Annotated in this window: 56 protein-coding genes, 1 pseudogene, 1 riboswitch and 1 other annotated feature (1 of these 59 only partly in view); of the genes and pseudogenes, 40 read left to right on the plus strand and 17 right to left on the minus strand. The window is 55.4% G+C overall.

The genetic code is table 11. The features are described from left to right. Positions 1–268: the 3' end of an o-succinylbenzoate--CoA ligase gene (locus tag ACVX3G_RS06020; RefSeq protein ID WP_011232344.1), read on the plus strand. Its footprint begins 1205 nt before the window's first position; 268 of the gene's 1473 nt are visible here — the last part of the coding sequence; the start codon falls outside the window, past its left edge; it ends in the stop codon at positions 266–268. A 306-nt stretch (positions 269–574) separates the two neighbouring features. Here ACVX3G_RS06020 and ACVX3G_RS06025 read toward each other — a convergent pair whose 3' ends face one another. Together ACVX3G_RS06025 and ACVX3G_RS06030 are read right to left on the minus strand one after the other, a co-directional pair. Then, complete coding sequence (locus tag ACVX3G_RS06025) at positions 575–772, minus strand: hypothetical protein (RefSeq protein ID WP_011232343.1); 198 nt, start codon at positions 770–772, stop codon at positions 575–577. Positions 773–837: 65 nt separating this feature from the next. Further along, positions 838–999, minus strand: coding sequence for a DUF1540 domain-containing protein (locus ACVX3G_RS06030; RefSeq protein WP_011232342.1), 162 nt, complete (start codon positions 997–999; stop codon positions 838–840). 328 nt (positions 1000–1327) lie between these two features. On the opposite strand from ACVX3G_RS06030, the gene ACVX3G_RS06035 reads away from it, so the two are divergent. From ACVX3G_RS06035 to ACVX3G_RS06050, 4 genes are all read left to right on the plus strand, one after another. Continuing rightward, on the plus strand, positions 1328–1618 hold the full coding sequence (locus ACVX3G_RS06035) for a DUF2325 domain-containing protein (protein WP_011232341.1): 291 nt from the start codon (positions 1328–1330) through the stop codon (positions 1616–1618). Positions 1619–1636: 18 nt separating this feature from the next. Beyond that, positions 1637–2125, plus strand: a complete 489-nt coding sequence (locus tag ACVX3G_RS06040; RefSeq protein WP_013524470.1) for a hypothetical protein — start codon at positions 1637–1639, stop codon at positions 2123–2125. A 148-nt stretch (positions 2126–2273) separates the two neighbouring features. Beyond that, on the plus strand, positions 2274–4352 hold the full coding sequence (locus ACVX3G_RS06045) for a hypothetical protein (protein WP_011232339.1): 2079 nt from the start codon (positions 2274–2276) through the stop codon (positions 4350–4352). A 96-nt stretch (positions 4353–4448) separates the two neighbouring features. Next, complete coding sequence (locus ACVX3G_RS06050) at positions 4449–6407, plus strand: beta-propeller fold lactonase family protein (protein ID WP_011232338.1); 1959 nt, start codon at positions 4449–4451, stop codon at positions 6405–6407. 217 nt (positions 6408–6624) lie between these two features. On the opposite strand, the gene ACVX3G_RS06055 is transcribed toward ACVX3G_RS06050, so the two are convergent. Beyond that, the gene (locus ACVX3G_RS06055; RefSeq protein ID WP_014196604.1) at positions 6625–7611 is read right to left on the minus strand and encodes a metal ABC transporter substrate-binding protein; all 987 of its coding nucleotides are present in this window, start codon (positions 7609–7611) and stop codon (positions 6625–6627) included. A 103-nt stretch (positions 7612–7714) separates the two neighbouring features. Beyond that, on the minus strand, positions 7715–7960 hold the full coding sequence (gene yidD / locus ACVX3G_RS06060) for a membrane protein insertion efficiency factor YidD (RefSeq protein WP_025039295.1): 246 nt from the start codon (positions 7958–7960) through the stop codon (positions 7715–7717). 213 nt (positions 7961–8173) lie between these two features. Between yidD and ACVX3G_RS06065 the strand changes: the two genes are divergently transcribed. Beyond that, a complete protein-coding gene (locus tag ACVX3G_RS06065; RefSeq protein WP_011232335.1) occupies positions 8174–8650 on the plus strand; it encodes an S-ribosylhomocysteine lyase in 477 nt (158 codons plus the stop codon). Between the two features lie 22 nt (positions 8651–8672). Here ACVX3G_RS06065 and ytzI read toward each other — a convergent pair whose 3' ends face one another. Continuing rightward, entirely contained in the window at positions 8673–8834 is a 162-nt protein-coding gene (ytzI, locus tag ACVX3G_RS06070; RefSeq protein ID WP_162832789.1) for a YtzI protein, read from the minus strand. A 552-nt stretch (positions 8835–9386) separates the two neighbouring features. Between ytzI and ACVX3G_RS06075 the strand changes: the two genes are divergently transcribed. The 4 genes from ACVX3G_RS06075 (at position 9387) to ytkD (ending at position 11320) form a co-directional block, all read left to right on the plus strand. Continuing rightward, positions 9387–9827 (plus strand): Dps family protein, encoded by a 441-nt coding sequence (locus ACVX3G_RS06075; protein ID WP_011232333.1) that lies wholly within the window; start codon positions 9387–9389, stop codon positions 9825–9827. A gap of 153 nt (positions 9828–9980) precedes the next feature. After that, positions 9981–10376, plus strand: coding sequence for a phage holin family protein (locus ACVX3G_RS06080; RefSeq protein WP_011232332.1), 396 nt, complete (start codon positions 9981–9983; stop codon positions 10374–10376). Between the two features lie 61 nt (positions 10377–10437). Beyond that, positions 10438–10770 carry a hypothetical protein gene (locus ACVX3G_RS06085; protein WP_025039218.1) on the plus strand — a complete coding sequence of 111 codons (333 nt, stop codon included), beginning with the start codon at positions 10438–10440 and terminating at the stop codon, positions 10768–10770. Between the two features lie 58 nt (positions 10771–10828). Next, complete coding sequence (gene ytkD, locus ACVX3G_RS06090; protein ID WP_033845321.1) at positions 10829–11320, plus strand: RNA deprotection pyrophosphohydrolase; 492 nt, start codon at positions 10829–10831, stop codon at positions 11318–11320. Positions 11321–11444: 124 nt separating this feature from the next. Here the strand turns inward: ytkD and ACVX3G_RS06095 are convergent, their stop codons facing one another. The 3 genes from ACVX3G_RS06095 to ACVX3G_RS06105 are packed head-to-tail and all read right to left on the minus strand — an operon-like array spanning position 11445 to position 14052. Next, a complete protein-coding gene (locus tag ACVX3G_RS06095; protein WP_033845322.1) occupies positions 11445–12254 on the minus strand; it encodes an ABC transporter permease in 810 nt (269 codons plus the stop codon). Next, positions 12238–13029: an ABC transporter ATP-binding protein gene (locus tag ACVX3G_RS06100; RefSeq protein ID WP_033845324.1), complete on the minus strand. Its 792-nt coding sequence runs from the start codon at positions 13027–13029 to the stop codon at positions 12238–12240. Before ACVX3G_RS06100 ends, ACVX3G_RS06095 begins: the two co-directional genes overlap by 17 nt. An 18-nt stretch (positions 13030–13047) precedes the next feature. Continuing rightward, positions 13048–14052, minus strand: a complete 1005-nt coding sequence (locus tag ACVX3G_RS06105) for an ABC transporter substrate-binding protein (RefSeq protein ID WP_011232327.1) — start codon at positions 14050–14052, stop codon at positions 13048–13050. Positions 14053–14343: 291 nt separating this feature from the next. Here ACVX3G_RS06105 and ACVX3G_RS06110 point away from each other — a divergent pair, with 291 nt between their 5' ends. From ACVX3G_RS06110 to ACVX3G_RS06120, 3 genes are all read left to right on the plus strand, one after another. After that, positions 14344–15132, plus strand: coding sequence for an alpha/beta hydrolase family protein (locus ACVX3G_RS06110; protein ID WP_011232326.1), 789 nt, complete (start codon positions 14344–14346; stop codon positions 15130–15132). A gap of 92 nt (positions 15133–15224) precedes the next feature. Continuing rightward, complete coding sequence (locus tag ACVX3G_RS06115; RefSeq protein ID WP_011232325.1) at positions 15225–15467, plus strand: DUF2584 domain-containing protein; 243 nt, start codon at positions 15225–15227, stop codon at positions 15465–15467. Between the two features lie 280 nt (positions 15468–15747). Beyond that, positions 15748–16650, plus strand: a complete 903-nt coding sequence (locus tag ACVX3G_RS06120) for an Rpn family recombination-promoting nuclease/putative transposase (RefSeq protein ID WP_011232324.1) — start codon at positions 15748–15750, stop codon at positions 16648–16650. Positions 16651–16941: 291 nt separating this feature from the next. On the opposite strand, the gene ACVX3G_RS06125 is transcribed toward ACVX3G_RS06120, so the two are convergent. Together ACVX3G_RS06125 and pckA are read right to left on the minus strand one after the other, a co-directional pair. Then, a complete protein-coding gene (locus ACVX3G_RS06125) occupies positions 16942–18189 on the minus strand; it encodes an MFS transporter (protein WP_033845326.1) in 1248 nt (415 codons plus the stop codon). Between the two features lie 648 nt (positions 18190–18837). Next, the gene (gene pckA / locus ACVX3G_RS06130; RefSeq protein ID WP_033012294.1) at positions 18838–20424 is read right to left on the minus strand and encodes a phosphoenolpyruvate carboxykinase (ATP); all 1587 of its coding nucleotides are present in this window, start codon (positions 20422–20424) and stop codon (positions 18838–18840) included. Positions 20425–20642: 218 nt separating this feature from the next. After that, positions 20643–20757, plus strand: a riboswitch (SAM riboswitch). 129 nt (positions 20758–20886) lie between these two features. On the opposite strand from pckA, the gene metK reads away from it, so the two are divergent. Then, positions 20887–22098, plus strand: a complete 1212-nt coding sequence (gene metK, locus ACVX3G_RS06135) for a methionine adenosyltransferase (protein WP_014196594.1) — start codon at positions 20887–20889, stop codon at positions 22096–22098. 22 nt (positions 22099–22120) lie between these two features. Here the strand turns inward: metK and ACVX3G_RS06140 are convergent, their stop codons facing one another. Beyond that, a complete protein-coding gene (locus ACVX3G_RS06140) occupies positions 22121–22669 on the minus strand; it encodes a gamma carbonic anhydrase (RefSeq protein WP_013144421.1) in 549 nt (182 codons plus the stop codon). A gap of 338 nt (positions 22670–23007) precedes the next feature. Here ACVX3G_RS06140 and ACVX3G_RS06145 point away from each other — a divergent pair, with 338 nt between their 5' ends. After that, positions 23008–24117 (plus strand): tetraprenyl-beta-curcumene synthase family protein, encoded by a 1110-nt coding sequence (locus ACVX3G_RS06145; RefSeq protein WP_014196592.1) that lies wholly within the window; start codon positions 23008–23010, stop codon positions 24115–24117. Between the two features lie 57 nt (positions 24118–24174). Here ACVX3G_RS06145 and mnmM read toward each other — a convergent pair whose 3' ends face one another. Beyond that, positions 24175–24762, minus strand: a complete 588-nt coding sequence (mnmM, locus tag ACVX3G_RS06150; protein ID WP_014196591.1) for a tRNA 5-(aminomethyl)-2-thiouridylate-methyltransferase MnmM — start codon at positions 24760–24762, stop codon at positions 24175–24177. A 285-nt stretch (positions 24763–25047) separates the two neighbouring features. On the opposite strand from mnmM, the gene ACVX3G_RS06155 reads away from it, so the two are divergent. The 9 genes from ACVX3G_RS06155 to ACVX3G_RS06195 all read left to right on the plus strand — a co-directional run bounded on the left by ACVX3G_RS06155 (position 25048) and on the right by ACVX3G_RS06195 (position 34564). Beyond that, positions 25048–25311: a YtzC family protein gene (locus tag ACVX3G_RS06155; RefSeq protein WP_011232317.1), complete on the plus strand. Its 264-nt coding sequence runs from the start codon at positions 25048–25050 to the stop codon at positions 25309–25311. A gap of 18 nt (positions 25312–25329) precedes the next feature. Beyond that, positions 25330–25494 (plus strand): hypothetical protein, encoded by a 165-nt coding sequence (locus tag ACVX3G_RS06160; RefSeq protein ID WP_011232316.1) that lies wholly within the window; start codon positions 25330–25332, stop codon positions 25492–25494. 210 nt (positions 25495–25704) lie between these two features. After that, positions 25705–26904 (plus strand): MDR family MFS transporter, encoded by a 1200-nt coding sequence (locus ACVX3G_RS06165; RefSeq protein ID WP_014196590.1) that lies wholly within the window; start codon positions 25705–25707, stop codon positions 26902–26904. Positions 26905–27397: 493 nt separating this feature from the next. After that, positions 27398–27619, plus strand: a binding site (T-box leader). A 76-nt stretch (positions 27620–27695) separates the two neighbouring features. Then, positions 27696–30113 (plus strand): leucine--tRNA ligase, encoded by a 2418-nt coding sequence (gene leuS / locus ACVX3G_RS06170; RefSeq protein ID WP_014196589.1) that lies wholly within the window; start codon positions 27696–27698, stop codon positions 30111–30113. 57 nt (positions 30114–30170) lie between these two features. Next, the gene (locus tag ACVX3G_RS06175; protein WP_013144427.1) at positions 30171–30485 is read left to right on the plus strand and encodes a rhodanese-like domain-containing protein; all 315 of its coding nucleotides are present in this window, start codon (positions 30171–30173) and stop codon (positions 30483–30485) included. Positions 30486–30831: 346 nt separating this feature from the next. Continuing rightward, on the plus strand, positions 30832–32106 hold the full coding sequence (locus tag ACVX3G_RS06180) for a helix-turn-helix domain-containing protein (protein WP_014196588.1): 1275 nt from the start codon (positions 30832–30834) through the stop codon (positions 32104–32106). A gap of 15 nt (positions 32107–32121) precedes the next feature. Then, positions 32122–32250 (plus strand): hypothetical protein, encoded by a 129-nt coding sequence (locus ACVX3G_RS06185; RefSeq protein WP_014196587.1) that lies wholly within the window; start codon positions 32122–32124, stop codon positions 32248–32250. A gap of 378 nt (positions 32251–32628) precedes the next feature. Beyond that, positions 32629–34269, plus strand: a complete 1641-nt coding sequence (locus tag ACVX3G_RS06190; protein ID WP_014196585.1) for a M4 family metallopeptidase — start codon at positions 32629–32631, stop codon at positions 34267–34269. A gap of 115 nt (positions 34270–34384) precedes the next feature. Continuing rightward, positions 34385–34564 carry a sporulation protein Cse60 gene (locus ACVX3G_RS06195; protein ID WP_008880941.1) on the plus strand — a complete coding sequence of 60 codons (180 nt, stop codon included), beginning with the start codon at positions 34385–34387 and terminating at the stop codon, positions 34562–34564. Positions 34565–34757: 193 nt separating this feature from the next. Here the strand turns inward: ACVX3G_RS06195 and ACVX3G_RS06200 are convergent, their stop codons facing one another. Further along, positions 34758–36068, minus strand: a complete 1311-nt coding sequence (locus tag ACVX3G_RS06200; RefSeq protein WP_033026072.1) for a BaiN/RdsA family NAD(P)/FAD-dependent oxidoreductase — start codon at positions 36066–36068, stop codon at positions 34758–34760. A gap of 112 nt (positions 36069–36180) precedes the next feature. Between ACVX3G_RS06200 and ACVX3G_RS06205 the strand changes: the two are divergent. After that, positions 36181–37805: pseudogene (locus tag ACVX3G_RS06205) on the plus strand (putative polysaccharide biosynthesis protein). 216 nt (positions 37806–38021) lie between these two features. On the opposite strand, the gene ACVX3G_RS06210 reads toward ACVX3G_RS06205, so the two are convergent. Then, positions 38022–38234, minus strand: a complete 213-nt coding sequence (locus tag ACVX3G_RS06210) for a hypothetical protein (RefSeq protein WP_011232307.1) — start codon at positions 38232–38234, stop codon at positions 38022–38024. A gap of 104 nt (positions 38235–38338) precedes the next feature. Here ACVX3G_RS06210 and ACVX3G_RS06215 point away from each other — a divergent pair, with 104 nt between their 5' ends. After that, positions 38339–39085: a pseudouridine synthase gene (locus tag ACVX3G_RS06215; protein ID WP_011232306.1), complete on the plus strand. Its 747-nt coding sequence runs from the start codon at positions 38339–38341 to the stop codon at positions 39083–39085. A 95-nt stretch (positions 39086–39180) separates the two neighbouring features. On the opposite strand, the gene ACVX3G_RS06220 is transcribed toward ACVX3G_RS06215, so the two are convergent. Continuing rightward, entirely contained in the window at positions 39181–39402 is a 222-nt protein-coding gene (locus ACVX3G_RS06220; protein ID WP_008880936.1) for a DeoR family transcriptional regulator, read from the minus strand. Between the two features lie 250 nt (positions 39403–39652). On the opposite strand from ACVX3G_RS06220, the gene pepV reads away from it, so the two are divergent. From pepV to ACVX3G_RS06250, 6 genes are all read left to right on the plus strand, one after another. Next, positions 39653–41068, plus strand: a complete 1416-nt coding sequence (gene pepV, locus ACVX3G_RS06225) for a dipeptidase PepV (protein WP_081130533.1) — start codon at positions 39653–39655, stop codon at positions 41066–41068. 70 nt (positions 41069–41138) lie between these two features. Next, the gene (gene malA, locus ACVX3G_RS06230) at positions 41139–42332 is read left to right on the plus strand and encodes a maltose permease (protein ID WP_025039245.1); all 1194 of its coding nucleotides are present in this window, start codon (positions 41139–41141) and stop codon (positions 42330–42332) included. Continuing rightward, on the plus strand, positions 42329–42907 hold the full coding sequence (thpR, locus tag ACVX3G_RS06235; RefSeq protein WP_011232303.1) for an RNA 2',3'-cyclic phosphodiesterase: 579 nt from the start codon (positions 42329–42331) through the stop codon (positions 42905–42907). The genes malA and thpR overlap by 4 nt, the downstream gene beginning before the upstream one ends. Positions 42908–42918: 11 nt before the next feature. Then, positions 42919–43857: a hypothetical protein gene (locus ACVX3G_RS06240; protein WP_014196578.1), complete on the plus strand. Its 939-nt coding sequence runs from the start codon at positions 42919–42921 to the stop codon at positions 43855–43857. Positions 43858–43958: 101 nt separating this feature from the next. Next, positions 43959–46115 carry a type I pullulanase gene (gene pulA, locus ACVX3G_RS06245; protein WP_011232301.1) on the plus strand — a complete coding sequence of 719 codons (2157 nt, stop codon included), beginning with the start codon at positions 43959–43961 and terminating at the stop codon, positions 46113–46115. A 453-nt stretch (positions 46116–46568) separates the two neighbouring features. Continuing rightward, the gene (locus ACVX3G_RS06250) at positions 46569–47351 is read left to right on the plus strand and encodes a phosphotransferase family protein (RefSeq protein WP_014196576.1); all 783 of its coding nucleotides are present in this window, start codon (positions 46569–46571) and stop codon (positions 47349–47351) included. 109 nt (positions 47352–47460) lie between these two features. Here ACVX3G_RS06250 and ACVX3G_RS06255 read toward each other — a convergent pair whose 3' ends face one another. Continuing rightward, a complete protein-coding gene (locus tag ACVX3G_RS06255) occupies positions 47461–47730 on the minus strand; it encodes a YtzH-like family protein (protein ID WP_011232298.1) in 270 nt (89 codons plus the stop codon). Between the two features lie 208 nt (positions 47731–47938). Between ACVX3G_RS06255 and trmB the strand changes: the two genes are divergently transcribed. Continuing rightward, positions 47939–48592 carry a tRNA (guanosine(46)-N7)-methyltransferase TrmB gene (gene trmB, locus ACVX3G_RS06260; protein ID WP_011232297.1) on the plus strand — a complete coding sequence of 218 codons (654 nt, stop codon included), beginning with the start codon at positions 47939–47941 and terminating at the stop codon, positions 48590–48592. Between the two features lie 81 nt (positions 48593–48673). Continuing rightward, entirely contained in the window at positions 48674–49522 is an 849-nt protein-coding gene (locus ACVX3G_RS06265) for a YtnP family quorum-quenching lactonase (RefSeq protein WP_015375642.1), read from the plus strand. Here ACVX3G_RS06265 and ACVX3G_RS06270 read toward each other — a convergent pair. Further along, a complete protein-coding gene (locus ACVX3G_RS06270) occupies positions 49517–49816 on the minus strand; it encodes a PepSY domain-containing protein (protein ID WP_011232295.1) in 300 nt (99 codons plus the stop codon). The two genes, ACVX3G_RS06265 and ACVX3G_RS06270, sit on opposite strands and share 6 nt — an antisense overlap. A gap of 116 nt (positions 49817–49932) precedes the next feature. On the opposite strand from ACVX3G_RS06270, the gene ACVX3G_RS06275 reads away from it, so the two are divergent. The 6 genes from ACVX3G_RS06275 (at position 49933) to ACVX3G_RS06300 (ending at position 55680) form a co-directional block, all read left to right on the plus strand. Continuing rightward, a complete protein-coding gene (locus tag ACVX3G_RS06275) occupies positions 49933–51009 on the plus strand; it encodes a M42 family metallopeptidase (RefSeq protein WP_011232294.1) in 1077 nt (358 codons plus the stop codon). 45 nt (positions 51010–51054) lie between these two features. After that, a complete protein-coding gene (locus ACVX3G_RS06280) occupies positions 51055–51585 on the plus strand; it encodes a DUF84 family protein (protein WP_011232293.1) in 531 nt (176 codons plus the stop codon). A 40-nt stretch (positions 51586–51625) separates the two neighbouring features. After that, complete coding sequence (locus ACVX3G_RS06285; protein ID WP_014196573.1) at positions 51626–51799, plus strand: hypothetical protein; 174 nt, start codon at positions 51626–51628, stop codon at positions 51797–51799. Continuing rightward, positions 51796–52593 (plus strand): DUF1444 domain-containing protein, encoded by a 798-nt coding sequence (locus ACVX3G_RS06290; RefSeq protein ID WP_011232292.1) that lies wholly within the window; start codon positions 51796–51798, stop codon positions 52591–52593. Before ACVX3G_RS06285 ends, ACVX3G_RS06290 begins: the two co-directional genes overlap by 4 nt. A 20-nt stretch (positions 52594–52613) precedes the next feature. Continuing rightward, positions 52614–53219, plus strand: a complete 606-nt coding sequence (ytpR, locus tag ACVX3G_RS06295) for a YtpR family tRNA-binding protein (protein ID WP_013144448.1) — start codon at positions 52614–52616, stop codon at positions 53217–53219. Between the two features lie 106 nt (positions 53220–53325). Continuing rightward, positions 53326–55680 carry a DNA translocase FtsK gene (locus ACVX3G_RS06300; RefSeq protein WP_011232290.1) on the plus strand — a complete coding sequence of 785 codons (2355 nt, stop codon included), beginning with the start codon at positions 53326–53328 and terminating at the stop codon, positions 55678–55680. Positions 55681–55832 lie beyond the last annotated feature (152 nt).

Here is a 55832-nt window from a genome sequence, read left to right on the forward strand (position 1 = left end):
GCTGCTGTCGCATCCCGATGTGGAAGAAGCCGGGGTGACGGGCGTCGAGAATGAAACGTGGGGGCAAGTGCCGTATGCGTTCGTCCGCCTGAAACGCGGAGCGTCGCCAGACGAAGCGGCCCTTCGCGCGTTTTGCCGCGAGCGGCTGGCGAAATATAAAGTGCCGGCCCGCATTTACTTCGTCGACGAACTGCCGCGCAACGCCGCGCAAAAACTGCTGCGACGCGAACTGAAAAGGCTCATTCCAAAAACGGAACAAACCTTTTGATAGGAGTAGAAACACCTGTTCGGAAGCAGAAAAGGCAGGGCCTCGCCTAAGTCGAGGTTCCTGCCTTTTTGCCGCTGCCATTCCCGCGGCGTTCCGACCGGGAGGCATGGCGTTCGCCGAATCGAAGCCCTTGCTTTTAGACCGCTGCGATCCAGCTTCATCCGTCCGCTTTGTCCCCTGTTGGAGGACGGCAGTCAAACGTCATTCCTTGCACGGCCGATTTCCATCGCGCAGATGGAAACATAGGGATGGCCATCCAACGTCGTTTTTTGCTCCACCTGGCGTTTGTTCCGAAATGGACGGCCCTCAAACGTCATCCATCCACCCGAGTTCAGCGGCCCGATGGGCGATGAGCCGTTCAATCTCAGGTGGGAGCTGATCAAACGAACCGAACTCATAATCCCACAAACGGGCGAAGGAGTCGATGCAAGCTGGGTATGTTCCTAAAGCGGCCCGCTTCATTTCCGTTTGCAGCGCTTGAATGAGGCTGGCGCGTTTGTCCATCGTCATCCCCCTCGAACGATGCAAGCGCCGCCCGGTCGGCCGGGCAGCGCCTCGTTGGTCTCGCATCATGCTTTATGGGCCGGAACAAACGTTTTGCAGTCTGTTTCCGTTGAATCAGACGCCATTTTTCCTGCATGGCTGACCACGTAAATGGCTTCAGCGCTGCAGCGATTCCCTTCTGCCCAATAACGGCAGTTGTGCACTTCGCAAAGAACATCTTTCGCCATGGTCATCCCCCTTGTCGTGATGAAATCGCCCGCCTCTATAGTTTGACGCATTTGCAGGCATTTTATCCATCTCTAACCGAGAAGACTCCCGCTTCCATGATCAACGGAAGCAGGGGTAATCGGCGGCTTCCATCATGGTTGTTCTCCCACGCCGCCCCAAATATAAAAGAAGGACTTCGCGCAGAAATGGCGTTTCCTTCTTTACCATCGTTGAAGCGGGGGCTCATCGCCCCAAAAAATGATGAAAATATCTCTTGTTATAATTGACATAGAAAATCATTCTCAATTAAAATAAAAAAGAAAGAAGCGAGCAAAGGAGGCTTTCGTGATGGCATCACTGCTTGTTGTCGGAGCCGATCATTTAGGCCATATTACCGATAAATTGGAGCGTTCCGGATTCCGGGAAATCATTCATCTCAATGGACGAAAAGTGAATATGGTGAGACGTGACATTCCGGAGCATGTCGACGCCATATTGGTCATGATCGATTACGTGAACCATAATTTGGCGAAGAAAGTGAAAGAGAAGGCGAAAAGCAAAGACAAGCCTATTTATTTTGCGAAACGGTCATGGAGCTCGATAAACGCTGTATTGGAGCAGCTGGAAAAACATGCATGAACAAACAGGAGGCGAGCCATGGTGCCTATCCATCACGAGACGTTGGATGTCTGGCCGTATGCGCTGCGCCGGTTTCTTCGCCGCGTCATTCAAGCGTATTGCGACACCGCTCCTTCGCTGCGGTCGCCGCTTTGCTTGCTTCGGTTGATTGATCAGCACCGTTCGCTCCTTCCTTTGTCGATGTTTCCGACGCCGTTGCATTACGGACTTGTGCTGGCCAAGGTGACGGATCATTTGCTGCAGTTTTTCGGTTCGATGGAAGAGGCGGCATGCAAGCCGCTGCTGCTGGCGGACGGCGGATTGGGCGAAGAAGCGGATCGGGAGTTGTACATCGTTTACCGCGACCGGGTTCGCGTGCTGCTGTGGTGTGAGGAAGAGGAAGCCATTCGGCGATGCAAAGAAACGGCGTCGTCCTTATGCCGCAAAACAATCGGACGTTGTCCGAACGAACTGGAATGCTGCTTTTTATGGACGGGCGGACGCCGCATTGAGTGGATTCCGGCTTAAGGGAAGGAGAAAAGAGGCATGAAAAGCGTCTTTCTCGGGTGGAATGTGATGGAACGGATTCCGGCTTGAATGAAGGGGATCGCCGGCGTATAATGAAATAGGTTGAAAATGAAAATCGTTATTTTTAAATAAAATGGGGGAGCAAGTCATGAAACGCATGCCTTGGAAAGTCATGGCCACGTCGGCGGCGGCCTCGCTGCTTTTGGCGTCCGGCTGTTCCGCCGTCGGGGAGAAAGAGAACGGCCGTTCAGCGGAAGCGCCGCGCCTGCACGTGCCGGTGGCGGACGATCATTTTGATACGGCCGGCAATATGTTTGCCTATTCCGAATTTGAGCTGTCCGGAGAGCCGTTGGCGGAAGGGCTCGGGCTTGATTTGGACACCCTTGACGCGAGAAAGCCGGATGAGCCGACGAAATTTGACTATACGGCCGGCATCGAGTCATACGAGTATTCCGAAGAAGCCATGTATGAGGTGACGGAAAAGTCAGGGCTCGGGCTCCATCTCATAAACGGCCCGATCGCCAAGCAACGGGCCGAACAGCGGCATAAGCCAGCCGATGAAGCACTCGCCGACCGTTTTTATGAGCTTGCGGACAGCGTCGGCTATCCGCGCGAGGAAATTTTCCGCAACATGTTCCCGACCTTCATCGAGTACGCCGGCGGCGATCCGCATTATGCGCAAAAGGTTGACACGGACGTGTACGCGGAAAATGACGACGGTACATACGTTCCCGTCTATCAAGTCGATTTCCAATCGCTTCGCTGGGATCGCGGAAAAATGGACAAAGTGCTCACGCCATCGGCTTACGGCGGTGTCTTTTTGAAGCAAGCGCTTTGGGCCGGCGACTTTTTGGGCAATTTTCATCAAAAAGACAGCGATGAAGAGGTGGAGGCGAAAACGCCAAACGACGATCAAAGCGGGAACGTCGCTCTTGGCGTCAGCTCCGCCGACGGGATGCAAGGGATGATTTTGACGGAACAAATATGGAACAAGCTGGCTTTTATCCGTGACCATTTATTTTATGATGCGAAGCAGCAGGCGTTGACGAAGGCAGCCGGCAGCCGTTACGACCCAAGCGGAGGATTCGTCTATTTGCCGCACGCGGTGGAAGTGGCTGAAAGGGGAAGCGAGCTGGCGCCGGATGCCGCGAAGTTGGTCGTCAAAGATCCCCGCAGCTTGCTTGAGGACCAATGGCTCATGCTATGGCCGGCGGCGGAGTTTTTCGGCATGACCGACCAGCGGCCGGAAAACAAAAATCAAAACCCCGCGTTTTTGGCCGTGTTTGACGGAAAACCGTTCCCGAAAGCGGCAAAAGAAAATGTGGATGCCGATCCAGCCAACGACCGTGTGGCCGACGACCCGTATTCCGTCAACCGCGACGTGCTGCTGCAAGTGTTCCGCAACATCGATGCCATGCATTTCAATGAAAAAGCGGGCGCGTTTGTGACAGAACATGACGGGCGAACGCAAGGAAATCGGGTCGATACGTTCCAAGCCGGCTATACAATGGAAGCGCTCCGCATCTTCGAACGGGCGATTGACGGGATGCCGGTCGGCTATGCGAGCGGAGAGAGCGCCAAAGGGCTTGGCACGCCGGAAGGAAAGCGGGCGCTTGAGCTCATCCGCCGGCAAGCGGATTTTATCATGCACAACTTGATGCGAAAAGACGGGCTTGTCGCCAACGGCTATACGATCGGCCAAGGGCCGGATCAAGACGAGCCGACGCTTCTTGCCCAGCTTGGTGCGATCCGCGGGCTGACGGCGGCGTTTTTGGCGACGAAAGACGAAGCGTACCGCGATGCGGCGCGCCTTGTTTATGAGGCGATGGACCGCCATTTTTGGGATCAAAAATGGCACGTGTACCATACGGGAGAAACAGAGGACAAGTACACCCCGTGGCTCGCCGGCGCGTTGTCGGGGGTGTTCCGCGTGGCGCTGCAAAACTTGAACAACGACCAAGCGGATGAGACGGCGAAATCCCTTGACCGCGAAACGATCATCTCCCGCTACGTCGACTTTTACGACCGGATCGTCGATGGCCCGACGCTTCAGGAAGGGATGCAGGCAAGCGAGTTTTGGGATACGGGAGATGTCTACATCAAAGGGAAAAAATTGGGCAACACTGACCGCGACCATGTGCCGCAAGTGCAGGCGGCCGGCGGCCCATACGGCGTGGCGCCGGTGTTGCGGACGGTCAAGGTCAATGTTGGATCCGGCAACAAATAACAGAAAGAAAGCGGCGAATACGATTGAGATTCGCCGCTTTTCTTTGTAAAATTGAGGATGGTTATCATTTTCGTGAAAAAACGGGGGAATATTGAAATGCGAAAATGGTGGTTCGCCGCGGCGATCGCCGCGCTGTTGGCCGGCTGTCAGGACGAAAAGGCATGGCATGAGCAGCCGAAAGTGGTCAGACACGCCCCGGCGCACGGCGACAACATCGCCGTAAGCAGCGACGGGCGCTATGTCTACACCGCCAACATCGATGTGGATACAGTGACAATCATCAACGCGAAAACCAAAACGAAGGAAGCGGAAATTCCCGTCGGCCGCGAACCGCGCCAGCTGGCGCTCAGCCCGGATGGACGGACGCTGTATGTTTCCTGCATGTACGATGATGAAGTGGACGTCGTATCGCTTGACAAGCGGACAGTCGTCGACCGTTGGAAAACGGGGATCGAGCCGTTCGGCATCGTCACCAGTCCAGATGGGGAGGAAGTATATGTCGCCAACTACCGCTCGGGCACGGTCTCGGTGTTTGACGCTGAGAGCGGGAAGCGGACCAAAGACATCCAAGCGGGCGATCGGCCGCGGGCGCTGGCGCTGACAGCGGACGGAAGGAAGCTGTACGTGACGCAATATTTGGCGGCTAAAGTCACCGTGATTGACACAAAGAAACGGCGGGCGGTCAAGGAAATCGCCCTCGCCCCGTCGCCGGACAAAGCCGATCGAAAAAAGAGCCAAGGCATTCCGAACACGCTTGAGCAAATCGTCATCGCCCCGGACGGCAAAAAAGCGTATATTCCGCACTTATTGACGAACATCGATACGCCGATCCAATTTGAGGAAACGGTGTTTCCGGCCATCTCGGTCATTGATGTGACGAACGACGTTGAGTTGCCGGACGAGCGGAAAGAGCTGTTTGCCGCGATCAATGTCACGGATGTTCATAACGAGACGATCATCGTCTCCAATCCGTACGATGTGGCGTTTTCCCCGGACGGCGGCAAAGCGTACGCGGTCATGTCTGGAAGCGAGGACCTCGTCGTCTTTGACTTGCGCCGCGGCGGCAAGGCGACGCAAATTTTGCGACGCATCCACGGCAACAATCCGCGCGGGATCGCGATTTCGCCGGATGGGAAGACGCTTTACGTCCACAACGCCATGAGCCATGATTTGGCCGTGATCAAAACCGGAGGAAAAAGCCCATATGCGAAAGCGAAGCAGGAGAGCGGCACGATCCGCCTCATTGCGAAAGATTCGCTCTCCCCGCTCGTGCGTGAAGGAAAAACGATCTTTTACAGCGCCAACAGCGACGAGTTTGCCATCAACATTACAGGAAACAATTGGATGAGCTGCGCTTCGTGCCATAGCGACGGCGACATCAACGGCTTGACGCTCATGACGGCGAAAGGGCCGCGCAACGTGCCGAGCAATATTTTGGCGACGAAAACCGGGCTGTTTATGTGGGATGGTTCGCGCGACGATTTTACCGACTACATTCATACGGTGCAAGGCGAGATGGGCGGCATGACGGCGATCGACCCGTCCAAGCCGCTGCCGCCGAAAGTCCAGCATATGTTTGACGCCATTCTCGCCTACTTGAACGACCCGCGTTCGTTCCCCGTGCCGAAAAGCCCGTATCGAAAGGCGGACGGCAGCTTGACGGCGGAAGCGAAGGAAGGGGAGCGCCTGTTTAACGGGAAAGGGAATTGCTTAAGCTGCCATGGGGGCGAGTATTTCACCGACAGCGTCAAGGCGGTCGGGCCGGACGGGAAATTGACGACTGCCAATACCGCCTACTTGCACGATATCGGCACGGCCAATCCGAAGGACCGCGCCTCCAAAGGCGACGCCCGCGCCCGGTTCACAAACCCGCGGACGCCCAAACAGTGGGATACGCCGACGCTGCGCGGCGTATGGGCGACAGCCCCGTATTTGCATGACGGCAGCGCGAAAACGATCGAGGAAGCAATCCGGCGCCATCGGACGAAAGAAGTGCAAACATTGACGCCGGGAGAAATTGCGGCCATTGCGGCCTATGTCCGCTCGCTGCAATAGTGAGAGTGATGGGTGAGGAAAAGGGTGCTTTTCTTTCTGCAGGGCAGAAGATAGCACCGTCATAAAGGAAGGTGTCCCACGCGTGTTGGGGACACCTTTTTCCTTGTTATTTTGGCCGTACATAGCGCTTATCGTGCATAAACAAACGCCAGAAATAGACGAAGCCGGGAAACAAAATGAGAAAGCCCACGAATCGAAAGAGACAGGCGGTTGTATTTTAATAAAGGGCTTTTTGCAGCACGCGGAGATTCTCGGCCATAAGAGCAAAGTAATCTTTGTGGGCTTTTCGATCTTCATCGGTCAGCGATTCCAAGTTATGCAGACGGAGCGGCTTGGCGCCGATTTCGTTCTGAATCACTTCCGCCGTTTTGGGATGAACATTTTGTTCGAAAATGACATAGCGGATGTGATGCTGTTTGGCTGTCTGGATGAGCTGAGTCAGCTCTTTTTGCGATGGTTCGTTGCTCGGAGAAAGCCCGGAAACGCTCAGCTGTTTGATTCCGTAGCGGTCTTCCCAATATCCGTAGGCTTGATGGGAAACGAGTATCTCTTTTCTAGGAGCTTTCTCCACTGTTGAACGGAATTGCCCGTCAAGGCGCTCGAGTTTCATCTTTAACGTTTCAAAGTTTTGCATAAACAGGTCTTTTTTTTCAGGTTTCAGTTCAATCAGCAAATCGCGGATGTTCTTGGCGATCGCAATGGATCGGATGGGGTCAAGCCATACGTGAGGATCTTTGTCTCCGTGTTCATGGCCATGTTCTTTCTCATGTCCCTCTCCGTGTTCGTCTTTGTGCCCTTCGCCATGCGCATGCTCCTGTTCATGGTTCGATTCAAGCAATTCGATGCCGTTTGTGGCAACGAGAAATCGGACGTGCTCATTTTGTAATGTTTCCTGCAGTTTTTCGGCGAACGGTTCCATCCCGTGGCCAATGTAAATGAAGGCGTCCGCATCGGCAATCTGCTGCACGGTTTTGGTTGTCGGTTCGAACGTATGGGCTTCAACTCCCGGCGGGTAAACGCTTTTGACGTTCACAGCGTCGCCGCCGATTTTTTTCGTAAAGTCTTCAAGCGGATAGACGGTTGTATAAATCGTTAGCTGATCGTTCGATGTTTGGCCCTCTTTTGTTTCTGGCTTCGATTGACAGCCGTATAGCAAGGCGCTCGTCGCCAAAAGGAAAGACAAAATGATGGACGTTGCTCTCATGTTGAACTCCTTTCTGGAATAAAGATGTCCGCATTTATTATATCGTAATCATTACGATTTACAAGATCGATCATACAAAAAAATAAAGCAAATGGCAAGGCCATTAAGTGATTTTGTTTCTTTTCGCATGTTCTGATGGTTCAGGAACGGGATCAAAACCGCCCGGATGGAACGGGTGGCATTTCAAAATGCGCTTCGCCGTCAGCCATCCCCCTTTTATGGCGCCAAAGCGCTGGATCGCTTCGATGCCATAGTTCGAGCAGGTCGGATAAAAGCGGCATGTCGGCGGCTTGAGCGGAGAAAGGAAGCGTTGATAAAAGCGGATGCACCAAATCAGCCATTGGCCCATGCCCAGTTCTCCTTTCTGTGATCATCATGATTACAATAGAACAAACCGTTCTTTTGTTCAAGCAAAACGACTGTCGTTCGCTCGGAATGGGGGCGCTCGCCCAGACCTTGCTTTTTGGGCATAGACGCCAAGCGAGAGGCAAAAAAGATGCGGGACGCCCCTCGTTTTGGTTATGATAAAGAAAGAGGATCAAAATAGCTAGGAGTGATTGACATGCCTTCACCGGTGGAAAGCTTTGAATTGGACCATTGCGCGGTCAAAGCGCCGTACGTTCGGCATTGCGGCGTTCACAAAGTCGGCAGCGACGGCGTCGTCAATAAGTTTGACATTCGCTTTTGCCAGCCGAACAAAGAAGCGATGGACCCGGCCGCGATTCATACGCTCGAGCACCTGCTTGCGTATACGCTGCGCCGACATGCGGCCAAATATGATCATTTCGATATTATCGACATCTCGCCGATGGGCTGCCAAACCGGGTTTTATCTTGTCGTGAGCGGCTCGCCGACCGTGGACGAGATCATTGATTTGTTGGAAGAAGCCATGAAGGACGCGCTCGCCGCGACGGAAGTGCCAGCCGCGACCGAGCGGCAATGCGGCCAAGCGAAGCTGCATGATCTAGAGGCGGCCAAACAGCTGATGCGCTTTTGGCTTTCGCAAGAGAAAGAAGAGTTGAAAAAGGTGTTTGGTTGATGAACAAGCCGGCCCCGCGCCGCTACTGCGGCTGCTTCGGGCCGGCTTGTTGTTCGCCGCCGCGCTCGTTTGGAAGCGGATCGACCGTATGCTTGTACGCGTACGCTTTGGAAGTCGTGATGACCGCTAAAGCGAGAACGGCAGCGGCGATGATGAGGCAAACGATCAAGGTCCAGTACATCATGACGCCCGCCTTTTTTCTTTTTATTATACCATATCTGGCAGAGCTGGCGTTCATATTTCCGGTGAAATCGGGCAAGCTATCCATCGACACGTTTTCCATGTTTCATCTCTATTTCGCGCAGGAGACTCCCACTCAACGACCAAAGGGAGTAAGTGGGAGAGGAATGCGCGTTCCCCCTTTCTTTTGTGTATGATAGAATAAAGACGTGGAGAAAACCGTTCAATAAAGGCACTCCAATAACGGCTGCTCGATGTATGGAGTTGGTTGCAGGAAACGCTGCAACCGTAAAACATCGAGCGTAGGTCCGTCTGTTGTGTGTGGAAGCCAAGTACTGCCAACAGACACACCGAGAGAATCGGTAACGATGCAGGCATGACCTGCGTCGTTGGGCAGTCGTCAACCTGCCCCTGATGCAACCCCAAGTCAAGGAAGGAGGACGAAGTCCGCTCGCACTTCTGGGGAGTTGCAAGCCCCCACTTCAAGCGTTAGCTAAGTGGGGGTAGTTGACCAACAAGCCAGCTGGGTACAAGAACCATGAGGAGGAGTGAGAGGATGACAACTCGACTGATCGATCTTGTCAACAAGCAAATCGCCAACTGGACTGTGTTGTACGTGAAATTGCACAACTATCATTGGTATGTCACCGGGCCGCAGTTTTTCACGCTGCATGAAAAATTCGAAGAGCTGTACAACGAAGCCGCGACCCACATTGACGCACTGGCCGAGCGGCTGTTGGCCTTGGGTGGCAAGCCTGTGGCGACGATGAAAGACTGCCTCAAGCAGGCGTCCGTCAAAGAAGCAGCCGGGACGGAAACGGCGGAGCAAATGGTCGCTTCGATTGTCGGCGACTTTGAAACGATGATCGGCGAATTGAAAGAAGGCATGCAGCTGGCGGATGAAGTGAACGATGAAACGACGGGGGATATGCTGCTTGGCATTCATCGCAGCTTGGAAAAACACGTCTGGATGTTGAAATCGTTCTTAGGACGATAAGAATAAGGAGGCTGTCCTCAGGCCGGGGGACGGCCTTTTGCTTCGTCCTTTCTTTGTCGAAAAAGGGCGATTTTTTAGGGAATGCGCCGCGCCGCGTTCTCCCCTCCGGGCATACGATAGTTATGCGTATCCTATGTTCAAGGAGGGGGGAGCGTGAACAAGCCGATCCCGATGGTTGCCGTGTCGCTGTTCGGTTCGTTTTTGTCGCTGTTTGTCGGCAGCGTGGACTCATTTGTCGTGATTTTGCTTGCTTTGGTCATTGTCGACTACCTCACCGGCATCGCCGCCAGCGCGGTTGAAGGCAAGCTATCAAGTCAAGTCGGCTTTCGCGGCATCATCCGCAAACTGTTGATTTTCATTCTGGTGGCGGCATCGCATCTCGTCGATTTGGCCATTGGATGGAACATGCATGTCATCCGCGATGCGATCATTTTTTTCTATATCGCCAATGAGTTTATCTCGATTGTGGAAAACGCCGGCCGGGCGGGCGTTCCGATCCCGTCCGTGCTGCGCAAGGCGATCGAGCTGTTGAAAGATGAAATAAAATGAGCATAGTTTTCCCCGATTGCCCCACACTAAGCAAAAAGAGCAAAAGAAGGAGTGGATGAAGGTGGCAGATGAACAAAAAAAGACGTATTACGTCTCAATGGCGCACGGGGAAATTTCCCAGTTGAAAACGGCATCGCCGTGGGACTTTCAAATTGAGGCGACCGACGAGGAAATCGCACGCCTGCGCGAGTATTTTGACCAAAACTACTCCACCGACTGGCAGGCGTTTTGGCGCACCCATGTGCCGTACATCCAATACCACTATGATCGGGAAAACGATGCGTACGACCGGACGATTGTCGACATTTACAAAATGATTTATGAGCTCGGCAACGACGAAGCGAAAGCGCACATCCGCTCGATGGGCATTCTCCCGGACGAAAAAGAACCGTAAACGCCGCGAGTCGAGCGGCGTTTTTCTGTATAATGGGGAGAGGAAAGGGGAGAGTCCGATGCATGAATTTCGCGATTATTACGGACATCGCGTTCGGCTGGCCTTTGCCGATCATCCGTTTTCCCCCTCCCCCGGGCATGTATGGGTCATTTGCCGCTATGGCGGGCGATGGCTGTTGACGGATCATCCGCGCCGCGGCCTTGAGTTCCCCGGCGGCAAGGTGGAAGAAGGGGAAACAGCGGCGGAAGCCGCGGCCCGCGAAGTGATGGAAGAAACGGGGGGAATCGTCGGCCGGCTCGAATACATCGGCCAATATAAAGTGGAGCCGGATATCGTGAAAAACATTTATTTTGCCGACATCGCTGCGCTCGTCGAGCGGGGGGCGTATTTGGAAACGAACGGCCCGGTGCTGCTTGAGGCGCTGCCGGATGACATCCGCACGGATGAACGGTTCAGCTATATCATGAAAGACGATGTCCTTTCGCTTTCGCTTGCCGAGTTGAAACAGCGCGGACTGATCAGCCGAGGGGAAAGAAGCGGAGAGCGGTGATGATTTTAGACGGCTTTTGTTGGTCATCCGGTTCCATGAAGGAAGAAGCCAAGGGGGTATGGGCGGATGCCGGCCCGACGTCAGGAATGAAAAGAGACGCCCGTCGATCGTTTACGAACGTCTCTTAACGGCGGCTGCCCCATTTTTTCTCGACGATGGCAACAAGTTGGTACATAACAGTCGACAACAAAGCGACAATGAGCAGGCTCATCAATACAAGCGTGAAGTTGAACACTTGGAAGCCGTAAATGATTAAATACCCAAGCCCTTGTTTCGAGACGAGAAACTCGCCGGTGATGACGCCGACCCAAGCGAGGCCGACGTTCACTTTCAACGTCGAAATGATCGCCGGGAACGACGCCGGCAGCACCGCCTCTTTAAAGCATTGGTAGCGGGTGGCGCCGAACGTCCGCAATACTTTCAAATAGTTCGGATCGACCTCTTGGAACGCCGAATAGACGACGATCGTCGTGATGATGATGGAGATGACGACGCCCATGGCGATGATGGACGTAAATCCTGGTCCGAGAGCGACGATCAAAATCGGCCCGAGGGCGACTTTTGGCATGGCGTTGAAGACGACCAAATACGGATCGAGCGTTTTCGCTAAGCGCGGAAACCACCAAAGGACCGCGCCGATGAGCGCTCCGCCGACGGTGCCGATGAGAAACCCGAGCAACGTTTCAAACAATGTCGCCCATGTGTGGACAAACAGCGAATGATCGCTGAGTTTTTCGATAAACAGCCTGATGATGGCCGACGGTGAGCTGAACAAGAGCGGATCGACCCAATGGAAGCGGCTGGCGGCTTCCCAGACGGCGAAAAAGGCGACAAGCAGCACCGTCTGCCAAAGGCGGATCACTCGCCGTTCTTTGCGCAACGCGGCGAGGTACTCACGGTGCAGCGACTGGATGCGGTCAGGAGCTTGATTCAAGGGCCTCCATCTCCTTCCAAATGGATTGAAAGAGCGCCGGAAACGATGGATGCTGGCGGGCGGCAAGCGGCGGGCGGCAGCGCAGTTCATCCGGGATGACAAACGTCCGCACCAGGCGGCCGGGGCGTGGCGAAAACAAGAAAATGCGATCGCTCATGGCGATGGCTTCTTCGATGTCATGGGTGACGAGCACCGCTGTTTTTTCGTATTGTTTTAACGTCTTCCAAACGAGTTCTTCCAGTTTCAGCTTTGTTTGTTGATCGAGGGCGGAAAACGGTTCATCAAGCAAAAGCAGCTTCGGGTCGGTCGCCAACGTGCGCACGAGCGCCGCGCGCTGGCGCATGCCGCCGGACAGCTGGCTCGGGTAATACAACTCGACGCCGGCTAGGCCGATCTCCGACAGCAGAGCGAGCGCTCGTTCTTTCGTGTCAGCGGTCAGCGTGTCGGTGATTTTCAACCCGAGAAGGATGTTTTCTTCGATCGTTTTCCACGGAAACAAATAGTCTTGCTGAAGCATGTAGCCGACCGCGCGCCGCGCCGCCGGCGCGGCCGTTCCGCTCGGCCAAATCGGTTGGCCTTCGATGTGGACCGCCCCTTCCGTCGGCTCAATCAGCCCAGCGATGATCGACAAAAGCGTCGTTTTGCCGCAGCCGCTTGGGCCGAGAAAGGAGACAAATTCTCCTTTCTCGACGGACAGCGACACGTCATCGAGCGCAGTGACAGCGGTCGTTTTCGTCAAATACGTATGCGAAAGGCGGTCGATCGAAAGAAACATGACGTTCACCCGCTTTCGTCAATCGTTCATCGCTTTTTTGGCAAACGACGAATCGACAAGCGTATTCAGGTCGATGCGCTTCGGCAGCTCGCCGGCTTCGGCCATAATGGTTTGCAAGTTGTTCCATTCTTCTTCATCCAAAATCGGATCGGTCGCATAGGTCCCTTGGCTTTTGTAGCGCTCAACCACTTTTTCGATGATGGCCGAGTCCGTGTCCTTAAAGTACGGTTGAATGGCTTTGGCAATTTCAGCTGCGCTGTGCGATTCGACCCATTGCTGCGCTTTGTAGATCGCGCGCGTAAATTTTTCAATCACGTCTTTGTTTTCGTTCATGTAGCTTCGTTTTGCCATATACGACGTGTACGGCACGCGCCCGGATTCGGTGCCGAATGAAGCGACGATATAGCCTTTCCCTTCTTGTTCAAAAATGCTCGCTGTTGGCTCAAACAGCTGGACGAAATCGCCGGTGCCGCTCGCAAAGGCGTTGGCGATATTGGCGAAATCGACGTTTTGAATGAGATGCAAATCGTTGTGCGGGTCAATGCCGTGTTTTTTCAGCACAAACTCGCCGACCATCTGCGGCATGCCGCCTTTCCGTTGGCCGAGGAACGTGCTTCCTTTCAACATCTCCCATGTAAAGTGGCCGATTTTTTTGCGCGAGACGAGAAACGTTCCGTCCGTCTGGGTCAGTTGGGCAAAGTTGATGACCGGGTCGTCCGTTCCTTGGCTGTAGACGTAAATCGACGTTTCCGAGCCGACAAGGGCGATGTCCGCGCCGCCGGAAAGCAGCGTCGTCATCGTTTTGTCGCCGCCCCATGTCGTCGTCAGTTCGACATCCAGCCCCTCTTCTTTAAAGAAGCCTTTTGCCAGGGCGACGTACTGTGGTGCGTAAAAAATCGAGTGCGTCACTTCGGCGAGCCGCACTTTTTGGAGCGGCTTTTCGCTTTGGCCCCCGTCATTCGTGCAGGCGGAAAGCGGCAAAAGCAGCAGAAGCGAGCATAACCATACGGCCCATTTTTTCATGTTCGTTAACCCCCTTGGTTCGCATGCGGTAAACCGTGGTTTCACCTTATCGTATGCACGCAGCCAAAATGTGTGAATGCCTAGAAAAAATGGGCGGTCGAACGAGAACGGGCGGCGGTCGGGACGCTCCTCGCGCTCCAGGGCTTTTTCAAGCTGACGCTCGGCCAAGGGGCGGCATGCACCAACAGCGAGGCAGTCGGACAGCCCCACTTGCCCTAATGAAAGAAGGCGTTGGGGGATGATGACGGGTGGTTCGCATCATCTGTTTTCGCGTAGGAAGGAGGCAGGCGTATGGACGGGGACATCATCGACCAATACCGGTTTCCGTCGCCGCATCCGGGAATCGATGTGTTCTTTGTCACCTATATGTCCCAAGGGCTGAAGGTGAAAGGATTTTTAGCGGCGCCGAAGCGAAAAGGCGTTTATGACGGGTTTTTGTATTTGCGCGGCGGCATCAAAAACGTCGGGCAAGTGCGGGTGCCGCGCCTTGTCCAATTCGCTTCGCACGGGTTTGTCGTCTTCGCTCCGCTCTATCGCGGCAATGGGGGCGGAGAAGGAAACGAAGATTTCGCCGGTGAAGACCGTTATGACGCGCTCGCTGGGTTTCATCTCCTTCGCCGCCATCCGCTCGTCCATCCCGGGCGCGTTCACATGTTCGGCTTCTCCCGCGGCGGGGCGATGGCGCTCCATGCCGCCCTAATGGCCGAGGGGGTCTGTTCGGTGGCGGTCTGGGGAGGGGTGGCGGATATGGAGCTTACGTATTGGGAGCGGCCTGACTTGCGGCGGATGATGAAGCGCGTCATCGGCGGGACGCCGAACAAATGCCCGGAGCGCTACCGGCACCGCACGCCGCTCTATCATCTGGAACGGCTCAAGGCCCCGGTGCTCATCATCCACGGCGAGCGCGATGAGAACGTCTCGATTGAGCACGCCTGGCGGCTGGAACGGCGGCTGAAGCAGCTCGGCAAACCGGTCACGGCTTGGTACTTCCCTGAGTTCACCCACTATTTTCCGCCGCAAGCCAATCGCGAGACGGTGCAAAGGCTCACGGAATGGATGAAACAACAGCCGACGATGTGATACGATACAACTAGAGGGGCGGCTGCGTGCGCCGCTCGGGTGGCGGCGCGGCCGCCAACGAATCGATGGGGTGCCAAGGAGGTTGGAATCATATGGGCATGCCGATGGAGCTGCAGACGGTCATTGTGACAAAAGGAAAGGAACAGCGCGTTCAAGGAAATGTGTTTGTGTTGAAAAAAGAAGGCTACCGCTTGTATCCGCTTGACGTGCCGCTTGAAGTGCGCCGGACGGTGCAAAGCGAAGCGAGCGGCGTCGCGGTCGTGAGAAAGCTCGAATGGGAAGACAGTCGGACGACGGTGACGTATGAGCTCGTCAGCCTGTATTCGACGAATTGAACGAGGCTGCACACCATGAAGCGGCTGAATGAGAGATGAACGGGTTCATCGGACAGGAGCGCAAACGGAAGAACGGTTTGCGCTCTTGGCTCAAGTTTTTTCCGTCTATAGTTAACTTGTGGCGTCAGGCCGGTTCAGACAAGCATAAAAATAGCCTTTGCTTGAGGATTTCCTGTGCGACGTTTGATCATACCATAAAAAAAGTAGGGGGGAGGAGAAGGAGTTTGGCCGCGGAGAGCGAATATCATACGATGAATTCGATGCCGCAAGGAGGGGAAACGTGGCCAAACCGCGAATCGATCACGACCGGTTGTTCAAAGAGCTGCTGTCGACGTTTTTCGAAGAGTTTTTGCTTCTTTTCTTTCCCAACGTGTACGAGCACATCGACGTTCGCCACCTTTCTTTCCTCACAGAAGAACTGTTTACCGACGTGACGGCCGGAGAGAAGCATCGCGTCGACTTGTTGGTCGAAACGAAGATGAAGGGGGAGGAAGGGCTCATCATCGTCCATGTCGAACACCAAAGCTACGCACAGCGGACCTTCCCCGAGCGAATGTTCCTCTACTTCAGCCGCTTGTTTCAAAAATACCGCCGCCGCATTCTTCCGATCGCCATCTTCAGCTATGATGAACACCACGATGAACCTTCCTCATTGGTCGTCCAGTTTCCGTTTTTGACCGTTCTCGACTTCCGCTTTCTGACGGTGGAGCTGCGCAAACTGCCGTGGCGCGCGTACATCCGCCATGACAATCCCGTCGCCGCTGCCTTGTTAAGCAAAATGGGGTATAATGAAGAAGAAAAGGTCGAAGTGAAAAAAGAATTTTTGCGCATGCTCGTCCGCCTTGAGCTCGATGAGGCGAAACAGCGGCTGTTGTTCGGTTTTTTTGAAACGTATTTGCGGTTGTCCGAAGAGGAGGAAGCCAAACTGCGAAACGAGGTGAGCCAAATGGAAACGAAGGAAGCGAAGCAAGTGATGGAGCTCATCGTCTCGTACGAACAGCGGGGAATGGAAAAGGGAATTCAACAAGGAGTCAAACAAGGGATGAAGCAAGGGCGCCAAAAAGGGATTGAGGAAGGGAAGCTCGACGTGGTGAAGAGAATGCTGGCGAAAGGGTATGATGTCGACACGATCCACGAACTGACCGGGCTGCCGGTTGAGAAGATCGAACGGGTGAAGGGGTAAGCAGAGCAGACTCTTCGCCGTCGAGCCTCACATTGTCGTCGACCCCCAATCGTGCAAAAACCCCGGGGGATCGACGACAATCATTTTATGCGTTCGAACCTTACGGCCATCGAGGGTAAAGTCTATTGACAGAATTTGTCGGTGACGTTCATCGTCCCGATTGGCGTTTTTATTCTAATTTTGAAAAGGCAGGAGCGCAAACAATCCTTCGGTTTGCACTCTGCCATATGATTAAGCAAGACTGATTCCTTTGCTTTGTTCTGAAATAAAGTGATCATTTACAGAGGGAGCTCACAAAATAGTTCCAGTGATTTCTCCTTTTTGGTTCTCCTTATAACTCCAGATTTTTCGCTGACGATAACTGATCCAGCCGCTGATCAAAAAGCAGCAAACAGACAAATAAAACGAAAAGCGAATCCCGTAAACATCGGCTATAAAGCTCATCAATAAGGCGGAAATCCCGAACGTTACGGAACTAATGACTCCCTGCACGGAAAAAACATGAGGCAGAGCGTCCATCCGGGCATTTTTTTGCAGAATCGTCTGAAGGCAAATCACCTTCCATTGTTCGATGATCCCATACAGGGTGGAATACATAAGCGCCAGCGCACCGTGCGTCGTTGTGCCAAATAACAGTGTGACAATAGCGATACAAAACGGGCCAAACAATACAAAAAATTGCTGATTTTTTTCAACCGATTGACTAAACTTAACGCTTAACAATCCCCCTATCACCATGCCGCCAAAGAAAACAGAGTTAATATATCCCCACCATTCCTCTCCTACATGTAATTGTTCTTTCACATACATATAAAGGATGGCCGAAATCCAGACCCCATTTCCGATTCCTTCAAAAAATGACATGAAGCTAATCGATTTAGCGTGCACATTTCTCCAAGTGTATTCCCATCCTAGACTGATCGAAAGGAGAAAGTTCTTTAGGCCTTTGCCTTGAGCCGTCTTCTTCTTTGTATGTTCTTGTATATGCAACAGAAACATGAGAATGCTTGAGACGACATAGAACAATAAGGTGATATTGATTAAAAGGAACGGCGACCCTACACTGACAATCAAACTCCCAATCGGCCATGCGCTAAGTTTGATGAATTGGTCTAACGTGTTTACAAAACTGTTGGCTTTCAAGATTTCCTCCTTGGAAACGATAAAAGGAACGAGGGAGTTTTTAATCGGATTATTGATCCCATCTAAAAAAGCGATCAATGATACAAAAACATAAACGATCGCAGTGTAATGTTCCGCACCCCAGTGCAAAAACAGCGAGAGAAAAAGCAGCAGAAATGTTTTACACATTTGTCCGTAGGACAATAACGTTTTTAGTTTATATTTTTCGAAAAATATCGGTGCGACGATTCCGCTAATAAATAACGACAATGTAACGAAAAAAGGGACTAATGCGGCAGCCATGGCTTTCGATGTCAAATGATATAGGTAAGAGACAACGGAAACAATGTAGAACACATCTCCGAAATTCGCGAAAGATTGTCCGATCCAAAGGAAATGAAATGTTTTATTTTTCATGACCTCAATCCTCTCTTTGATCATCGAAACGACTGGTGATGGAATAGTCAAAATGAACCAAAAATCAGATCTTCAGTCTTTGATGAAACTGGCTTTTTGCCACGCCCCAAAACGATGGAGCGAAGGAAAACGGGTTGATTTTCAACAATCTGCTAAAGGTAAATGGATATACTGAAGCAATGGAAGCCTCCCCCTTATTCTGTTTAGAGTATCTTGAAAATCAAAAGGCCTTTAGACAGAGCATATCATCATGCTGCTGGAGTTTCTATAGGAATTATGCATCTTGATCACTTGTTTAATGATACTAAAAATTGTGATAAGTATATGAATGATTTGCGGAAAACAGTTGGAGAAATAGAAGTAAGAACACAATTCTTGGGGAAACAGGGAGTAAAAACTTTAGAAATAATGCGCAAGTTCATTAATCATCCATCTTTTGATGACATTACGTATTCCTTGCAGAACTCATGGCCATTGCGGCAAATGAAAACACAGAAGCTCATTGCGTTTGCTCGAGTCTGGTTGTTTGAGGCGAATGAAACGGACCGACGTACAGAAATGTCTAACGATTCAGTGTCGGAGACGAAAGCAGAGGAAAGAACAGAAAAACCGGCCGAACAGGATGTTCCCTGTCCGGCCGGGTTCTTGTTACACGAGCGGTCCGCCGAGTTTTTCGATCGTCGGGTCGATATGGGCGAACTTTCGGAAGTTGGCGCGGAACTTTTGCGCCAGCTCTTTTGCTTTTTGTTCGTATGCTTGTTTGTCAGCCCATGTGTTTTGCGGCTGCAGGACGTCATCCGGCACGCCGGGGACGTGGGTTGGGATGGCGAGGCCGAAAATCGGGTCTTGCACCGTTTCGACGTTGTCCAGCTCCCCTTCGACGGCGGCTTGCACCATCGCCCGGGTGTAGGCGAGCTTCATGCGGCTGCCGACGCCGTACGGTCCCCCTGTCCAGCCGGTGTTGACCAAAAAGACGCGGACGTTGTGTTCGGCGATTTTTTGCCCGAGCATTTCCGCGTATTCGACGGCCGGGCGCGGCAAAAACGGTGCGCCAAAGCACGTTGAGAACGTTGCTTCCGGTTCGGTGACGCCGCGTTCGGTGCCGGCGAGTTTGCTTGTGTAGCCGCTTAAGAAATGGTACATCGCCTGTTCACGCGTCAGCTTGCTGATTGGCGGCAGGACGCCGAACGCATCAGCCGTCAAAAACACGATCGTGGACGGATGGCCGGCGACGCTTGGGTCGACGATGTTTTTGATCGCCTGAAGCGGGTAGGCGGCGCGCGTGTTTTCCGTCAGCGTGCCGTCGTCGTAATTCGGCACCCGCGTCGCGTCGTCGAGGACGACGTTTTCGAGCACCGCGCCGAAGCCGATGGCGTCAAAAATTTGCGGCTCTTTCTCGCGCGATAGGTTGATGCATTTCGCATAGCAGCCGCCTTCGATGTTGAAAATGCCGCGGTTTGACCAGCCGTGCTCATCATCGCCGATCAAGCGGCGGTTCGGGTCGGTCGAGAGCGTCGTTTTTCCCGTTCCCGACAAGCCGAAAAAGAGGGCGACGTCGCCTTCCTGGCCGACGTTGGCCGAGCAGTGCATCGGCAGGATGCCTTGTTCCGGCAGCAAATAGTTCATCACCGAGAAAATCGATTTTTTCATTTCGCCGGCATACTCGGTGCCGCCGATCAACACGGTGCGCCGTTCAAACGAGATGATGATGAACGCTTCCGAGCGCGTGCCGTCGACTTTCGGGTCGGCTTTAAAGTTCGGCGCGCAAATGACGGTGAATTGCGGCTCATGCACGGCGAGCTCTTCGACGTTCGGCCGAATGAACAGCTGATGGACGAACAAGTTGTGCCAGGCGAATTCGTTGACGACTTGAATCGGCAGCCGGTATTTCGGATCGGCGCCGGCAAAGCCTTTAAACACGAACAGTTCATCTTTCTTCATTAAATAGTCGAGCACTTTGTCGTACAGTTTATCAAACGTCTCCGGAGACATCGGCTGGTTGACCGCTCCCCAGTCGATCGTTTGCTTCGTTGACGGTTCTTCGACGATGTATTTGTCTTTCGGCGACCGCCCTGTGTACTTGCCGGTCGTGACCGCGACGGCTCCGGTGTGCGTCAGCCGTCCTTCGTTCCGCTGCAGGACTTTCTCGACGAGCTCGGCGACGGACAGTTGATGATGCACGTACGGTTTTTGCAGCAATACATCAAGCTTATTCGTCATGTTTGCGATCCCCATATTCAAAACCTGCCTTCTTTTTGAAATCACTCTTGAAAATAGTATAACACATTTTTATTAATAGTCCATACTAATTGTGTGGGTTTTTCAAACTTTATTTTGCCCAATGTGTCGATTTCCTTGAGGAAAGAATTTTCTCGGCTGGAAATGATAAAAAATGAATTTTGATAGTTGACTTTGCCGATTCCATTGCGATAAGATAAGTCATTGAACGGATACTCTTATCCCGAGCCGGTGGAGGGACAGGCCCGATGAAGCCCAGCAACCGTCACAACTGTACATGTGTGAAATGGTGCTAACCTGTGGCAAGGCGCAGTCCTTGAACGATAAGAGTGAAAGGAAGCAATACGATTGCCATGACCTTTCCTCAGCCGTTACAGGAAAGGTTTTTTATATTGCGAAGGGAAAAAGGGAAATGAGTTCCGTGTCGCCACATTATGCCAAGAGGAGGAAACAAACCGAATGTCAGCCAAACGCCGCTTGTTTACTTCAGAGTCTGTGACGGAAGGACATCCGGATAAAATTTGCGACCAAATTTCTGACGCCATTTTGGATGCCATTTTGGAAAAAGATCCGAACGCCCGCGTCGCCTGCGAAACGAGCGTCACGACCGGGCTGGTGCTCGTGAGCGGGGAAATCACGACATCAACATACGTGGACATTCCGCGCATCGTCCGCGATACGGTCCGGGAGATCGGCTACACGCGCGCCAAATACGGATTTGACGCCGATACGTGCGCGGTGCTGACGTCGATTGACGAACAATCGCCGGACATTGCGATGGGGGTGAACCGGGCGCTTGAGGCGCGCGAAGGTCAGATGACTGACGAGGAAATTGAAGCGATTGGCGCCGGCGACCAAGGATTGATGTTTGGGTTCGCCTGCAATGAGACGGAAGAATTGATGCCGTTGCCGATTTCGCTTGCGCACCGCTTGGCGCGCCGATTGGCGGAAGTGCGCAAAACGGATGTCTTGCCGTACTTGCGGCCGGACGGGAAAACGCAAGTGACGATCGAATACGATGAAAACGGCAAACCGGTGCGCGTCGATACGATCGTCGTTTCCGCGCAGCACCATCCGGAAATTACGCAAGAGCAAATCGAGCGCGACATTAAAGAACAGGTCATCAAGCCGGTCGTGCCCGCAGAGCTGCTTGATGAGAACACGAAATATTTCATCAACCCGACAGGACGGTTTGTCATCGGCGGTCCGCAAGGGGATGCTGGGTTGACGGGGCGCAAAATCATCGTCGATACGTACGGCGGCTACGCCCGCCACGGCGGCGGCGCGTTCTCGGGCAAAGATCCGACGAAAGTCGACCGCTCGGCGGCGTATGCGGCCCGCTATGTCGCGAAAAACATCGTCGCGGCAGGACTGGCCGACAAATGCGAAGTGCAGCTTGCCTACGCGATCGGCGTCGCCCGCCCAGTTTCGATTTCGATCGATACGTTCGGCACCGGCAAAGTATCGGAAGACATTTTGATTGAGGTCGTGCGCAACAACTTCGATCTCCGCCCGGCGGGCATCATCAAAATGCTCGACCTTCGCCGCCCGATTTACAAACAGACGGCTGCTTACGGCCATTTTGGGCGTACGGACATCGACCTGCCGTGGGAGCGCACCGACAAAGCCGCCTTGTTGAAAGAACAAGCGCTGGCGTTGGCGGACAAGTGATGAAAGAAAAAGAGCTGCCTGATCACGGCAGCTCTTTTTTGTTGGCGCACGATGTCCGCTGTTGCTGCAGCGCTTTGTAATACTGCCCTTTCTCGACATATTCGCGGCGGATGCGCTCCATTTCACGGATGTCGTCTTCCGTCAGTTCGCGGACGACTTTCGCCGGCCGGCCGAGGGCGAGCGTGTTGGGCGGAATTTTTTTGCCCGGCGGCACTAAACTGCCGGCGCCGATAAACGCGCCTTCCCCGATTTCCGCGCGGTCCAAAATGATCGAGCCCATGCCGATGAGCGCGTTTTTGCGAACGATGGCGCTGTGCAAAATGACTTGATGGCCGACTGTTACACCGTCTTCAATGATAAGCGGATTGTTTGGACTTTGATGCAAAATTGAGTTATCTTGAATATTGACCCGGTTGCCAATCACCGTTGGCGCCACATCGCCGCGAATGACGGTATTGAACCAAATGCTCGTCTCTTCGCCGATCACGACATCGCCGGTGATCGTCACATAGTCGGCGATAAAGGCGGAGGCGGCAATTTGCGGCGTTTTGCCTTTGTATGGGTAAATCATGGGCGTTCGTTCCTTTCTGCTGCAAAATCGATCGTTCACCATGTATTGTACAACGCTGCGTCCAAATCGCCAACGAAAGTGAGCGCGCCTGGTCGGGATTGGTGAAAAACGTTTCGTTTCGCCCGATGAGTGGTTGGGATCGGGAAAGAAGATCCGATTTCACAAAGCTTCTCAACGTGAGAAGAACCGTTGTTGAGCGGTTTTTTCATTCCATCGCCAACCCTTTTATGGTTTGCCCCGCCCGCATTGATGGCAATACTGGAAGACGAGATCGCAGGCTGTTCAGACGCGAAACGATTTTGGTTGCTGATAAGATGGAAATGCTAGGAGACGAGACCATGGTGTTTGCACCTGAGGTGAGCCGATTGAACATTCCGAAAAACCCCATCGCCTTGATGAAAATGGTGTATCGTGACGTGCTTCCGCTTGTCCACCGCGAGCTTGCCTATTGGCGGCGCCAGGCCGAGCGCATTCCCGACCCGGAATTGCGGCGCCAGGCCTTGGCGAGCATCGCTTCGAAAACGTTCCATTGCGAAGGCGGCTCCATTTTGGCGCTCTTGGCCGGAGAAAACATGGAGGATTGCATCCGCTTTATCGTGGCTTACCAGACGATCAGCGATTATTTGGATAATTTGTGCGACCGCAGCACCTCGCTCGATCCGCTCGACTTTCGCGCCTTGCACGATTCGATGCCGGACGCTTTGACGATCGGCGCGGAGCCGTCGAACTATTACCGCCATCGCCGCGAACAGGAAGACGGCGGCTATTTGCCGGCGCTCGTCCGCACGTGCCAAGAGGTGCTCGAGACGGTGCGCCATTATGAGACGATCGCCCCATTTTTGCATGAATTGGCCGGATATTATTGCGACTTGCAAGTGCATAAACATGTCGAAGCGAGCGAGCGGGTGCCGCGGCTGGAGAAATGGTTCGCGCAATACAAAGACGCCTTGCCGCCGATGGAATGGTATGAGTTTTCCGCCTGCTCCGGTTCGACGCTCGGCATTTTCTGCCTCGTCGCCTATGCGTTTGGCGAATCGCTGCCGCCGGAGATGGCGAGACAAGTGCGCGACGGTTATTTTCCGTACATTCAAGGACTGCACATTTTGCTCGACTATTTGATCGACCAGGAGGAAGACCGGGACGGCGGCGATTTAAACTTTTGCTTTTACTATCCGAATGAAACGGTGATGCTTGAGCGGCTTTGCCATTTCATCGAAGAGGCCGACCGCCATGTCGGCGCCCTTCCGCACGGCGAGTTTCACCGCCTTATTCACCGAGGGCTTCTTGGGTTGTATTTGTCGGATGCCAAGGTGAAAAAGCAGCGCGGGCTGCGCCGGCTGGCGCGCCGGCTCGTCCGCGCCGGCGGGGCGGCGTCGCAGTTTTTCTATTGGAACGGAAAAGCATACCGCTTTTGGCAGGAGCGGCAAAAACGGCTGTCCTTTTCATAAGGGCGGCTGTTTGCTTGTATTGGCAAGAGCAGTGGTTCGTCGGCGGATCGGACGGAATCAGGCGCCCCCATCCGCCCGATTCTCGAGCGCGAGCAAAAACGGCGGGTTGTTTTGCCGATTGATGAATTCGTATTTCAAGGCATGGACGCGCCGTTGATCAAGAGAACGGACGTAATCAAGGAGCGCGTCGCGTTCGCGCTTTCCTTCCGGATGGCCGTGGTAGACGACAAGAACGATGACGCCGCCCGGCTTCATGACGGAAAGCAACTGGCGGACCGCTTCGATCGTCGATTCCGGCTGGGTGACGATTTGCTTATTGCCGCCCGGCAAATAGCCGAGGTTGAACACCGCGCCGGCGATGCGCCCGTGTACATCGGCGGGAAGCGCCTCAAGCAGTTCACTATGGCTTCGCTCGAACAACGTCGCCCGCCCGCATAGCCCATGTTCCGCGAGGCGGGCGGAAGCGGCGGTGATGGCCTCAGGCTGAATGTCAAAGCCGAACACATGGCCTGTCTCCCCGACGCGTTCGGCCAAATACACGGTGTCGTGCCCGTTGCCGACGGTCGCGTCGACGGCGATGTCGCCTTCGTTGACCGCTTGATCAAGCAAAAAGCGGGCAAACGGCAAAATGTTCATCAAAGCCATCGGTTGGCCCCTCCTTGTGATCGTTTCATCGTTTACGTTGGCAGGCGTGGCGTTGCGCCAAAGTGTCGGATGCCATCGCTTTTCCCCTAAACTTTCCATCCTCTGCGCCGGCGTGACAGAAAACCTTGAGCTGACCGACATTGATCGAGCTGAACGAAGATCCTCACGTCGGCATTGTAACAAAAACTTCATGGAAAATCGACCGCTGCCAATCATTGGCGTGATACGGCCGGCCTATGCGGCGCATAGTAAACATGAGGGAATATCACGAAACGAGGTGAGCGCATGGCGACAAGACAATCCGTTGAGGAATTTTTGCAGCGGTGTGAAGATGTGATCCGCTACGCGAAAGAGCAATATACGGAAGCGCAAAAGCAGGAGCATTACAACATCACCGAATACACCAACGCCCAGCAGATGCTCGAGCAGACGGTCATCGATTTAGCGCACTTGGCGCGAAGCTGCAACGCCCAGCAGCGTGAGCAGCTGCATCGGATGCGGCTCCAACTGGAGCAATTGCAAAACGACATGATTTTGCTTGACCGCTGAAACGAGGAGGAACACAACATGAAGCGACGCTTGAAACAAACGAATCCGGAACAAAAAACACGCAACGGCCAAAACAATAACGATCTTGAGCTTGGTCAAGACTTTGACCCGGTGAAGCTGGCGAAAAAGCAATACGAGGAAACGGGCGGCCAACCGATCCGCTCCAAGCAGCGGAACGGGTGACGACAAGCCAAAGGGGCGGAAGCCGCTCCAACTTGTTCTTCTTTTCGCGCAGGAGCCCCGCTTCAAAAGCCATTGTTTCCGTGGGGAGTTAGTTTGGCAAAAAAGTGGCGGACGCATCGGAACGCTCCGCCTTTTTGATTGCATTTTTTCCTGTTTTCCCCTACAATTATTTCGGAACTCAAAATAAAAACCAGAAAAGGATGATGACCGATGCCCCGCGCTCTTTGGTGGCTGCTTGTCGGCATGGCGCTCAATGTGACAGGGGCGTCGTTTCTATGGCCGCTAAACACGATCTATTTGCACGAACAGCTCGGCCAGCCGCTCGCTGTCGCTGGTGTCGTGCTCATGCTCAACTCTGGGGGAAGCGTCATCGGCAGCTTGGCCGGCGGCTTTTTGTTTGACCGGATCGGCGGGTTTCGCGTTTTGTTGGCCGGAGCGATGTTGACGATAGCCGCGCTCGGCGGCTTAAGCGTTTGGCACGGTTGGCCGCATTATGCGGTGTTTTTGGCGTTTGTCGGCGTTGGCAGCGGCGTCGTCTTTCCGGCCGCGTCGGCGTACGCCGGGGCGATTTGGCCGGAAGGGGGGCGGCGGGCGTTCAACGCCTTGTATGTCGCGCAAAACATCGGCGTCGCCGTCGGGTCGGCGCTTGGCGGGCTTGTCGCTTCATATTCGTTCTCGCTCGTTTTTTTCGCCAATCTTTTGTTGTATGCCGCGTTTTTGTTTACGGTTGTGGCCGGGCTGCGCCGCGTTCCGCTCTTGCCGCCGCCGAGAAAGAAACGATCCGGAGAAGCGGAAAGAGCGCCATCCCGCTCCGCGGGCTGGGCGCTTGCCCTCCTTTGCGCCGGCTATGGACTGTGTTGGTTGAGCTATGTCCAATGGTCGACGACGATCGCCGCCTATACACGCGAGCTCGGGATACCAGTCGGGCAGTACAGCTTGCTTTGGACGATCAACGGAGCGTTGATCGTCTTGGCCCAGCCGCTGTTGTCAGCGGTCATCCGCCGCTTCATGCCGACGTTGAAGCGGCAAATCGTGATCGGTTTTTTTATTTTCGCCGTTTCGTTTGCCATGCTGTTGGGGGCGCATTCGTTTGCAGAGTTTGCCGCGTCCATGATGGTGCTCACGATCGCCGAGATGATCGTCTGGCCGGCGATTCCGGCCGCGGTGAACGAATGGGCGCCCCCGGGGAAAGCCGGGTTTTACCAAGGAATCGTCAACGGGACGGCCACGGCCGGACGGATGATCGGACCGGTCATCGGCGGCTCGGTCGCCGATCTGTTTGGAATGAAACTGCTCATCATGATGTTAGCATTGTTTGCCTTATTGGCGGTGCTGGCCGCGCTTTTGCATGATCGTCGGCTCCCGAAGCGGACGGAGAACGCGGATGAAAAAACCGCGGCTTCCGTATAGATTTCGGCTTGCAATTGATCGACAAATTTTTTAAAATAATAATAAATTTGTCATTCTGTCCACTCATCGCTCGATTCATCCTATTTCGCGCAGGAGACTCCCACTTCAACGACCAAAGGGAGTAAGTGGGAGAGGAATGTGCGTTCCCCCTTTCTTTTGTGTATGATAGAATAAAGACGTGGAGAAAACTGTTAAATAAAGGCACTCCAATAACGGCTGCTCGATGGATGGAGTTGGTTGCAGGAAACGTTGCAACCGTAAAACATGAGCGTAGGTCTGTCTGTTGTGTGTGGAAGCCAAGTACTGCCAACAGACACACCGAGAGAATCGGTAACGATGCAGGCATGACCTGCGTCGTTGGGTAGTCGTCAACCTGCCCCCTGATGCAACCCCAAGTCAAGGAAGGAGGACGAAGTCCGTTTGCACTTCTGGGGAGTTGCAAGCCCCCACTTCAAGCGTTAGCGAAGTGGGGGTAGTTGACGTGCGAATAAGGCGAATAACGGTGAAGAGGAGCAGTAGCGGGCCCGACGGACGGCAGAGAGTTGACGGATGGTGCGAGTCAACCGAAGTCGGCTCGTGAACTCGCCTCGGAGTTGCCGGCGTGAACGGTCATCGACAGCGCCGGCCGTCCATCCGCGTTAAGGAAGAAAGCGGGTGCGCCGTTTGGCGCGCCAAAAAGGGTGGTACCGCGGGAAGCGCGCCTCTCGTCCCTTTGCTGTGGGGATGGGGGGGTTTTTTTGTACATATTTTCGTCAATGATGCAAGTAGAACTTGATAGGAGGAGTGCTGCGATGAGCTTCAACCACCGCGAAATTGAACAAAAATGGCAGGACTATTGGGAGAAAAACAAAACGTTCCGCACGTCCGATGATGATGACAAGCCGAAGTTTTACGTTCTCGACATGTTCCCGTATCCATCCGGCGCCGGCTTGCACGTCGGCCATCCGGAAGGATATACGGCGACCGATATTTTGGCGCGCATGAAGCGGATGCAAGGGTACAACGTCCTTCACCCGATGGGCTGGGACGCGTTCGGGCTGCCGGCCGAGCAATATGCGCTCGATACCGGCAACGACCCGGCGGAGTTTACGCAAAAAAACATCGACAATTTCCGCCGGCAAATCAAATCGCTTGGCTTTTCGTACGACTGGGACCGGGAGATCAATACGACCGACCCGAACTATTACAAATGGACGCAATGGATTTTCTTGAAGCTGTATGAAAAAGGGCTCGCCTACATGGATGAAGTGCCGGTCAACTGGTGCCCGGCGCTCGGCACGGTGCTGGCGAACGAAGAGGTGATCAACGGCCGGAGCGAGCGCGGCGGGCATCCGGTCATCCGCAAGCCGATGCGGCAATGGATGCTGAAAATCACCGCCTATGCCGACCGCTTGCTTGAAGATTTGGAAGAGCTCGACTGGCCGGAAAGCATTAAGGAGATGCAGCGCAACTGGATTGGCCGTTCGGAAGGAGCGGAAATCGAGTTCGCCGTCGACGGCCATGACGAAACATTCACCGTGTTCACGACGCGTCCGGATACGCTGTTTGGCGCGACGTACACCGTCTTGGCGCCGGAGCATCCGCTCGTTGAAAAAATCACGACGCCGGAGCAAAAGCCAGCCGTTGACGCCTACTTAAAGGAAATTCAAAGCAAAAGCGACCTTGAGCGCACCGATTTGGCGAAAGAAAAAACGGGCGTGTTCACCGGCGCGTACGCCATTCACCCGGTCACCGGCGATCGGCTTCCGATTTGGATCGCTGACTACGTCTTGATGAGCTACGGCACCGGAGCGATCATGGCCGTGCCGGCGCACGATGAGCGCGACTACGAGTTTGCGAAAAAATTCCACTTGCCGATGAAAGAAGTCGTCGCCGGCGGGAATATCGAAAAGGAAGCGTACACCGGAGATGGCGAGCATATCAACTCCGAGTTTTTGAACGGCTTGAACAAGCAGGAAGCGATCGACAAAATGATCGCCTGGCTTGAGGAGCACGGCAAAGGGCGGAAAAAAGTGTCGTACCGGCTGCGCGACTGGCTGTTCAGCCGCCAGCGCTACTGGGGCGAGCCGATTCCGATCATCCATTGGGAAGACGGCACGATGACGCCGGTGCCGGAAGAGGAATTGCCGCTTGTGCTGCCGAAAACGGATGAAATCCGTCCGTCGGGAACGGGCGAGTCGCCGCTGGCCAACATCGAAGAATGGGTCAATGTTGTCGACCCGAAAACCGGGAAAAAAGGGCGGCGCGAAACGAACACGATGCCGCAATGGGCTGGAAGCTGCTGGTATTATTTACGCTACATCGACCCGCACAACGACAAGCAGCTCGCCGATCCGGAAAAGCTGAAAAAGTGGCTGCCGGTCGATGTTTACATCGGCGGGGCGGAGCACGCGGTTTTGCATTTGCTTTATGCCCGCTTCTGGCATAAGTTTCTCTATGACCTTGGCATCGTGCCGACGAAAGAACCGTTCCAAAAGCTGTTCAACCAAGGGATGATTTTAGGCGAAAACAACGAAAAAATGAGCAAATCAAAAGGCAACGTCGTCAACCCGGACGACATCATCGAAAGCCATGGGGCCGACACCTTGCGGCTGTATGAAATGTTCATGGGGCCACTTGAGGCGTCGATCGCTTGGTCGACGAAAGGGCTTGACGGGGCGCGGCGCTTCCTCGACCGCGTCTGGAGACTCTTTGTCACCGAGAATGGCGAACTGAACCCGAACATTGTCGACGAACCGGCGAACGATACGCTCGAGCGCATCTATCACCAAACGGTGAAAAAAGTGACGGAAGACTATGAAGCGCTCCGCTTTAACACCGCCATTTCGCAGCTTATGGTGTTCATCAACGAAGCGTACAAAGCGGAGCAAATGAAAAAAGAATACATGGAAGGCTTCGTCAAGCTCTTGTCGCCGGTCTGCCCGCACATCGGCGAGGAGCTGTGGCAAAAGCTTGGCCACACGGACACGATCGCCTATGAACCGTGGCCGACGTATGATGAAACGAAGCTTGTGGAAGACGTCGTGGAAATCGTCGTGCAAATCAACGGCAAAGTGCGGTCGCGCTTGCACGTGCCCGTTGACTTGCCAAAAGAAGCGCTCGAGGAGCGGGCGCTCGCCGATGAAAAAATCAAAGAGCAGCTTGAGGGCAAAACCGTGCGCAAAGTGATCGCCGTCCCCGGCAAGCTCGTCAATATCGTCGCCAACTGATGATGAGGGCGGGCTTCGGCCCGCTCCCTATCCACCAACGAAAGGGGTCGATCTGCCATGGAAGAGATCAAGGAAATCACGCCGGCTGAAGTGAAAGAAAAACTCGAACGCGGGGAAAAGCTGAACATTGTCGATGTGCGCGAAGACGAGGAAGTCGCCCTCGGCATGATCCCCGGCGCCAAACATATTAAAATGGGCGACATCCCCGATCGGCTTGAGGAATTCGACCGCAACGAAGAATATATTTTCGTCTGCCGCTCCGGACGGCGGAGCGAAAACGTCTGCCGCTACTTGCAAGAGCTTGGCTATCGCGTCCGCAACATGACGGGCGGCATGCTCGAGTGGGAAGGCGAAACAGTGCCGAAGCGATAAGCGCTTCCGGCTCAAAGAACAGGGCATGGCGGCGGGCCGTCATCCAAGTGATCCCGTTTTTGTCGAGACCAAAACGACGGAACGTGTCAGCGGATGGGAAATGGATCCATCCGAACGGCCCCGTTCAGTCAAGAGGCAGAGGAATGGCTGGCTGCCGCGGGCCTTTTCATGCGTCGGCGGCTTGCGCTTCCCCGGTCCGCTTGCGGGGTAGGAGCGAAAAAGCGTCCCAGCTTTTAGGGGCGCTTTTTCCATTTTGTTTTAGTACCAAAGTGTGATGCAAGAAAAAAAAAGGAAAGGATATAATTTTCGGTAAAATCAGACACTTGTTCGAAGGAGGAGCTCTCTGTTGAAACTCGGCGACCGCTTGAAATTCGCCCGCTTGATGAAAGGCCTGACCCAAGAAGAAACGGCTGAAGGCATTATTTCGGTTTCTTATTTATCGAAAATTGAGAATAACCAAGTCATACCGAGCCAAGAGGTGCTCGAATGGCTGTTTCGGCGGCTGGACATCCGGCCGGGTGGAAACGAAACAATGCCTTCATGGTTCGAATGGGTGATGTCGTGGTATAAGGCGATGACGAACCGTGATGTGCCTGCCGCGCGGGAACTGTATGAAACGGTCAAAGAACGATGCGAGCAGTCTGGGGATGCCGAAGCCATGATTTATTTTCAGCTGATGCGAATCCGGTATTGGCTGCTTCTTGGCGACAAAAAGGGGGCGGAAACGGCGGCGCAAAGCGTGCGGGACTGGTATGGGTCGTTGAGTGATGACATGCGCTATTATTATTGGAAGTTTTTTGGGCTTTTATATTATTGTCAAGAAAAATATGACGACGCCTTGCATTGTTATCAAAAGGCAGAAGAGTTGTTGAAGGGAGAATGGAAAACGAGCGGGGAGGAGGCCGATTTGGCTTACTTGTCGGCGCTTGCATGCAGCCGTCTGTGGAAATGGTTTCAATGCCTTCATTACGCCGAGCGCGCGCTGGCGCTCAGCCAGGCGGAATACGACTTGCGGCGGAGCGCCGAATGCCATGTGCTGCTGGCGATTTGCCATCGGCGCTGCGGGGAGATCGATAAAGCGGTTGACCATTGTCTGCTGGCCCAAAAGGCGGCGAGGATGGTGGATGATCGACGGCTTCTTGGGATTGTGGAACACAATCTCGGCCACTTGAAAGGAATGAAACGTCAATACCGCGAGGCGGTGCAACATTATGAGAACAGTTTGATCTATAAAGAGGCCGCTCCGCTGGATTCCCGGCTCATCACGCTTTTGTCGCTCGTGCGCGTGCATTGTGATGCCAAGCATTATCGCAAAGCGTTGATGGCTGTCGAGGAAGGGTGGAAACAGCTCGAACAAGCCCCTAACGGCGCGTCCGAGCATTATGAGTATTATTTGCATTTTTCCATTTACCGGCTGCTTTTGAGCGAAGAAGATGAACCGTTGGAGCGGCTGCTCAAACAGGAGGCGATTCCCTATTTCCAAAAAAAGAAGGAGTATGACGACGCGTCATTGTATGCCGAATATTTGGCGGATTGTTATATGCGGAGGCGCCAATACAAGCAGGCGGCCCAATATTATCAATTAAGTTGCGCTCTCTTGCGGGCGCAAACAGGCGTTTGAAAGGAGGTGAAGCTCGTGAAAAAGCGGGTCGTTGTGATCATCGTTCTCGCCGTCCTTGGCCTCGCTTCAGCCTTTGGCCAAGGCATCGGGGTGAAAGAAGCGGCTAAAGATGAGCATCCGCCGCCGACGGTGATCGCCCGATAAAAGAAGCGGCTGGATTGGCGCTTTGCCTGTCTGTGTTGATCTTCTTCGAACCGATCCGTCTCCTGTTTTCGCCATGGGGCGAAAGCGGGGGATGAGTCGGTTTTTTGTTTCGTCCGTCAAAGCACGTTCTGTGGAAATCCGTCGGCTCAAGCGAAAAAGATCAATCGTTTTTTCCGCTTGGCAGCTTCGCTGTCGGTCGTGTTTCACTTTGGCTGTTTTGTCGCAGGCGGAAAGCCGCAAAGAGGGAAAAACGGAAAATAGGCTGCCGGATCAGGACGCATGTCGCCCGATCATTTTCCCAATACCCAATCAAAATATATTGTAATAAAATTTTTACTAGAATAAATAATTTGAAAATATAAGAAAGGGGTAAAGGGAATGAACAAACGGGCGATGCTTGGCGCGATTGGGTTGGCGTTTGGATTGATGGCTTGGCCGTTCGGGGCTTCGGCGAAGGAAAAATCAATGGTGTGGAACGAACAGTGGAAGACGCCGTCGTTCGTTTCTGGTTCGCTGTTAAAAGGCGAGGATGCTCCGGAAGAATTGGTTTACCGTTATCTTGATCAAGAGAAGAATACGTTCCAGCTTGGTGGACAAGCCCGCGAACGGCTGAGCTTGATTGGCAAACAAACGGATGAACTCGGCCATACGGTCATGCGTTTTGAACAGCGCTATCACGGCATCCCAGTGTATGGCGCCGTGCTCGTTGCCCATGTCAACGATGGCGAATTGTCCTCTTTGTCGGGTACGCTCATTCCGAATTTGGACAAACGAACGTTGAAAACAGAAGCTGCCATTTCCATTCAACAAGCGGAAATGATCGCGAAACAAGATGTGGCTGATGCGGTGACGAAAGAACGGCCGGCGGCCGAAGAGGGAAAACCAACGCGGCTTGTCATCTATCCGGATGGGGAGACCCCGCGCCTCGCCTATGAAGTCAATGTCCGCTTTTTAACCCCTGTCCCAGGCAACTGGATCTACATGATCGATGCCGCAGACGGAAAAGTGTTGAACAAATGGAACCAAATGGACGAGGCGAAGCCGGGCGGCGGGCAGCCGGTCGCCGGCACGTCGACGGTCGGCGTGGGCCGCGGTGTGTTGGGGGATCAGAAATATATCAATACGACGTATTCCTCGTATTATGGCTACTACTATTTGCAAGACAATACGCGCGGCAGCGGCATTTTTACGTATGACGGACGAAACCGCACCGTTTTGCCCGGCAGCTTATGGGCCGATGTCGACAATCAATTTTTCGCCAGCTATGACGCGGCGGCCGTGGACGCCCATTATTACGCCGGCGTCGTGTATGATTACTACAAAAATGTGCACGGCCGGCTAAGCTATGACGGCAGCAACGCCGCCATCCGTTCGACCGTCCATTACGGCCGCGGCTACAACAACGCGTTTTGGAATGGTTCGCAAATGGTGTACGGCGATGGCGACGGACAGACGTTTTTGCCGTTTTCCGGCGGCATTGACGTCGTTGGGCATGAGTTGACCCATGCGGTGACGGATTATACGGCCGGGCTTGTTTACCAAAACGAATCCGGCGCCATCAATGAAGCGATGTCCGATATTTTCGGCACGCTCGTGGAGTTCTACGCCAACCGCAACCCGGACTGGGAGATCGGCGAAGACATTTACACGCCGGGAATTGCCGGCGACGCGCTTCGCTCCATGTCGGATCCGGCGAAATACGGCGATCCGGATCATTATTCCAAACGGTACACCGGCACACAAGACAATGGAGGAGTCCATACAAACAGCGGCATCATCAATAAAGCGGCGTACTTGCTCAGCCAAGGCGGCGTCCATTACGGCGTAAGCGTCACCGGCATCGGCCGCGACAAAATGGGGAAAATTTTCTACCGGGCGCTTGTCTACTATTTGACGCCGACGTCGAACTTCAGCCAGCTGCGCGCGGCCTGCGTGCAAGCGGCCGCTGATTTGTACGGGTCGACAAGCCAAGAAGTCAACTCGGTGAAACAGGCGTTCAATGCGGTTGGAGTGTATTAAGACGAATGAAGTTTCTGACGTCACGCGTCCCGCTGTTCGAGGGCGCGTGACGCCTTTTGTGGGCAGGATTTTCCCTAAATGCGTGGAAAAGGAAAAAGAAAACGGGGGAATGGAGATGTACAAAGTGAAAGTGTTTGATAAAGAGCATGAAAAAGATTTGGAAGCGGCGGTCAATGATTTTTTAGCCCGATTGAAAGACGGACAGTTGATCGATGTCAAGTACAGTGTGGCGGCGATGGAATCGGAAGGCGAGCAAATCTACTGTTTTTCCGCCATGGTCATTTACCGGACTTGACACTCCACACGGCTCCAGACCGTGGGATTCTTTGGGCCGTTTTCGTGCTGATCCCCCCAAAGCGGGCGACGCTTTTTTCATTGCGGCATTTCCATTTCAGGCGGCGAAATTTTGCGATCGCCCGCCTTGAAGACGGGCGTTGTCGGAATGTCAGCGGACGCCCCGGAGCACCCGAGGGGCATGAGGACGGCGGTCAATTCGTTGCTGTCTGCCCCGCGGAGCCGCTCGCCCCGTTTTTTTCCGCCAATGCATAGCGGGCGGCGTTCACGCCGGCGAGCCGCCCGGTGACAAGGGCGGCGGTGATGTTGTAGCCGCCCGTGTAGCCGTGAATGTCCAAAATTTCCCCGCAAAAGTAAAGGCCGGCCATGCATTTGGAGGCCATTGTTTTCGGCTCAATTTCTTTGACCGACACGCCGCCGCCGGTGACGAATGCTTTCTCAAGCGGCAGCGTGCCGTGGACGTAAAAGGTAAATTGTTTGCACTGTCGGACAAACGCCCGCAGCGCCTCATGGCCGACCGTGCCGGCAGAGGCGTGCGGGTCGATGCCGGCCCGCTCGAGCAAAAAGACGGCGTACCGCTCGGGAAGCACCGTTTTGGCGATCGTTTTCATCGCCTTTTTCGGCTCCTCTTTGCACAGCTTGGCGAACTGTTGAAACAGTTCTTCCTGCGTCACGTCCGGAAGCGCGTCGATGCTCATTTTGACCGCGCCGTCCGTCGCTTTTTTCAACGCCTTAACGACAAACTGGCTGCAGCGGAGAGCAGCTGGGCCGGAAATGCCGAAGTGCGTAAACAGCATATCCATCCGGTGGGTGATGATCGGTTTGCCATTCGGCTTTAAGACGCTTAACGCGACGTCGCGCAGCGACAAGCCTTGCAGCGTCCGCTCTCGGATGAACGGCTCATGCGAGACGATCGGAACTTCGGTTGGAAACAATTCGGTCACCGTGTGGCCCGCTTTTTCCGCCCACGGATAGCCGTCGCCTGTTGAGCCGGTTTGCGGCACCGATTTGCCGCCGACGGCGACGACAACCGCACGGGCGTGGATCGTCTCCCCGCTTTTCAGCGTGACACCGACTGTTTTTCCTTGTTCATACAACACGTCCGCCACTGGCGATTCAAGCCGAACATCGACGCCAAGGCGCGACAATTCGCGAACAAGCGCGTCGACGACCGACTGGGCGCTGTCGCTTTTAGGAAACATGCGGCCGTGGTCTTCCTCCTTGAGCGGCACGCCGAGCCGCTCAAAAAAGCGGATGATGTCTTCATTGTTAAATACGGAAAAGGCGCTGTATAAAAAGCGGCCGTTGCCGGGAATATGGCGGACCATTTCATCCACCGGCAGCCGATTCGTCACGTTGCAGCGTCCGCCGCCGGAGATGGCGAGCTTGCGCCCGAGCTTCGTTCCTTTTTCCAACAAGAGCACCTTCGCCCCTTCTTCGCCGGCGCCGATGGCCGCCATGAGCCCGGACGGACCGCCGCCGATGATGATGACGTCGTATCCCATGTTCATTCCACCCTCTCTTTCTGCGCGTGGCCGATATTTTTCGTTCCATTGACAACTATGGTAAAATAGATACGTTGTTATTTTCAACGTCCATGGCTAGGGAAGGGGTCATATGTCAACATCGAAGCTGCTGCGCGGCACGTTTATTTTAACGGCTGGCGTGATGATTTCTCGCCTTCTTGGTTTATTTTACGTCATCCCGTTTTACCATCTTGTCGGCGAGCGTGGCGGGGCGTTGTACGGATACGGCTATGTGCCGTACCAAATTTTTTGAGCTTGGCGACCGGCGGGCTGCCGGTGGCGGTGTCAAAGTTTGTGTCGAAATACAACGCGCTTGGGGAATACGGCGTCGGCTATCGGCTCTTTCGCTCCGGCCTTGTCTTGATGATCGCAAGCGGCATCGCCTCATGGCTCATTTTGTACGCCCTGGCGCCCATCTTGGCGCCGCACGTCATCGATGCGAAAACGAACGTCAACTCGGTCGACGACGTCACGGCCGTCATCCGCGCGGTCAGCTTTGCGCTCCTCATCGTGCCGGTGATGAGCTTGATCCGCGGATTTTTCCAAGGACATGAGTCGATGGGCCCGACGGCGCTGTCGCAAGTCGTCGAACAAATCGCGCGCATCGCGTTTTTGCTTGGGGCGTGCTACGTCATTTTGCGCCTGATGGACGGCTCGATCGTCTCCGCTGTGAGCGCGGCGACGTTTGCCGCGTTTGTCGGGGCGGCGGCGGGGCTTTTGGTGTTGCTTGTCTATTGGTGGAAGCGGCGTCCGTATTTGCAGTCGCTGCTTGCGCGTGACCGCGGCGAAGCGGACGTATCGCTTTTGGCGATGTACAAAGAGCTGCTTCTGTCGTCCATTCCGTTTGTGTTTGTCGGCTTGTCGATGTCGCTGTACCAGCTCGTCGATCAGTTTACGTTCAATCACGCGATGGCGGCGGCGGGCCGCGGGAACATCTCGGAGCACGCGTATTCCGTGTTCAACATGTGGGCGCAAAAGCTCGTCATCATACCAGTGACGCTCGCGACCTCGTTCAGCTTGGCGCTCATCCCGACGATTACGAAAGCGTATGTCGCGCAAGATCGGAAAGCGCTGCGGCAATATTTGAACCAGACGTTTCAAGTGCTCATGTTTTTAACGCTCCCGGCGGTGATTGGCATGGCGGTGCTTGCAGGGCCGGTGTACAGCTCGTTTTACAGCTATGATCCGCTTGGTGAACAAGTGTTGCGCTGGTATGCGCCGGCGGCGATTTTGTACGCATTGTTTTCCGTGACGGCCGCCATCATGCAAGGCATCAACGAGCAGCGGTTTACGGTCGTCAGTTTGGCTGCCGGCTTGCTTGTGAAGCTTTTGCTCAACACGCCGCTCATTATGAAAGGGTCGGCCGTCGGAGCCATTGCGGCCACGATGGCGGGCTATTTCGTCTCGGTGGCGTTCAACTTATGGGTCATTCAGCGCCGCACGCGCTACCGCTATCGGTTTGTCGCCCGCCGGACGGCGTTTATGGCCATCCTGACGGCGGCGATGTCAGCGGCGGTTATGGGGGTCGAGGCGTTGGCGTCCCGATGGATCGATTACCGCGCCGGCACCGCTGAATCGGTGGGCGCTGTTTCCATCGGCGCAGCGGTCGGGGCGGCCGTCTACTTGTTTCTCAGCATCCGCTCCGGGTTGTTTTCGGCGCTGTTTGGCGACCGGTTTGCGTTTTGGCGCCGGAAAGAGAAAAAGGCGGTATCGTAGACGAGGGTGTATGGGGGGATCGGCCGTTGACCGGACGGCCGTTTCCTAGAAGCGGCTCGTTTAGGCCGGGAGCCCGGCGGACGGCGCTTCTTGCGAACGTCGCGGCGCCCGAGCGAAAGGGTTCGACGACGGCTGTTTTTCGCCCTCCCCCATGCCGTTCGGCTTGCGGCAAAAAAAGAAGAAGGCGGTCGTCCCCGCCTTCTTTCTCCATTTCGCTTACGACAGGCCGAGCCGGCGTTCGATGCGATCGAGGCGGCTTTCCACCCGGTCGAGCCGGCGGTCGAGCCGTTCGACGGCCCGCTCAAGCCGTTCGATGCGCCGCGCCCAGTTGGCGAATGGCCCGCCTGGGTATCCGGGCCAAAATTGGCTGGCTGGCGGCTGTTGACGGTAATCATCCAACGTTGGGACATAATAGTAATATTCATTCATCGGCAAATCCCCCTTCTTGATGTTTCCTTCACAGTGTATGGGGGGAAGGCGGAAGCGGACTAGATGAACGCCTAATGAAGGCCATATTTTTAGGAGGGAGATTTGTGGAGCTGCGCATTGACAAGCTGCTCGCCCATATGGGGTATGGGACGAGGAAGGAAGTGAAAAAGCTGCTCAAGTCCGGAGCGGTGAAAGTGGATGGCGCGCCGGTTCGTGATGCGAAAACGAAAGTGCGGCCGGATGAGCAAATCGTGACCGTTTGGGGAGAAACGGTCGAGTACAAGCCATTCATTTACTTGATGATGAATAAGCCTTCGGGGGTCGTTTCCGCGACGGAAGATGCCGTGGAAGAGACGGTCGTCGATTTGCTTGAAGAAGAAGACCGGGCATTTTCCCCGTTTCCGGTCGGGCGGCTTGACAAAGATACGGAAGGGCTGCTGCTCTTGACGAATGACGGCCAGCTCGCCCATCAGCTGTTGTCGCCGAAAAAACACGTGCCGAAAACGTATTTTGCCGTCGTGGACGGGGAAGTGACGGAAGCGGATGTCGCGGCGTTTCAGCGCGGCGTCGTCCTTGATGACGGCTATGAAACAAAGCCGGCCAAGCTCGTTGTGTTGAAATCCGGCCTTCGTTCCGATGTCGAGGTGACGATCACCGAGGGGAAGTTCCATCAAGTGAAGCGGATGTTTCAAGCGGTCGGCAAGCGGGTCGTGTATTTAAAACGAATTCAAATGGGGCCGCTGCCGCTTGACCCGGATTTGGCCGTCGGCGAGTATCGGGAATTGACGGATGAAGAGGTGGGCATGTTGAAGCAATACCGGCCAGAGACGGACGAAAAAAAAGGAACCTGACGCGGTTCCTTTTTTATGGAAAAATAGTGGATATTCATCTGTGGAAAAATGGTTTGCGTTCATCTCTCATCTTGCCTACCCTATTGGCACCGGGTTTACGAAGAGATGCGCACTTTTTTGTTTGTGGTCGTCCATTTGCCCTTGCTTGGGCTGCGAACGAGATCGTTGTACATAAGCACGTTCAAGTCGCGCTGGATCGTTCGTGGGGTGGTGCCGAACTCATCAACAAGCTCTTGGGTCGTAACCGTTCCTTTTTCGCTAATGTACATATACACGGACTTGATGCGGGTAAGCATCCGATGTGTTGAAGGTTTCAAAAGACCACTCCCTATCTTAGCATCATTCGCATGGCACAACCGACCGCTAGCAGATGAGAGATGTCTTTGTCTGTTTACTACCATTGTACACGAAATGAGAGGGAAAATGCTACCCGGTTGCTTCTATTCACGAAAAATTTCAACATTTTGTCATGAAACGGAAATCGATTTGCAACGAATGAAACATTTTGACTTCCTGTTTTTGATATGATACGTTGGCAACAAAGGGTGTTGAAGAAGGAAAGGAAGAATGGCGTTGAACATCGACTGGATGAACGAAGCGAAGAAACGAAAAGACGATCTTGTCCGCGACGTGCAAGCGCTTGTCCGCATTCCGAGCGTCCGCGAGGATCAGCAGGCGCAGCCGGGCGCGCCGTTTGGGCCCAAGGTGGCCCAGGCGCTTGAGCATATGCTTCGCCGCGGCCGGGAGGAAGGGTTTCGCGTCAAAAATGTGGACGGATTTGCTGGGCATATCGAAATGGGGCATGGGGAGAAACTTGTCGGCGTGCTCGGCCATATCGACGTCGTGCCGCCCGGGGACGGCTGGACGATGGATCCGTTTGCCGCTGAGGTGCGCGATGGCCGCCTTTACGGGCGCGGCGCGATCGATGACAAAGGGCCGACCGTCGCGGCGTTTTACGCGATGAAAATCATCCGTGAACTCGGGCTGCCGCTTGGCAAGCGGGTGCGGCTCATCATCGGGGGCGATGAGGAAAGCGACTGGCGGTGTGTGGAGCATTATTTTCGCCATGAGGAAATGCCGGATGTCGGATTTGCGCCGGATGCTGATTTTCCGATCATTTATGCTGAAAAAGGAATCATTGACGCCGATTTGTCGTACCGCCCGCCTAAATCGGCGGAGGCGGAAGGGCTCGCGCTTGCCTCATTCCAAGCCGGGCGCCGCTACAATATGGTGCCGGATGCGGCTGAAGCGGTGGTGGAAGGAGCGGGACGGACGGAGGAGCTGCTTGGCCTCTATGAACAGTTTTGCTGGGAGCGCGGCGTAAAGGGGAGCATCAGGCAAAGCGAAGGGGCCGTCGTCTTTCAATTGGAAGGGGTGTCCGCTCATGGCGCCGAGCCGGAGCGCGGCAAAAACGCCGGCGTCTATTTGGCGCAGTTTTTGGCGTCGCTTCCGCTCGATGGCCGAAGCCGGCCGTTCGTTCAGTTTGTGGCCTCCGCCTTTTTTGGCGATGCCCGCGGCCGGCGGCTTGGCCTTGCGTATCGGGACGAACAAAGCGGCGACTTGACGGTCAACGTCGGGGTGCTGTCGTATGACCGGCGGCATGGCGGAACGATTGGGCTGAACATCCGCTATCCGGTGACGGCCGACGGTGACGCGATCCGCCGGACGCTCGCCGGCGCTGCGGCTGAACATGGATTCGCGCTCAGCCGTTTCAGCGATACGAAGCCTCATTATATCGATCCGAGCCACGAGCTTGTCCGCACGCTTCAGCGCGTCTACGAAGAGCAGACGGGCGAGCCGGCCCGGCTTTTGGCCATCGGCGGCGGCACATACGCCCGCGCCTTGACCGCCGGGGTGGCGTTTGGCGCGTTGTTTCCGGGCCGTCCGGATGTCGCCCACCAGAAAGATGAGTATATCGAAATCGACGATTTGGTGAAAGCGACAGCCATTTACGCGCAGGCGATCTACGAGCTGGCGAAATAAACGGCGGTCCGCCGCCCCGGCGAAAAAAGAGAGCGGGGCGGGCGTTGTTTTAACGAAAGGGGGGGACGGGATGGAAGCGGCGTTCAAACGGGAGGCGGCGGTGCGAAAACAGGTGTTTCCGCTCTTTTATTTTCTCATCTTTTTTGCTTTTGGCGCGTTGTTTCCGCTTTTGTCCGTCTATTTGCAGGAAGAGGCGCGCCTTTCGGGGGCGGCGATCGGCTGGATCATGTCGCTTCCCCCGATCGTGACGATGGCGGCCCAGCCGCTTTGGGGCACGGCGGCCGATTATACGCGCAAACCGGTCGAACTGTTGACGCTGGCGCTCGGGGTGACAGCGCTGTTTGGGCTTCTTTATTCGCTGGCCGGAAACTACCGGGTGTTCGTCGCCTTGACCGTGCTGCTTTCGGCGGCGCAAAGCGCGATCGTTCCGCTCTCAGACAGCATCGCCCTTCATCATGTGCGCCGCTCGGGCGGAAACTACGGGGCGATTCGGCTTTGGGGGTCGATCGGGTTTGCCGCGTCGGTGTTGGTTGTCGGATGGCTGTCCGATCATGTCGCGTTTGCGGTCATTTTTTACGCCTTTTCGTTGGCGCTGTTGGCCGCGTCTGTTTTGGCCGCCCGCCTGCCGCGCTACCCGATGGCGGCGCCGGGGGCGTTGACGTTTCAGGATGTGCGCGGGCTGCTGTCCGTCCGCTCGTTTCAGCTCCTGCTTGTCGCAACATTTTTGCTGTTTGGTCCGATTTATGCCAACAATTCCTATTTCGGGCTGTTGATCCACGAGCTTGGCGGCACGCTGACCGGCATCGGCTTCGCCTTTTGGCTGGCTGCCGGAAGCGAAGCGCCGTTTATGAAAACGGCCGACCGGCTCATCCGCCGGTTCGGCATGACGCGCCTGCTCGTGTTGGCTGCGCTCGTGTCGGCCGCCCGCTGGTGGTCGTATGTCGCCGATCCGCCGCTTTGGTTTGTCTATATCACAGCGATCGTTCAAGGATGTTCGGTCGGGCTGGCAATTCCAACCGCCCTCCAGTATGTGCGCCGCTTGGCGCCCGAGCGGGTGCAGGCGACGGCCGTCGCCCTTTACTCGGCGACGAGCAGCGGACTTGGCGCGTGGTTTTGCACGTTGGTGGGCGGATATTTGTTTGAGCGTTGGCAGATCGGCGCTGTCTACGTGTTTTTTGGCGCTTGCACCATCGTTGGAGTGTTCGTGCTCATTTGGTTGGGGAAACTGGAAAAAACGACCAAATCGGCAGGTGAGAAAGGATGAAACGGAGTCATTATTTCATCGCTGTTCCGCTGACAGCCGAAGCGAAACAAGCCATCGCCCGTTTTTCGAGCAATGCGGCGCCGTCGCTGCCGTTTCGCACATGGGTGCATGAAGAGGACTATCATATCACCCTCGCGTTTTTAGGCGATGTGCCGCCGAAAAAAATGGCGCCGCTGTGCGAAGCGATGGCCGCCACCGCCGCCCGATGCGCCCCGTTTCCCCTCGTGCTTGCCGGGCTTGGGACGTTCGGGGAGCGGACGGCGCCGCGCATTTTTTGGCAAGGAGTCGAAATGGAAGAGCGGCTGCATGCGCTGCGGCGCGACGTGTATGAAGCGTGCATGAAGCTTGGGTTTTCCTTGGACCGGCGGCCGTTTGCCCCGCATATTACGATCGCTCGCAAATGGCAGGGAGCCGAACCGTTTCACCCGGATCGCCTCCGTTCGCTTGCCGCGGCCAAGGCGGTGTTTTCGGTGCCTGAGATCGTGCTGTATCGGACGAATATGGAACGGACGCCGAAGTACGAAGCGATCGCCGTGTTCCCGTTGCTTGGCGCGCCGATGAATGGCCGGAAATAGCAGGTGAAACAATGGGTCAGCTCGTTAAACTCATGGATTGCATTTCCCGCTACGAAACGGATGTGTACTATTATGTGCCGGAGTTCATCCGGCTGAAGCAGCGGCAATGGGAGCAGGCAAAAGCGCGGTGGCAAGCCGAACGAACGGCTGAGGCCAGCGGATGGCTTGAAACGGGCGAGACGTGGAATGCTTGGCTTGACAAACCGTCATGGTGGGAACGGCTGACGAAACGATGGCGCCGCCGTGCCGCGCTTACGGAAGAAGAGACGTTTTCTCTTGCGCCGATGGCTCGTCCGGCGGCTACTCTGGAGGAATTGAAACAGCAGTTTTTGGATGAGTTGTTCGAGTTGCAGCTGAAATGGGCGAGTTCCACGATGATGTACGTTTCCTCCCTCGATGAAGCCGTGTATGGCGATGAGACGTTGAAATATTTTTTGCAACGGTTTCCGGATACGCATTTATGCTTTTACCGGCCGGTGGCGATGGTCGGCAAGGCGCCGGTGGAGCTGGAGACGATGATGTTGACGCCATCCGCGCTCTGGTGCATTGCCTTCGTCGAAGGAAGGCCGGACAACATCGTCATGGCGTCAACCGGCCGGTTTTGGGTGGAACAGGCCGGAACGAACGAAACGAGGCTGGTCAACCCGGTCGTGTCGCTGCGGCGGACGGAGCAGATCGTTTCGGAGATTTTTCGCAAACATGAGGTCGATTGGCCGATCCACCTCGTGCTGTTAAACCGCTCCGGCTACATTGACAGCGGCGGTCTTTTTCCGTTTATCCGCTATATTGATAAGCGAAATTATGACGAGTGGTTTTCCCGCCTGCGCCGCTCCGCTCTCCCGCTTCGGCACGGGCAGCTGAAAGCGGCTGAGGCGCTGCTTCGCCATTGCGCCAGCTTTTACGACCGCCGCCATGACGGGAATATGAGCGGCGAGGAAGGGCAACAATAGAAACATCTGTGCATCGATAGGGCGACCGGCCGATGATTTGGCACCGCCCTTTTTCTTTTACGTATGATGGTATTAACGGGAGAAAAAAGGGGTGAACGCACATGCTTCACATCAGCCGAACGTTTGCCGCCTATTTGGACGAGATGGATCAAATCGTTGTGCTTGCGCCGAAATCGCTCGGCTTTGATGGAATGGCGCCGTTTACGCTCGTGGCGCCGAGCGGTGAGGAGATTCCGCTGTCCGTGCAGCACGTCGAGGATGTTGGGGAGACGGTGAAATATGTGTGCCGGTTTGCATCCGCGTTCGAGTTTGGAGCGACATACTGGGTGCGTTCTTGCCGCGGGGAGGAGACCGATGTTCAAATCGGCGCCGTTGTGCGCACTCCTGCATTTGATGATCGGTTTTTCTATGATGGACCGTTAGGAGCGGAGTATCTCAAAGAACAGACGGTATTTCGCGTATGGGCGCCGACCGCCACCGCGGTTAGCGTCAAGCTGGTTCATCCGCATCTCGACGAGATCCGCTGCGTGCCGCTTGTGCGCGGCGAACGCGGCGTATGGTCAGCCGTCGTCCCCGGCGATTGGGAGCGAGCGCGTTACACATATATCGCCTGCATCAACCGCGTATGGCGCGAGGCAGTGGACCCGTATGCGACCGCGGTTTCGGTCAATGGCGAGTTCGGCGTCGTGATCGACTGGGAGAAAACGAAGCTGGCGCCGCCCTCTTTGCCGCTTCCGCCGCTCTGTTCGCCGACGGATGCCATCATTTATGAGCTGAGCATCCGCGACTTTACCAGCCACCCGGACAGCGGCGCCGTCCATAAAGGGAAGTATCTCGGGCTGGCCGAAACGAACACGAGCGGGCCGAACGGGACGGCCACCGGGCTTTCGTATGTCAAAGAGCTGGGCGTCACCCATGTGCAGCTCATGCCGTTTATGGACTTTGCGGGCGTCGATGAGCGCGACCCACAAGCGGCTTACAACTGGGGATACAATCCCCTTCATCTATATGCGCCGGAAGGGAGTTATGCGACCGATCCAGCGGATCCATACGCGCGCATTGTAGAATTGAAGCAGGCGATCCACACGCTGCACGAAAATGGCTTGCGCGTCGTGATGGATGCGGTCTACAACCATGTCTATGACCGGGAGCAATCGCCGCTTGAGAAGCTCGTTCCCGGTTATTACTTCCGCTACGACGCCTATGGCCAACCGGCCAACGGCACCGGCGTCGGCAACGACATCGCTTCGGAGCGGCGGATGGCGCGCCGCTGGATCGTCGATTCGGTGGTGTTTTGGGCGAAAGAATATGGCATTGACGGGTTCCGCTTTGATTTGATGGGCGTGCACGATATCGAGACGATGAAAGCGGTGCGCGATGCCCTCGACGCCATCGATCCGTCGATCCTTGTGTATGGGGAAGGGTGGGATTTGCCGACGCCTCTTCCACCGGAACAAAAGGCGACGATGGCCAACGCCAAGCAGCTGCCGCGCTTCGCTTATTTCAATGACCGGTTTCGCGATGCGGTGAAAGGGAGCACCTTTCATTTGCCGGACCGTGGGTTCGCCCTCGGCAACCCAGGCGGGCGAGAACAGGTGAAGCTCGCCATTGCCGGGAGCTTGCGAGCGCTCGGCGGGCTGTTTTGCCACCCGCGTCAGTCAATCAATTACGTCGAATGTCATGACAACCATACGTTTTGGGATAAGATGGAGGCGGCCAACCATGATGAGCCGGAATGGCTCCGGCGAAAGCGGCAAAAGCTGGCGACGGCGATCGTTCTGTTGGCGCAAGGCATTCCGTTTTTGCACAGCGGCCAAGAGTTTTATCGGACGAAAGGCGGCGATGGGAACAGCTACCGATCGCCGGATGCGGTCAATCAGCTGGATTGGGAGCGGAAAAGCCGCTATGAAGACGACGTCCGCTACGTTCAAGGATTGATCGCCCTTCGCCGTGCGCATGGCGCATTTCGCCTCGCCACGGAGGCGGAAGTGCTGCGTCATTTCACGTTTCTTGAGCCGCTGCCGCCGTCGGTCATCGCCTACCGATTGCATGATGCCGCCGTCTATGGGCCTTGGGAGGACATCATCGTCGTGCATCATAACGAGGAGAAAGAGACAGCCATTGCGCTCCCCGACGAGCGCGAGTGGGCGGTTGTATGCGACGGACAGCGATGCGGGACAACGCCCTTTGGCCAAGCGCGCGGCATGCTTCGGCTTGACGGCATCGGCACATGGGTGCTCGTCCATCCTGCAGGGTGACCGCTCAGACGGCGCGCGGGGTTCGCCACAAGACCTTTGGAAGGCCGATGAAAAACGAGTATGTTCGCCAAGCCAATGGGGGTTGTCGGAAAGGAGAAGCCGATTTGGCAATCCTTCTGCACTTGAGAAAGACCGGCGTTGAGCAGGTTGTTTGTTTCAGTCGTCAGCCCTTTGTAAGAGCGGCTGCGCTCGTCTTTGGCGCACCCAATGAACGGTGTTCCAGTTGAGACGAAACGGGAAAGGGCGGCCGATCGGAGTGGGAGCCGCGGGGCACTTCCGCTTTGGCAGTTTTAAGCAGGGCGTTTGCCGAGAAAAATGTTTGCATGCCGGAGCGGTATTTCAGTATAATACAAGTAAAACGGACGGAGGAAGGACGCGGCCTGGCCGTCCTTTTTATTTGGGCGCGAGAAGCAAACGGAGATGTTTCTATTTTTAAGTCGCAGGTGAACACGCTTGGAACAGTTACTAGGTAAGGAGTGGGAGATCACTCCCGCTGGCGGCGCTACAGGGGATGCGTATTTTGCGGAATATGAAGGAAAGAAATTGTTTTTAAAGCGGAATTCTTCTCCGTTTCTGGCTGTATTGTCGGCCGAGGGCATCGTCCCGAAGCTTGTATGGACGAAACGGCTCGAAAACGGCGATGTGTTTACGGCCCAGCAATGGCTGAACGGCCGGGAGCTGAAGCCGTGGGAGATGGGAAGCGAGCAAGTGGCGGCGCTGCTAAGGAAAATCCATCGTTCAAAAGAGCTGGTGACGATGCTGAAGCGGCTCGGCAAATCTCCGCTGCGCGCGAAGAAAATGCTCGCTCTCCTCGCTGAGCAGCAGCGGCGTCATCCGGCCGGTGGTTCTGTCGTCTGTCAGGCGCTTGACTGGCTGGAGCAGCATGTGTCGTCATTGCCGGATGGCGAATATGTTGTCTGCCACTGTGACATCAACCATAACAATTGGCTGCTGGCCGATGATGGCACGTTGTACTTGATCGATTGGGACGGAGCGATGATCGCCGATCCGGCGATCGACATCGGCATGCTCCTTCATCTGTACATTCCGCGCGCCGAATGGAAGACGTGGCTCGACCAGTACGGATGGGCATGGAGCGAGGAGCTTGGCCTCCGCCTAAAGTGGTATACGATCGCTCATACGTTGCACTCGCTGTTTTGGCCGAAAGGGAAGGACGGCCAAAAAGAAAAGGAGCAGTCGCTTCGGTTATTGAAGCGCGTCATGGTAGAGAGTTGACCAAGCGAGGCCTCAGCGTCCGAACGGCCGGCGCCGGGGGCTGCGCGATCGCTGTGTTCGGCTGCCGCCGCGCCATTTGTTTCCGCTGCCGATGACGAAGGCGCCGCGGTCAGGACAGCCCATTCACCCAGTCGGCGAGCTGGCCTTGGTGGGCGGAAATGTGGGCGTTTAAATCAGTGCTGTATTTCCCGCCTTGGCCATAAGCGTAAATATGGGGGAGAATTTGCTTGACTTGGCCGTCCACCTCATCGTTGGCGAGCAGCGATTTAGCGAGCCGTTCAATTTGTTCGCATTCGGACACCGTTCCGCAGCAATCGAGCTGATGTTCGGATAAAATGTCGCGAAGTACGGTCAATTGATGGTTATAGTTGAGCGGCATGCTGGTCACCATCCTTTCGCCAGGCTGTACGGTTTTATCATGCCCGGATCGAGCCGAGTTTATGATTCGAAACCGAAAAGACCCCCTGCTTCTACGCGTGAGCGTAGGCGGGAGAGCGTTCAAGCCCGGGCGTTTTTTCGCGTTTGCTTCTTTGGCGCGAGTGTGGTATCGTCAAACCAACAAACGGAAACAAGGCTGAGGTGTCAATATGCGTTTGCGCAACAAACCGTGGGCGAAAGACAAAATCGCCGCGTATCCGCAATACGTCATTCCCGATCCCGAAACAAAGCGCGGGCGATGGCGCGAGCTGTTCGGCCACGACCAACCGCTCCATGTCGAGATCGGGACGGGGAAAGGCAAATTTATCACGGAAATGGCCAAACTTCATCCGGATGTCAATTTCATCGGCATCGAGCTGTACCCGAGCGTGCTCGTGTCCGCGCTTGACAAACTGATCGAAAGCGGGCTCGCGAACGTCAAGCTGCTGAACGCCAATGCGAAAGATCTGACCGCGTTTTTTGCCGACGGGGAAGTGTCGCGCATTTATTTGAACTTTTCCGACCCATGGCCGAAAAAGCGGCACGAAAAGCGGCGGCTGACGTATCGGGACTTTTTGGCGCTCTATGACCGCATTTTGGCGGAAGACGGAGACATCCATTTGAAAACGGACAATCAATCGTTTTTCGAATACTCGCTTGTCAGTTTGTCGCAATATGGGTTTGTGCTCGCATCGGTCCAGCTCGACTTGCATCAAAGCGGCATGACGGACAATGTCATGACAGAGTATGAGGAAAAATTTTCTGCCAAAGGAAACCGCATTTACCGATGCGAGGCGGTGCGCCCGCCGCGGCGGTCGTCATAGGCCCGAACCGATTGGTCGGGTCTTTTTCTATTTCCGATTGATGGAGAAAATGGTACACTAGTGGAGGGGGGGAGAGAGGAAATGGAACAGTTGCGAATTGGACAAGTCACATTGACATGGCTTCGGGGCGGCGTCACCCATCTTGACGGCGGGGCGATGTTTGGCGTCGTGCCGAAACCGCTTTGGTCGAAAAAATATCCGCCGAACGACAACAATCAAATCGAGCTGCGCACCGATCCGATTTTGGTGGAAGCCTATGGAAAACGGCTGCTCATTGAATCCGGCATCGGCAACGGCAAGCTGACCGACAAGCAAAAGCGCAACTTCGGCGTCACGGAAGAATCAGCGATTGATGAATCGCTTGCCAAGCTCGGGCTGACGCGGCGCGACATCGACATCGTCATCATGACCCATTTGCATTTTGACCATGCGTGCGGATTGACCGTTTGGGAAGACGGACGGCTCGTGCCGGCGTTTCCGCGCGCGGCGATCATCACCTCGGATGTCGAGTGGGAGGAAATGCGAAACCCGAACATCCGATCGCGCAATACGTATTGGAAAGAAAATTGGGAGCCGATCGCGGATCAAGTCGTTCCGTTTACAAAGGAAACGGAAGTCGTTCCTGGCATCCGCCTCGTCCATACCGGCGGGCATAGCGCCGGGCATGCGATCGTGCTCATCGAATCAGACGGGGAGATGGCCATTCATCTTGGCGATTTGCTTGGCACGCACGCCCATCAAAACGTCCTTTGGGTGATGGCGTACGACGATTACCCGATGGATTCGATTTTTGCCAAACAGCGATGGCTCCCGTACGGCGTAAAGCAAAATGCGTGGTTTACCTTCTACCATGATGCCTACTATCGGGCTGTGAAATGGCAGGAAGACGGGACGATGGCCGCCGCCGTGAAGCGGGAGCGGCCGCTATGACAGCGGCTTGGCGTCTACGATGGCTCCCGTGTAGGCGTTGATGAAAAACTCGTCATCCCCGTCGTCGCGGCAGACGCCGCCGCGGTATACGGTGTACGCCAGGCCGTTTTTCTCATACCGCTCCGGGGCGGATTGAATCCAGGAACCGCGGATGGCGCGCGGACCGCCAAGCGCGGCTTTCGCCAGCGCCAGCGCTTGTTCCGGGGCAAGGAGCGCCGGTTTGGAAGCGGAGCGAATGGCATAGACGACGGCCGCACCGACGGCGGCGCCGACGAGCCACTGTTTCCAAGCCATGTTTCTTTCCTCCTTTTCGCTTTGATACGGTTTAGTATAGCCGATTTTGGCGGAACATGTAAGAAGGACGGAAAGAAACGGAACGGTGAAATCGAACATAGAAAGGGAGACGCGTGATGAATAAGGACACGCTGCAATTATTCCAAACGTTGACCGAGCTTCCAGGCGCACCGGGTTATGAACATCCGGTGCGGCAGTTTATGCGCCAAGAGCTCGCGAAATACGCCGATGACATTGTGCAAGACCGCCTCGGGAGCCTTTTCGGCGTCAAACGCGGTGATGAGGCGGGCCCGACGGTGATGGTCGCCGGCCATATGGATGAAGTCGGATTTATGGTGACAGCGATCACGGATCACGGCATGATTCGTTTCCAGCCGCTAGGAGGCTGGTGGGATCAAGTGCTGCTCGCCCAGCGCGTGCAGATTATCACGGACGGAGGGCCGGTCATCGGCGTGATCGGGTCGATTCCGCCGCATTTGCTTGATGAGGAGCAGCGCAAAAAACCGATGGAGATCAAAAACATGTTGATTGACATCGGAGCGGAAAGCCGTGAAGATGCCGAACGAGTCGGCATTCGCCCCGGCCAGCCGATCGTGCCGGTCAGCCCGTTTACTTTGCTTGCCAACGGAAAAACCGTGATGGCAAAAGCGTGGGACAATCGGTTTGGCTGCGGATTGGCGATCGAGCTGTTAAAAGAGCTGAACGGCGAAACAGTGCCGAACGTCTTGTACGCCGGGGCGACCGTGCAGGAAGAGGTCGGGCTGCGTGGGGCCCAGACGGCGGCTTCGATGATCAACCCGGACATCTTTTTTGCCCTGGAAGCAAGCCCGGCCAACGATATGTCCGGCGACAAGCAGGCGTTCGGCCATATCGGCAAAGGAGCGCTCATCCGCTTGTACGACCGGACGATGATTACGCACCGCGGCATGCGCGAATTTGTGCTTGATACGGCGGAAACGATCGGCGTCCCGTACCAGTTTTTCATTTCCCCAGGCGGCGGAACCGACGCCGGGCGGGTGCATATCGCCAACCGCGGCGTGCCGTCGGCGGTGATCGGCATTTGCGCCCGCTACATTCATACGCATGCGTCGATCATTCATGTCGACGATTACGCGGCGGCCAAACAGCTCATCGTTGAGCTCGTCAAACGGTGCGACCGGACAACGGTCGAGACGATTCGCCAAAACAGCTGAGGAGAAGCGAGGGCTTCTCCTTTTCCATGACAAGGAGGGCACTGGATGAAAACTGTTGCGGTTGGAACGAACAACGAAGCGAAAATCGCCGCCGTTCGGGCGGTGCTTTCGGAAAAGGAATACCGCATTGTATCGCTTGAGGTGCCATCAGGCGTTTCCGCGCAGCCGCTGTCCGATGAGGAGACGCGGCTTGGCGCCATCGGGCGCGCCAAACGGGCGCTCGAAGCGGCGGAGGCGGACATCGGCATCGGATTGGAAGGCGGCGTGACGAAGATCGATGGGCAATGGTGGCTGTGCAACTGGGGGGCGCTCGCTGACCGAAACGGAGTGGTGGTGGCCGCCGCCGGCGCCCGCCTCGCCCTCCCGCCGGACGTCGGCACCGGCATCGAGGCGGGGCGCGAGCTCGGCGACGTGATGGAAGCGTACACCGGGCGGAGGAACGTTCGGCGGAAAGAAGGCGCGGTCGGCGTATTGACGAACGGGCGCGTTGACCGATCGGCGATGTTTTCCCACATCGTCGAGCTTTTGGCCGGTCAATATGAATGGCTTTGTCAAAACGGGTCGTTCCATGTATGATAAATAACGAACGGTCATGCCGATGATGGCGGGCGGCTGAATGAGCGGGCCGCGCGAGGATCTAGACCGAGCGGCTGGCAACGTCAAACGGTGGAAAACGCCGCACGGGCATGGCCTGGCATTGTCAACGCCGGATGCGCCTTTGGCCAAGTCCCGGCCGAAAGAGGGAAACGGAAGGCACGGCCGCCGGCAAAACAAGGAGGAACACGAATGAACAGCCGGCAAATGTATGAGAAGATTAAAGAGCGCCTCGTCGCCCACCGGCACTGGACGTTTCGCTTTGACGCCAAGCAAGACGCGATGCGCGTCGAAGACCGCCGCACGAAAAAAGGCGTCACGATCTCGCTTCCCGGCGTGATCGCCAAATGGCACGAACAAAAAGATGAGGCGGTGCGCGAAGTCGTTTATTATGTAGAGGAAACGTTGAAAACGATGGAGGAAGACGCGGCGCTTTCCGGCAACGAGCGAAACATTTATCCCGTCATTCGCTCGGCGTCGTTTCCGACGGAGACGAAAGAAGGCATTCCGTTGCTGTTTGATGATCATACAGCCGAAACGCGCATTTACTATGCGCTCGACCTAGGCAAAACGTATCGCTTGATTGATGAGCGCATGCTGGAGAAAGACAAATGGAGCCGCGAGCGGGTGAAGGAAATCGCCCGTTTCAACGTTCGGTCGCTGCCGACGCCGGTGAAAGAGGACCGGGTGGCGGACAACGTGTTTTATTTTGTGAACACCAATGACGGGTATGATGCGAGCCGCATTTTAAACGAATCGTTTTTGGCCGGCATGCGGGCGCGCGTGGAAGGAACGATGGCCGTCGCTGTTCCGCATCAAGATGTGCTCATCATCGCTGATGTCCGCAACGACATCGGTTATGACGTGCTCGCGCAAATGACGATGAGCTTTTTTGCCGGCGGCCGCGTGCCGATCACGGCGCTGTCGTTTTTATACGAAAATGGGAAACTTGAACCGATTTTTATTTTAGGAAAAAAACGGAGAACGTAGCGGCAAGGAGGAATGAAGCGATGAACGTGTTTTACAACCGAGAAGGGGTCGGCGACGTGCTGCTCGTGTCGCTGAAACCGGCGGCGGATGAGGAACGGACGTTTGTCAGACAAGGCGATGTCGTCCGCATCATGTCCGAACGGACGGGCGAGACGGTCGGCTATAACATTTTTTCCGCGTCTTCGTACTATCCGTTTTCCGGCAACGGTCCGCTGGAAGTGAATGAGGAGCTCGTCGGCGTCATCAACGACATCTTGGCGAAAAACGGTTTTGACGAACCGATCGAAGCTGACTTGTCGCCGAAGTTTGTCGTCGGATATGTGAAAGAGAAAACGAAGCATCCGAACGCCGATAAATTGAGCGTCTGCCAAGTCGATGTCGGCGGTGAGGTGCTGCAAATCGTCTGCGGAGCGCCGAACGTCGCCGAAGGGCAAAAAGTCGTCGTCGCCAAAATCGGCGCCGTGATGCCAAACGGCCTCGTCATTCAAGAAAGCGAGCTGCGCGGCGTCCGGTCATCCGGCATGATTTGTTCGGCCCGCGAGCTTGGGCTGCCAAACGCCCCGCAGGAGAAAGGCATTTTGGTGCTGTCCGATGAGTATGAGGTCGGCCAGCCGTTCGTTTTTTGACGTTCCGACGGGCGGTGCAGACGGATTCCGACTGTTGTTTCGCCACTGGAACGACGCCAGTGGCGTTTTTTCCGACAATGAAGGCAAAGAAAGAGTGACGTGATGGATGAAATTTTGGAAACGATGGCTTCGTTTTCTCACGAGCGACGAGGAAGAGGAAGGGAACGAGCAGCGAGCGAATTCCCGGCTGTCGGCCGGCATGCCCGAACGCGGCGCGGTGAATGTCATTTACCAATATCCGCAAGGCCGCTTCCGCTTTCCGTTGATTCCGGATGACCAGCCGGGTGAAAATCAGGAAAGGCCGAGGCGGGAGAAAAGCGAGGCATCCCGGCCGCTGCCGAGTCGGCGCCCGTCAGCTGGCGTTTCAAGGGAAATAGCGGAAAAACGGCCGTTCCGCCCGTCCGATGTGCCATCCCCGGTTTTTGGATATGATCGGAATCGGGGGAAACAGCGGCAACGAGCGGATGAACCCGAGCTGACCGGTGCGGGGGACATAGAGAATCGGAGCGATGAGGCGGTTCGGGAAGAGGCCCTCCGCGGAGAAGCGACACGGCGAGACGCGCGAGAGGGCACGGAAAGCCGGGCGGCTGAACCGCCAAAAGAAGAGGCGCCTTTGGCCAAGGGGGCAGAGGAATGGAACGAAGACGCGAGCGGAGCGATGCCCGCGGCTGTTATGGAAACGGAAGGAAAACATGAGCTGGCGCCGGCGGCAGGGCAGGAAGAACATGATGCCGAGGCGGATGAAAAGAAAGGGCAGGAGCTGGACGAACGAGGCAACGAACGCGCGCCGCACGCAACAGACGGCGGCTTGGAGAGCGAAGGACGAGGGGTGCCGTCACAGATGAGGAATGGAGACGGAGGGAGCGCTTCTTCGACAGAACAGCGGGAGACGACCCCAGATCGCGAAATCCGTCACTCGGCGGCGCCCGCGGGCCGGGAGGAGGCTTCCCGCCCCGAACGAACGCGCATCCCGTATAATGTGATCATGTTAAAGCAAGATTGGCGCAAACTCGAAGAAAAGGCGGCGAATCGATCGAACGGCTGCGTACTGCCGCCATTGGCGCTTCTTGAACCGCCCGAGAAAGCGGCCGAACGCGACGAGCAGTGGCTTCGCGACCAATGCCAGCGTTTGGACCGGACGTTTGCGAGCTTCCATATCGGCGCCAAAGTCGTTGGGGCGACGCAAGGACCGACGGTGACGCGGTTTGAAGTGCAGCCGGATTTAGGAGTGAAAGTGAGCAAGATTACGAGTTTAATCGATGATATCAAACTCAGTCTGGCGGCGAAAGATATTCGCATCGAGGCGCCGATCCCGGGAAAACGGACGATTGGCATTGAAGTGCCGAACCGAACGAGCCGTCCGGTGCGCCTGCGGGAAATTTTAGAAAGCGAAGCGTTCCGTAAAAGCCCATCGCCGCTTACCGTGGCGCTTGGGCTTGACATTAGCGGTGCGCCGGTCGTGACTGACATCCGAAAAATGCCGCATGGGCTGATCGCCGGGGCGACCGGGTCGGGAAAAAGCGTATGCATGAACGCGATGCTTATCAGCATGTTGTATAAAGCAGCGCCGCACGAAGTGAAATGGCTGCTCATTGATCCAAAAATGGTCGAACTGGCGCCGTACAACGGGCTGCCGCATTTGCTCAGCCCGGTGATCACCGAGGCGAAGGCGGCGGCGGGGGCGCTCAAGTGGGCGGTCGGCGAAATGGAACGGCGGTATGAACAGTTTGTCCACGCCGGCGTGCGCGATATTGAAAAGTATAACGCCCATCTTCGCGAACGCGGAAGCAGCGAGCCGCCGCTGCCGTACATCGTCATCGTCATTGATGAGCTAGCGGACCTCATGATGGCCGCTCCAGCCGATGTCGAAGAATCGATTTGCCGGCTGGCGCAAAAAGCGCGGGCGTGCGGCATCCATCTGCTGATCGCGACGCAGCGGCCGTCGGTCGATGTCCTCACGGGATTGATCAAGGCGAACATTCCGACGCGCATTGCGTTTTCCGTCTCCTCCCAAGTCGATTCGCGCACCATTTTAGATGTGAATGGGGCTGAGCGGCTGCTTGGGCGCGGCGATATGCTGTTTTTGGAAAATGGTTCGGCCAAGCCGGTGCGGCTGCAAGGCTGCTTTATTTCTGATGAGGAAATCGAGCGGGTGGCAGCGCACGTGAAAGAGAAGCAAGGCCCATCCTATCTGTTTGATCCGGACGATTTTCGGCAAACGGCGTCGATGGGCGGCGAGGATGACGAACTGTTCGAGGAGGCGTGCCGGTTTGTCATCGCCCAAGGAGGGGCGTCGACATCGAGCCTGCAGCGTCATTTCCGCATCGGCTACAACCGCGCTGCCCGGTTGATCGAGATGATGGAGGAACGAGGGTTGATTTCGGAGGCGCGCGGCAGCAAACCGCGCGATGTGTTGATGAGCGAGGATGAGTGGGAGCGCTGGCGCGAGCAGAACAGCTGAGGGCGGGCGGCCTCCTTTGGGCGGGCGGTAGTGTTTTGCCTCCTTGCGTGCTATAATGGGGAAATGAATGGTGCACCGCAATGAGAGAAATGGCAAAACGAGATGGATATCATATACTGTCTTACAGAGAGACGATGGTTGGAGGGCTTAAC

The sequence above is a fragment of the Geobacillus sp. PLS 41 genome (genome assembly GCF_056494105.1).

What these genes read in the sequence shown, in the direction of transcription:
- pepV (WP_081130533.1), top strand. Translation starts at nt 39,653, where the DNA reads ATGGCGTTGAACATCGACTGGATGAACGAAGCGAAGAAACGAAAAGAC.
- ACVX3G_RS06280 (WP_011232293.1), top strand. Translation starts at nt 51,055, where the DNA reads ATGAAAACTGTTGCGGTTGGAACGAACAACGAAGCGAAAATCGCCGCC.
- ACVX3G_RS06290 (WP_011232292.1), top strand. Translation starts at nt 51,796, where the DNA reads ATGAACAGCCGGCAAATGTATGAGAAGATTAAAGAGCGCCTCGTCGCC.
- ACVX3G_RS06175 (WP_013144427.1), top strand. Translation starts at nt 30,171, where the DNA reads ATGGAAGAGATCAAGGAAATCACGCCGGCTGAAGTGAAAGAAAAACTC.
- ACVX3G_RS06160 (WP_011232316.1), top strand. Translation starts at nt 25,330, where the DNA reads ATGAAGCGACGCTTGAAACAAACGAATCCGGAACAAAAAACACGCAAC.
- ACVX3G_RS06100 (WP_033845324.1), bottom strand. Translation starts at nt 13,029, where the DNA reads ATGTTTCTTTCGATCGACCGCCTTTCGCATACGTATTTGACGAAAACG.
- ACVX3G_RS06115 (WP_011232325.1), top strand. Translation starts at nt 15,225, where the DNA reads ATGGGCATGCCGATGGAGCTGCAGACGGTCATTGTGACAAAAGGAAAG.
- ACVX3G_RS06025 (WP_011232343.1), bottom strand. Translation starts at nt 772, where the DNA reads ATGGACAAACGCGCCAGCCTCATTCAAGCGCTGCAAACGGAAATGAAG.
- ACVX3G_RS06275 (WP_011232294.1), top strand. Translation starts at nt 49,933, where the DNA reads ATGAATAAGGACACGCTGCAATTATTCCAAACGTTGACCGAGCTTCCA.
- ACVX3G_RS06300 (WP_011232290.1), top strand. Translation starts at nt 53,326, where the DNA reads ATGAAATTTTGGAAACGATGGCTTCGTTTTCTCACGAGCGACGAGGAA.
- ytzI (WP_162832789.1), bottom strand. Translation starts at nt 8,834, where the DNA reads ATGATGTACTGGACCTTGATCGTTTGCCTCATCATCGCCGCTGCCGTT.
- ACVX3G_RS06050 (WP_011232338.1), top strand. Translation starts at nt 4,449, where the DNA reads ATGCGAAAATGGTGGTTCGCCGCGGCGATCGCCGCGCTGTTGGCCGGC.
- ACVX3G_RS06195 (WP_008880941.1), top strand. Translation starts at nt 34,385, where the DNA reads ATGTACAAAGTGAAAGTGTTTGATAAAGAGCATGAAAAAGATTTGGAA.
- ACVX3G_RS06075 (WP_011232333.1), top strand. Translation starts at nt 9,387, where the DNA reads ATGACAACTCGACTGATCGATCTTGTCAACAAGCAAATCGCCAACTGG.
- pulA (WP_011232301.1), top strand. Translation starts at nt 43,959, where the DNA reads ATGCTTCACATCAGCCGAACGTTTGCCGCCTATTTGGACGAGATGGAT.
- ACVX3G_RS06240 (WP_014196578.1), top strand. Translation starts at nt 42,919, where the DNA reads ATGGGTCAGCTCGTTAAACTCATGGATTGCATTTCCCGCTACGAAACG.
- ACVX3G_RS06030 (WP_011232342.1), bottom strand. Translation starts at nt 999, where the DNA reads ATGGCGAAAGATGTTCTTTGCGAAGTGCACAACTGCCGTTATTGGGCA.
- ACVX3G_RS06285 (WP_014196573.1), top strand. Translation starts at nt 51,626, where the DNA reads ATGAGCGGGCCGCGCGAGGATCTAGACCGAGCGGCTGGCAACGTCAAA.
- ACVX3G_RS06035 (WP_011232341.1), top strand. Translation starts at nt 1,328, where the DNA reads ATGGCATCACTGCTTGTTGTCGGAGCCGATCATTTAGGCCATATTACC.
- mnmM (WP_014196591.1), bottom strand. Translation starts at nt 24,762, where the DNA reads ATGGCTTTGATGAACATTTTGCCGTTTGCCCGCTTTTTGCTTGATCAA.
- malA (WP_025039245.1), top strand. Translation starts at nt 41,139, where the DNA reads ATGGAAGCGGCGTTCAAACGGGAGGCGGCGGTGCGAAAACAGGTGTTT.
- ACVX3G_RS06110 (WP_011232326.1), top strand. Translation starts at nt 14,344, where the DNA reads ATGGACGGGGACATCATCGACCAATACCGGTTTCCGTCGCCGCATCCG.
- ACVX3G_RS06155 (WP_011232317.1), top strand. Translation starts at nt 25,048, where the DNA reads ATGGCGACAAGACAATCCGTTGAGGAATTTTTGCAGCGGTGTGAAGAT.
- trmB (WP_011232297.1), top strand. Translation starts at nt 47,939, where the DNA reads ATGCGTTTGCGCAACAAACCGTGGGCGAAAGACAAAATCGCCGCGTAT.
- ACVX3G_RS06200 (WP_033026072.1), bottom strand. Translation starts at nt 36,068, where the DNA reads ATGGGATACGACGTCATCATCATCGGCGGCGGTCCGTCCGGGCTCATG.
- metK (WP_014196594.1), top strand. Translation starts at nt 20,887, where the DNA reads ATGTCAGCCAAACGCCGCTTGTTTACTTCAGAGTCTGTGACGGAAGGA.
- ytpR (WP_013144448.1), top strand. Translation starts at nt 52,614, where the DNA reads ATGAACGTGTTTTACAACCGAGAAGGGGTCGGCGACGTGCTGCTCGTG.
- ACVX3G_RS06065 (WP_011232335.1), top strand. Translation starts at nt 8,174, where the DNA reads ATGCCTTCACCGGTGGAAAGCTTTGAATTGGACCATTGCGCGGTCAAA.
- yidD (WP_025039295.1), bottom strand. Translation starts at nt 7,960, where the DNA reads ATGGGCCAATGGCTGATTTGGTGCATCCGCTTTTATCAACGCTTCCTT.
- ACVX3G_RS06190 (WP_014196585.1), top strand. Translation starts at nt 32,629, where the DNA reads ATGAACAAACGGGCGATGCTTGGCGCGATTGGGTTGGCGTTTGGATTG.
- thpR (WP_011232303.1), top strand. Translation starts at nt 42,329, where the DNA reads ATGAAACGGAGTCATTATTTCATCGCTGTTCCGCTGACAGCCGAAGCG.
- ACVX3G_RS06140 (WP_013144421.1), bottom strand. Translation starts at nt 22,669, where the DNA reads ATGATTTACCCATACAAAGGCAAAACGCCGCAAATTGCCGCCTCCGCC.
- ACVX3G_RS06105 (WP_011232327.1), bottom strand. Translation starts at nt 14,052, where the DNA reads ATGAAAAAATGGGCCGTATGGTTATGCTCGCTTCTGCTGCTTTTGCCG.
- ACVX3G_RS06125 (WP_033845326.1), bottom strand. Translation starts at nt 18,189, where the DNA reads ATGAAAAATAAAACATTTCATTTCCTTTGGATCGGACAATCTTTCGCG.
- ytkD (WP_033845321.1), top strand. Translation starts at nt 10,829, where the DNA reads ATGCATGAATTTCGCGATTATTACGGACATCGCGTTCGGCTGGCCTTT.
- ACVX3G_RS06165 (WP_014196590.1), top strand. Translation starts at nt 25,705, where the DNA reads ATGCCCCGCGCTCTTTGGTGGCTGCTTGTCGGCATGGCGCTCAATGTG.
- leuS (WP_014196589.1), top strand. Translation starts at nt 27,696, where the DNA reads ATGAGCTTCAACCACCGCGAAATTGAACAAAAATGGCAGGACTATTGG.
- ACVX3G_RS06210 (WP_011232307.1), bottom strand. Translation starts at nt 38,234, where the DNA reads ATGAATGAATATTACTATTATGTCCCAACGTTGGATGATTACCGTCAA.
- ACVX3G_RS06255 (WP_011232298.1), bottom strand. Translation starts at nt 47,730, where the DNA reads ATGCCGCTCAACTATAACCATCAATTGACCGTACTTCGCGACATTTTA.
- ACVX3G_RS06040 (WP_013524470.1), top strand. Translation starts at nt 1,637, where the DNA reads ATGGTGCCTATCCATCACGAGACGTTGGATGTCTGGCCGTATGCGCTG.
- pckA (WP_033012294.1), bottom strand. Translation starts at nt 20,424, where the DNA reads ATGGGGATCGCAAACATGACGAATAAGCTTGATGTATTGCTGCAAAAA.
- ACVX3G_RS06145 (WP_014196592.1), top strand. Translation starts at nt 23,008, where the DNA reads ATGGTGTTTGCACCTGAGGTGAGCCGATTGAACATTCCGAAAAACCCC.
- ACVX3G_RS06045 (WP_011232339.1), top strand. Translation starts at nt 2,274, where the DNA reads ATGAAACGCATGCCTTGGAAAGTCATGGCCACGTCGGCGGCGGCCTCG.
- ACVX3G_RS06055 (WP_014196604.1), bottom strand. Translation starts at nt 7,611, where the DNA reads ATGAGAGCAACGTCCATCATTTTGTCTTTCCTTTTGGCGACGAGCGCC.
- ACVX3G_RS06270 (WP_011232295.1), bottom strand. Translation starts at nt 49,816, where the DNA reads ATGGCTTGGAAACAGTGGCTCGTCGGCGCCGCCGTCGGTGCGGCCGTC.
- ACVX3G_RS06265 (WP_015375642.1), top strand. Translation starts at nt 48,674, where the DNA reads ATGGAACAGTTGCGAATTGGACAAGTCACATTGACATGGCTTCGGGGC.